At 33.6% G+C, this 57,671-nt stretch carries 45 protein-coding genes and 3 tRNA genes (2 of these 48 cut by a window edge); 17 read left to right on the plus strand and 31 right to left on the minus strand.

Annotation, left to right across the window (positions count from 1 at the left end):
• A protein-coding gene (locus FLV_RS10305) for a peptide MFS transporter (protein ID WP_243233613.1) crosses the window boundary here: on the minus strand, nucleotides 1-1,271 show its 5' portion. It extends 274 nt beyond the left edge of the window; 1,271 of the gene's 1,545 nt are visible here — the first part of the coding sequence; it begins with the start codon at nucleotides 1,269-1,271; its stop codon lies off the left edge, out of view.
• A 13-nt stretch (nucleotides 1,272-1,284) separates the two neighbouring features.
• Nucleotides 1,285-3,456 (minus strand): S9 family peptidase, encoded by a 2,172-nt coding sequence (locus FLV_RS10310; protein WP_243233614.1) that lies wholly within the window; start codon nucleotides 3,454-3,456, stop codon nucleotides 1,285-1,287.
• A 181-nt stretch (nucleotides 3,457-3,637) separates the two neighbouring features.
• Here FLV_RS10310 and FLV_RS10315 point away from each other — a divergent pair, with 181 nt between their 5' ends.
• Together FLV_RS10315 and FLV_RS10320 are read left to right on the plus strand one after the other, a co-directional pair.
• A complete protein-coding gene (locus FLV_RS10315) occupies nucleotides 3,638-4,936 on the plus strand; it encodes a hydroxymethylglutaryl-CoA reductase, degradative (RefSeq protein WP_243233621.1) in 1,299 nt (432 codons plus the stop codon).
• A gap of 128 nt (nucleotides 4,937-5,064) precedes the next feature.
• Complete coding sequence (locus FLV_RS10320) at nucleotides 5,065-5,979, plus strand: GYDIA family GHMP kinase (RefSeq protein WP_243233623.1); 915 nt, start codon at nucleotides 5,065-5,067, stop codon at nucleotides 5,977-5,979.
• Nucleotides 5,980-6,053: 74 nt separating this feature from the next.
• Here FLV_RS10320 and FLV_RS10325 read toward each other — a convergent pair whose 3' ends face one another.
• From FLV_RS10325 to FLV_RS10360, 7 genes are all read right to left on the minus strand, one after another.
• Complete coding sequence (locus FLV_RS10325; RefSeq protein ID WP_243233625.1) at nucleotides 6,054-6,719, minus strand: hypothetical protein; 666 nt, start codon at nucleotides 6,717-6,719, stop codon at nucleotides 6,054-6,056.
• Nucleotides 6,720-6,857: 138 nt separating this feature from the next.
• The gene (locus FLV_RS10330) at nucleotides 6,858-7,283 is read right to left on the minus strand and encodes a hypothetical protein (protein ID WP_243233627.1); all 426 of its coding nucleotides are present in this window, start codon (nucleotides 7,281-7,283) and stop codon (nucleotides 6,858-6,860) included.
• A 291-nt stretch (nucleotides 7,284-7,574) separates the two neighbouring features.
• Nucleotides 7,575-9,674, minus strand: a complete 2,100-nt coding sequence (locus FLV_RS10335; RefSeq protein ID WP_243233628.1) for a peptidylprolyl isomerase — start codon at nucleotides 9,672-9,674, stop codon at nucleotides 7,575-7,577.
• A 107-nt stretch (nucleotides 9,675-9,781) separates the two neighbouring features.
• The gene (locus tag FLV_RS10340) at nucleotides 9,782-11,041 is read right to left on the minus strand and encodes a hemolysin family protein (protein WP_243233631.1); all 1,260 of its coding nucleotides are present in this window, start codon (nucleotides 11,039-11,041) and stop codon (nucleotides 9,782-9,784) included.
• A gap of 210 nt (nucleotides 11,042-11,251) precedes the next feature.
• Nucleotides 11,252-11,809 (minus strand): LPS export ABC transporter periplasmic protein LptC, encoded by a 558-nt coding sequence (gene lptC / locus FLV_RS10350; RefSeq protein ID WP_243233637.1) that lies wholly within the window; start codon nucleotides 11,807-11,809, stop codon nucleotides 11,252-11,254.
• A gap of 51 nt (nucleotides 11,810-11,860) precedes the next feature.
• Complete coding sequence (locus FLV_RS10355) at nucleotides 11,861-13,087, minus strand: hypothetical protein (RefSeq protein WP_243233638.1); 1,227 nt, start codon at nucleotides 13,085-13,087, stop codon at nucleotides 11,861-11,863.
• Nucleotides 13,080-13,814 carry a type III pantothenate kinase gene (locus tag FLV_RS10360; protein ID WP_243233639.1) on the minus strand — a complete coding sequence of 245 codons (735 nt, stop codon included), beginning with the start codon at nucleotides 13,812-13,814 and terminating at the stop codon, nucleotides 13,080-13,082. The genes FLV_RS10355 and FLV_RS10360 overlap by 8 nt, the downstream gene beginning before the upstream one ends.
• A 142-nt stretch (nucleotides 13,815-13,956) precedes the next feature.
• Between FLV_RS10360 and FLV_RS10365 the strand changes: the two genes are divergently transcribed.
• The 3 genes from FLV_RS10365 to FLV_RS10375 all read left to right on the plus strand — a co-directional run bounded on the left by FLV_RS10365 (nucleotide 13,957) and on the right by FLV_RS10375 (nucleotide 15,295).
• Nucleotides 13,957-14,029, plus strand: a tRNA-Phe gene (locus FLV_RS10365).
• A gap of 200 nt (nucleotides 14,030-14,229) precedes the next feature.
• A tRNA-Asp gene (locus FLV_RS10370) sits at nucleotides 14,230-14,303 on the plus strand.
• Nucleotides 14,304-14,632: 329 nt separating this feature from the next.
• Complete coding sequence (locus tag FLV_RS10375) at nucleotides 14,633-15,295, plus strand: HAD family hydrolase (RefSeq protein WP_243233640.1); 663 nt, start codon at nucleotides 14,633-14,635, stop codon at nucleotides 15,293-15,295.
• A gap of 472 nt (nucleotides 15,296-15,767) precedes the next feature.
• Here the strand turns inward: FLV_RS10375 and FLV_RS10380 are convergent, their stop codons facing one another.
• Complete coding sequence (locus tag FLV_RS10380) at nucleotides 15,768-15,998, minus strand: helix-turn-helix domain-containing protein (protein ID WP_031454213.1); 231 nt, start codon at nucleotides 15,996-15,998, stop codon at nucleotides 15,768-15,770.
• Nucleotides 15,999-16,084: 86 nt separating this feature from the next.
• On the opposite strand from FLV_RS10380, the gene FLV_RS10385 reads away from it, so the two are divergent.
• A complete protein-coding gene (locus tag FLV_RS10385; protein ID WP_243233642.1) occupies nucleotides 16,085-16,318 on the plus strand; it encodes a hypothetical protein in 234 nt (77 codons plus the stop codon).
• 128 nt (nucleotides 16,319-16,446) lie between these two features.
• Here FLV_RS10385 and FLV_RS10390 read toward each other — a convergent pair whose 3' ends face one another.
• Together FLV_RS10390 and FLV_RS10395 are read right to left on the minus strand one after the other, a co-directional pair.
• Nucleotides 16,447-17,409: a hypothetical protein gene (locus tag FLV_RS10390; RefSeq protein WP_243233644.1), complete on the minus strand. Its 963-nt coding sequence runs from the start codon at nucleotides 17,407-17,409 to the stop codon at nucleotides 16,447-16,449.
• A 200-nt stretch (nucleotides 17,410-17,609) separates the two neighbouring features.
• Nucleotides 17,610-17,691 (minus strand) — tRNA-Leu (locus tag FLV_RS10395).
• Between the two features lie 157 nt (nucleotides 17,692-17,848).
• Here FLV_RS10395 and FLV_RS10400 point away from each other — a divergent pair.
• The 4 genes from FLV_RS10400 (at nucleotide 17,849) to FLV_RS10415 (ending at nucleotide 21,481) form a co-directional block, all read left to right on the plus strand.
• Nucleotides 17,849-19,237: a dipeptidase gene (locus tag FLV_RS10400; RefSeq protein ID WP_243233646.1), complete on the plus strand. Its 1,389-nt coding sequence runs from the start codon at nucleotides 17,849-17,851 to the stop codon at nucleotides 19,235-19,237.
• A 210-nt stretch (nucleotides 19,238-19,447) separates the two neighbouring features.
• The gene (locus tag FLV_RS10405; RefSeq protein ID WP_243233650.1) at nucleotides 19,448-19,870 is read left to right on the plus strand and encodes a hypothetical protein; all 423 of its coding nucleotides are present in this window, start codon (nucleotides 19,448-19,450) and stop codon (nucleotides 19,868-19,870) included.
• A 22-nt stretch (nucleotides 19,871-19,892) separates the two neighbouring features.
• Nucleotides 19,893-20,264: a BlaI/MecI/CopY family transcriptional regulator gene (locus tag FLV_RS10410; RefSeq protein WP_243233652.1), complete on the plus strand. Its 372-nt coding sequence runs from the start codon at nucleotides 19,893-19,895 to the stop codon at nucleotides 20,262-20,264.
• On the plus strand, nucleotides 20,261-21,481 hold the full coding sequence (locus tag FLV_RS10415) for an energy transducer TonB (protein ID WP_243233656.1): 1,221 nt from the start codon (nucleotides 20,261-20,263) through the stop codon (nucleotides 21,479-21,481). Before FLV_RS10410 ends, FLV_RS10415 begins: the two co-directional genes overlap by 4 nt.
• 224 nt (nucleotides 21,482-21,705) lie before the next feature.
• Here the strand turns inward: FLV_RS10415 and FLV_RS10420 are convergent, their stop codons facing one another.
• Nucleotides 21,706-23,070, minus strand: coding sequence for a saccharopine dehydrogenase family protein (locus FLV_RS10420; protein ID WP_243233664.1), 1,365 nt, complete (start codon nucleotides 23,068-23,070; stop codon nucleotides 21,706-21,708).
• Between the two features lie 175 nt (nucleotides 23,071-23,245).
• Here FLV_RS10420 and FLV_RS10425 point away from each other — a divergent pair, with 175 nt between their 5' ends.
• On the plus strand, nucleotides 23,246-23,632 hold the full coding sequence (locus FLV_RS10425; protein WP_243233667.1) for a DUF423 domain-containing protein: 387 nt from the start codon (nucleotides 23,246-23,248) through the stop codon (nucleotides 23,630-23,632).
• A gap of 189 nt (nucleotides 23,633-23,821) precedes the next feature.
• A complete protein-coding gene (pckA, locus tag FLV_RS10430) occupies nucleotides 23,822-25,426 on the plus strand; it encodes a phosphoenolpyruvate carboxykinase (ATP) (protein WP_243233671.1) in 1,605 nt (534 codons plus the stop codon).
• Between the two features lie 124 nt (nucleotides 25,427-25,550).
• Here the strand turns inward: pckA and FLV_RS10435 are convergent, their stop codons facing one another.
• Nucleotides 25,551-26,609 (minus strand): phytase, encoded by a 1,059-nt coding sequence (locus tag FLV_RS10435; RefSeq protein ID WP_243233676.1) that lies wholly within the window; start codon nucleotides 26,607-26,609, stop codon nucleotides 25,551-25,553.
• Between the two features lie 74 nt (nucleotides 26,610-26,683).
• Nucleotides 26,684-29,494, minus strand: a complete 2,811-nt coding sequence (locus tag FLV_RS10440; protein ID WP_243233678.1) for a TonB-dependent receptor — start codon at nucleotides 29,492-29,494, stop codon at nucleotides 26,684-26,686.
• Between the two features lie 380 nt (nucleotides 29,495-29,874).
• On the opposite strand from FLV_RS10440, the gene FLV_RS10445 reads away from it, so the two are divergent.
• A complete protein-coding gene (locus FLV_RS10445) occupies nucleotides 29,875-30,975 on the plus strand; it encodes a DUF4407 domain-containing protein (protein ID WP_243233680.1) in 1,101 nt (366 codons plus the stop codon).
• A gap of 55 nt (nucleotides 30,976-31,030) precedes the next feature.
• Here FLV_RS10445 and FLV_RS10450 read toward each other — a convergent pair whose 3' ends face one another.
• Entirely contained in the window at nucleotides 31,031-32,080 is a 1,050-nt protein-coding gene (locus FLV_RS10450) for a helix-turn-helix domain-containing protein (protein WP_243233682.1), read from the minus strand.
• A gap of 137 nt (nucleotides 32,081-32,217) precedes the next feature.
• Here FLV_RS10450 and FLV_RS10455 point away from each other — a divergent pair, with 137 nt between their 5' ends.
• Both FLV_RS10455 and FLV_RS10460 read left to right on the plus strand, forming a co-directional pair.
• The gene (locus FLV_RS10455) at nucleotides 32,218-34,440 is read left to right on the plus strand and encodes a TonB-dependent receptor (RefSeq protein WP_243233684.1); all 2,223 of its coding nucleotides are present in this window, start codon (nucleotides 32,218-32,220) and stop codon (nucleotides 34,438-34,440) included.
• A gap of 11 nt (nucleotides 34,441-34,451) precedes the next feature.
• Nucleotides 34,452-35,792 (plus strand): hypothetical protein, encoded by a 1,341-nt coding sequence (locus FLV_RS10460; RefSeq protein WP_243233685.1) that lies wholly within the window; start codon nucleotides 34,452-34,454, stop codon nucleotides 35,790-35,792.
• A 168-nt stretch (nucleotides 35,793-35,960) separates the two neighbouring features.
• On the opposite strand, the gene FLV_RS10465 is transcribed toward FLV_RS10460, so the two are convergent.
• From FLV_RS10465 to FLV_RS10485, 5 genes are all read right to left on the minus strand, one after another.
• Nucleotides 35,961-36,869 (minus strand): pseudouridine synthase, encoded by a 909-nt coding sequence (locus FLV_RS10465; protein ID WP_243233687.1) that lies wholly within the window; start codon nucleotides 36,867-36,869, stop codon nucleotides 35,961-35,963.
• A 344-nt stretch (nucleotides 36,870-37,213) separates the two neighbouring features.
• The gene (locus tag FLV_RS10470) at nucleotides 37,214-38,173 is read right to left on the minus strand and encodes a geranylgeranylglycerol-phosphate geranylgeranyltransferase (RefSeq protein WP_243233689.1); all 960 of its coding nucleotides are present in this window, start codon (nucleotides 38,171-38,173) and stop codon (nucleotides 37,214-37,216) included.
• A 36-nt stretch (nucleotides 38,174-38,209) separates the two neighbouring features.
• Nucleotides 38,210-39,148 (minus strand): mevalonate kinase, encoded by a 939-nt coding sequence (locus FLV_RS10475; RefSeq protein WP_243233690.1) that lies wholly within the window; start codon nucleotides 39,146-39,148, stop codon nucleotides 38,210-38,212.
• 35 nt (nucleotides 39,149-39,183) lie between these two features.
• The gene (locus FLV_RS10480; protein ID WP_243233692.1) at nucleotides 39,184-39,534 is read right to left on the minus strand and encodes a four helix bundle protein; all 351 of its coding nucleotides are present in this window, start codon (nucleotides 39,532-39,534) and stop codon (nucleotides 39,184-39,186) included.
• Between the two features lie 25 nt (nucleotides 39,535-39,559).
• Nucleotides 39,560-40,669, minus strand: a complete 1,110-nt coding sequence (locus tag FLV_RS10485; RefSeq protein WP_243233693.1) for a diphosphomevalonate/mevalonate 3,5-bisphosphate decarboxylase family protein — start codon at nucleotides 40,667-40,669, stop codon at nucleotides 39,560-39,562.
• 145 nt (nucleotides 40,670-40,814) lie between these two features.
• Between FLV_RS10485 and FLV_RS10490 the strand changes: the two genes are divergently transcribed.
• Entirely contained in the window at nucleotides 40,815-41,291 is a 477-nt protein-coding gene (locus FLV_RS10490) for a TspO/MBR family protein (protein ID WP_243233694.1), read from the plus strand.
• A 57-nt stretch (nucleotides 41,292-41,348) separates the two neighbouring features.
• On the opposite strand, the gene FLV_RS10495 is transcribed toward FLV_RS10490, so the two are convergent.
• From FLV_RS10495 to FLV_RS10540, 10 genes are all read right to left on the minus strand, one after another.
• On the minus strand, nucleotides 41,349-42,089 hold the full coding sequence (locus FLV_RS10495; RefSeq protein WP_243233695.1) for a hypothetical protein: 741 nt from the start codon (nucleotides 42,087-42,089) through the stop codon (nucleotides 41,349-41,351).
• 123 nt (nucleotides 42,090-42,212) lie between these two features.
• Nucleotides 42,213-42,860, minus strand: coding sequence for an HAD family hydrolase (locus tag FLV_RS10500; protein WP_243233697.1), 648 nt, complete (start codon nucleotides 42,858-42,860; stop codon nucleotides 42,213-42,215).
• 6 nt (nucleotides 42,861-42,866) lie between these two features.
• Nucleotides 42,867-44,075, minus strand: coding sequence for an NAD(P)/FAD-dependent oxidoreductase (locus FLV_RS10505; RefSeq protein WP_243233699.1), 1,209 nt, complete (start codon nucleotides 44,073-44,075; stop codon nucleotides 42,867-42,869).
• Nucleotides 44,076-44,157: 82 nt separating this feature from the next.
• A complete protein-coding gene (locus FLV_RS10510; protein WP_243233700.1) occupies nucleotides 44,158-44,841 on the minus strand; it encodes a glycerophosphodiester phosphodiesterase in 684 nt (227 codons plus the stop codon).
• Between the two features lie 145 nt (nucleotides 44,842-44,986).
• Complete coding sequence (locus FLV_RS10515; RefSeq protein WP_243233701.1) at nucleotides 44,987-46,861, minus strand: glycoside hydrolase family 13 protein; 1,875 nt, start codon at nucleotides 46,859-46,861, stop codon at nucleotides 44,987-44,989.
• Nucleotides 46,862-46,968: 107 nt separating this feature from the next.
• Nucleotides 46,969-49,083 (minus strand): glycoside hydrolase family 97 protein, encoded by a 2,115-nt coding sequence (locus tag FLV_RS10520; RefSeq protein WP_243233702.1) that lies wholly within the window; start codon nucleotides 49,081-49,083, stop codon nucleotides 46,969-46,971.
• A gap of 26 nt (nucleotides 49,084-49,109) precedes the next feature.
• Nucleotides 49,110-51,416, minus strand: coding sequence for a glycoside hydrolase family 65 protein (locus tag FLV_RS10525; RefSeq protein WP_243233703.1), 2,307 nt, complete (start codon nucleotides 51,414-51,416; stop codon nucleotides 49,110-49,112).
• A gap of 223 nt (nucleotides 51,417-51,639) precedes the next feature.
• Nucleotides 51,640-52,290: a beta-phosphoglucomutase gene (gene pgmB / locus FLV_RS10530; protein WP_243233710.1), complete on the minus strand. Its 651-nt coding sequence runs from the start codon at nucleotides 52,288-52,290 to the stop codon at nucleotides 51,640-51,642.
• A 1-nt stretch (nucleotide 52,291) separates the two neighbouring features.
• A complete protein-coding gene (locus FLV_RS10535) occupies nucleotides 52,292-53,845 on the minus strand; it encodes an MFS transporter (RefSeq protein WP_243233712.1) in 1,554 nt (517 codons plus the stop codon).
• A 491-nt stretch (nucleotides 53,846-54,336) separates the two neighbouring features.
• A complete protein-coding gene (locus tag FLV_RS10540) occupies nucleotides 54,337-55,374 on the minus strand; it encodes a LacI family DNA-binding transcriptional regulator (protein WP_243233714.1) in 1,038 nt (345 codons plus the stop codon).
• 237 nt (nucleotides 55,375-55,611) lie between these two features.
• Between FLV_RS10540 and FLV_RS10545 the strand changes: the two genes are divergently transcribed.
• On the plus strand, nucleotides 55,612-57,671 hold the 5' portion of the coding sequence (locus tag FLV_RS10545; protein WP_243233715.1) for a SusC/RagA family TonB-linked outer membrane protein. 922 nt of this gene lie beyond the right edge of the window; 2,060 of the gene's 2,982 nt are visible here — the first part of the coding sequence; its start codon is at nucleotides 55,612-55,614; its stop codon lies off the right edge, out of view.

Here is a 57,671-nt window from a genome sequence, read left to right on the forward strand (position 1 = left end):
GTAACAGCAGAAAGTCCAACAGGAGATAAACATAATTCTCCACAAGTATGTAAAAAGTAAGTCAGGATCAACCAAATCATCGCTACTTTACCAAGTCCAGACAAGCTTATACCCAAAACCAAAGAACCAAAACCTAATCCTACCAGCAATAATGCCATAGAAAATTTTACGGCTGTATTTGGATTATATTTTCCAAGCTTTACCCATAACCATGCAAAAACAGGAGCTAGCAATATAATAAACAAAGCATTAAAACTCAAAAATTGCCCAGCAGAAATAGTGTGCCCAAAAAAGTCTCTATCTAAAATTCTGTCTGCAAATAAATTTAATGAAGTATAAGCCTGCTCAAACAAAGCCCAGAAAATAACCGTAAAAACAATTAAAATAGTCAAAGCCATAAGTTGCTCTCTGGCTTTTTTATCCAATTGAGTAATGCTGTAATAAATAATATAAACCACAGAGACCGCACCGGCTATCATTAAAGTCATTGATACAGCTTCATGTCTTTGTACCATTTGCCAAAAAACCAATGAAGACAAAACACTCAAAGCATAAATTAACCATTCATTCTTTACACCAAAAGATTTTTGCTCTAATAATTCCGGAACTTTAGATTCTCCTTTTCCCTTCAAGAGTTTTCTTCCCGAAATAAAAGTTACCAATCCAAAGAACATTCCAACACCTGCAGCACCAAATCCGTAACTCCAGCCATATTTTTCTCCCAACCATACACAGATTAAAGTAGCCAGAAAAGACCCTAAATTGATCCCCATATAAAACAAGGTAAAACCCGAATCCCTTCTTTTATCTCCTACTTCATACAGTTCTCCAACTAACGATGAAATATTTGCTTTTAAAAAACCAACACCCACAATAATTAACGAAAGAGAAAAATAAAATATTTGCAACGCTGAATTATCCCGAATAATTTCGCCAGTAACAGATTGTGTTGCGGCATTTCCTTCATAAGCCATACCTAAATGACCTAAAACAAGCATTATTCCGCCAAATACAATTGCCTTTCTAAAGCCTAAATACCGGTCAGCAATAAAACCTCCAATTACCGGAACTGCATATACTAAAGCGGCATAACTTCCTATCAATAAATTTCCGTTTACGTCTGTAAAAAGATGGTAACGTGTTAAATAAAATATCAATAATGCTTTCATTCCGTAAAATGAAAAGCGTTCCCACATTTCCGTAAAAAACAATATAAAAAGGGCTTTTGGATGTCCAAAAAATTCTTCTTTATTTAATGAGTTGTTTGCCATAAAGCGCTATTTATTATAAATTTTCTTTGATAAAGTTAGTCATTTTATTATAAAGCTGAATTCTTGTCTTACCTCCATAAATACCATGATTTTTATCCGGATAAATCTGAGAATCAAATTGTTTATTCGCCTGAATTAACGCCTCCATCATCTGCATGGAGTTTTGTACATGAACGTTGTCATCACCAGATCCGTGAATCAAAAGAAATTTACCTTTTAATTTACTCACGTGATTAATTGGTGAATTATTATCGTAACCGCTTGCATTTTCCTGTGGCGTCTGCATATATCTCTCTGTATAAACACTGTCATAAAAACGCCAGTTGGTTACCGGAGCAACAGCGATTGCCATTTTAAAAACATCAGCTCCTTGAAAAATACAGTTTGAAGACATAAAGCCTCCATAACTCCATCCAAAGATTCCAATTCTTGAAGCATCAACATATGGGTAAGCACCAATTACTTTTGCTGCATCAATTTGATCTTCTACTTCAAGTTTTCCTAATTCTCTTTGTGTTACTTTTTTAAAATCAGCTCCTTTAAAACCTGTCCCTCTTCCATCAACACAAGCTACAATATAACCTTGTTGGGTAAGAGATAAAAACCAATAATCATCGCTGTTATTCCAGTCATTATTTACCTGCTGTGAACCCGGACCAGAATATTGGTACATAAAAACAGGGTATTTTTTAGACGGGTCAAAATCTTTTGGTTTTAAAATCCAGGTATTCAATTCGTTTCCTTTTGCAGTTTTTAAAACGAAGAATTCTTTTGCAGGAAGATTAAATGCTTTCAATTTATCAGCAAGAACCTGATTATTTTCGATAACCTGAATTTCTTTTCCGGCTTTTGCTTCGTTTAAAGTATAAGTCGTAGGCTGTAAATTACTCGAGAATGTATGGATGAAGAATTGAAAATTCGGACTGAAAGTCGCAGCACTTGTTCCTACTTTTGAAGTTAAACGCAATTTATTTTTTCCGTCTAAACCAATTCTGTAAATATCTCTGTTTATAGAACCATTTTCTGTAGATTGATAGAAAATAGTTTTTGTTTTTTCGTCGAAACCGTAGTAAGAAGTAATTTCCCAGTTTCCTTTTGTAACCTGATTTTTAAGTTTCCCGGTTTTATCATAAACATAAATATGATTAAATCCGTCTTTTTCGCTTGTCCAGATAAAACTGTTGTCTTTTAAGAATGTCAAATTATCGGTAACATCAACGTAAGCTTTATCTTTTTCATTCAAAACCACTTTTGCAGCAGCTGTAGTTCCATCAACAAATAACAAATCAAGATTATCCTGGTGGCGGTTTAAAACCTGAGCTGATAAAGTATTATTATCATTTGTCCATTGCAGCCTTGCTATGTAAAAGTCATTATAATTTGCTAAATCAACTTTTTTAGTTGCATTTACAGCCACATCATATATATGCAAGGACACTTCTGAATTTTTTTCTCCTGCTTTAGGATATTTAAAAGTTTCAATTGTTGGGTATAAATCTTTATGAAACATAGACATCGAAAATTCCGGGACGGCACTTTCGTCAAAACGAATATAGGCTAGTTTTTTACTGTCTTTACTCCAGTCAAATGCCCGGACAAAAGCAAACTCTTCTTCATAAACCCAATCGGTAATACCGTTAATGATTGCATTTTTCTTTCCATCTGTAGTAACTGCTGTTGATTTTTTTGAAGCTATATCATACACATACAGATTGTTTTCTTTAGCATAAGCAATTTTAGTTCCATCAGGCGAAAAAGTTGGTTCCTGAACCTGAAAATCAAAAAGTTTCGTTAGTGATTTTGAAACCAAATCGTATAAAAAATAATCAGCAGTAAAAGAATGACGGAAAATTTGGTTTGAATTACAAGCAATTAAAATCTTTTTTTCTGAAGCATCAAAAGTGTAACTATCAATTCCGTTCGTAAGCTCTTTTTGATTTTTCGTATCAATTAAATTGGATACTTTTTTAAGTGTTGCAAAATCATATAAATCAATCTGCATGCTTCTGCTGGCCTGATCAACATTCAAAACAGTATATTGATTAGTATTTTTTAAAGATTGAAGCTCGTCCATTCCTTTGGTTCGAAAAGCTCCGGTGTAAATATTTTCAACTGTAATTTTTTGTTGGCCATGAACTGCAGCAACTAAAAATAAAAGTATTAAAGTAATTTTACTTGAATTCATTAGTGTTATTTTAAATATAAAAAAGAGCCCAATTTTAGTAAAAAAAACGAACATAATACACATTTTAATTGTTAAATGTTAAAAAAATAAAATTTAGAACCATTTTGAACTAAAAAAACATTTCCAATAAAAGGCTTAAAATGGTATCTTTGCCGCAACAATACTACTTAATAGACTGAGAATGAACAACGCTGTTGCCGGATTTTCTAAATTATCCAAAAAAGAAAAAATAAACTGGATTGCAAATGAATATTTTTCTACCCCCGATGAAGCCTTAAACATTATAAGAAATTACTGGAATTCAGACGAAAAGCTCCAACAGTTACATGATGAATTTATTGAAAACACTATAACTAATTTATATATTCCGCTTGGGGTTGCTCCTAATTTTTTAATTAACGGTAACTACAAAACAATACCAATGGCAATTGAAGAAAGTTCTGTTGTCGCAGCAGCCTCAAAATCTGCAAAATATTGGGCAACGCGTGGCGGCTTTAAAGCTACTGTAATTGACACAGAAAAAATAGGACAGGTTCATTTTACTTTCAATGGAGACGCACAAAAATTAAAAGAGTTCTTTACCGAAATTAAGTCAAAGTTTTTCTTAGACACCCAAAGCATCACCAAAAACATGCAGCAGCGTGGCGGTGGAATTTTAGACATTCATTTAAAAGACAAAAGAGACCTACTCGATAATTACTTCCAGCTTCATGCAACATTTGAAACCAAAGACAGTATGGGTGCTAATTTTATCAACTCGTGCCTTGAACAATTTGCAACTACTTTAAAAGAAGAAGCCCAAAATGCAGATTTAGAACTTCAGGTTATCATGAGTATTTTGTCAAATTATGTTCCAAATTGTATCGTAAGAGCCGAAGTTTCCTGTCCAGTAGAAGATTTAACCGAAAAACATATTCCGAATCCACAGGATTTTGCCCAGCGGTTTGTACAAGCCGTGCAAATTGCCGAGGTTGAACCTTTCAGAGCCGTAACTCACAACAAAGGCATCATGAATGGTGTTGACGCAGTCGTTCTGGCAACAGGAAACGACTTTAGAGCTATTGAAGCAGGTGTTCACGCTTACGCTTCCCGAAACGGACAGTATTCGAGTTTATCACACGCTAAAATCGAAAACGGAATTTTTACTTTTTGGCTTGAAATTCCACTTGCTTTAGGCACCGTCGGCGGATTAACGTCATTACATCCTTTAGTAAAATTGTGTTTAGAAATTCTGCAAAAGCCTTCTGCCAAAGAATTAATGGAGATTGTCGCTGTAGCAGGTTTAGCTCAAAATTTTGCTGCTTTACGTTCCCTAACCACAACCGGGATCCAGGAAGGACACATGAAAATGCACTTAAATAATATCATCAACCAATTTGAAGCTAACGAAGAGGAGCGCCATTTAATTAAAGTACATTTTAAAAAAACCGCAGTATCTCATAGTGCCGTGGTAGAATTTATTGAAAATTTGCGAAAATAATAGTATCATCCAGAGCTGAATAAGTTTATGAAGCTATTCCCGCTGTCCACTAAATCTTTTGCAGCTCCCGATAGCTATCGGGACCGCCACAAAAGGATATCGTTACCATCGGGGCTAAAAAATACAGAATGAAAACAACCTTTTATAGTAACGGAAAACTTTTAATTACAGGAGAATATTTAGTTCTTGACGGAGCAAAAGCTTTTGCATTGCCAACAAAATTTGGTCAGAATCTAATTGTCGAAAACGGTTCAAATTATGAAATTCAATGGAAAAGTTATAATGCAGATGAAAAAATCTGGTTCGAAGACACTATTTCTTTTAATGAAATCATTACCAATCCAAATCCAGTAACCGAAACGATAAAAACCACCTTAATTACTATTTTACACGAAGCATATTTGTTAAACCCTGCTTTTATTGATAATGCAGAAGGATATCTGGTAAAAACAGAACTTACTTTTCCTAAAAACTGGGGATTAGGTACATCCTCCACCCTATTAAACAACATTGCCCAGTGGGTAGAAATCGATGCTTTTACCTTACTTAAAAACAGTTTTGGCGGCAGTGGTTACGATATTGCCTGTGCTCAGAATGACACTCCCATTATTTACAGATTAGAAAATAATTTACCAATTGTAGAACCAATACCTTTTCATCCTGATTTTGCCGAAAGCATTTATTTTGTTTACCTAAATAAAAAACAAAGCAGCAAAACAGCCATAAGCGCTTATTATAATAATAAAAACAATCATTTAGCCAAAAACATAATCGCCAATAACAAAATTACTGACGCTCTTATCAAGGCAAAAACATTAAAAGAATTTGCCTGCGTATTAGAAAATCACGAAACACATTTGAGTGATATACTTGAATTGCAAACCATTAAAGAAAAAGTTTTTCCGGATTTTAACGGAGTGGTTAAGAGTCTTGGTGCCTGGGGCGGTGATTTTGTGATGGTAATTTCCAAAACAAATCCTGTTACTTACTTTTCTTCTAAAGGTTTTAAGACGATTATTTCTTATAAAGAGATGATATTATAGAGATTCTAAAACATAAAAAAAACCGATAAATTTTATATATCGGTTTTTTTTTAAAACAAAATAATTTACATTTTTTATTCAATTTCTCTATTAAAGAAGGTTTTTATATGTTTTTCTGTCCCATTATTATACCTTCTAAATAGTTCTAATCTAGCAAATGTCCTTTTATTAGCAATACCCAACACCGTAAATTTACGGTAAGTAGACAATTTCAAATATTGGGTATTAAAATCTGACTCTTCAGTACTGCTAGCCCATGTACAAATATTATTAAACTGACCATAATTATTATAAATTGATACATTCCCATTAGATTCATTTACTAATTGATAACTCCCTAAAGGGTGTGTATAATTGAACACATACCATATAACGCTTAACTCAGCAGGATTTTCAACATACACACTTGATCTTAAAATTTTAGTACAACATAAATTTCCATCTTTCTGTATTCTCAACATCAGATCAAAAGCAGTAGAACTTTCAATTGGATGTATTATTTTATCCGTATAATGATTATCACTACTCAAATAAACATAAGAACTCATTTTTGAAGTCTTAGTATTCAAACTTTTTAAAGGAAAAATTTCTGTTGTATTCAAAACAACGATACTATCCTTTTCTGATATATTATCAACCTTTGAAATAGTATTAATATTATTTGATATCTCTTCTTCAGAAGGATTACATGAAAATATTAAAGTAACCAACAAACATAGATAAATAATTCTCTTTTTCATTTTTTTAATTTTATAATTAATAGCAAATATATTACAAATAAACAAAAATACAGAATATTTTTCCTATATAATATATACAAAAAAAACCGATGTAAGCGCACCGGTCTTTTTATAAATTAAAAAAATTTTGCAATAAATTTACTTTCTTATCTTTTGCAATTTAGTTTCAAGCTTATGTACTTTTTGATTTTCCTGCTCATTAGATTCGATAAGTGTATTATGCAGACGTTCAGCCTTTTTTTCTATGCTATTGGTAATAGAATCATATACCAGTTCCATTCTGCGGTGTTTTTCTTCTTTTACAGCTTTCAAAACATCTTCGACAAAGATCTTATCGTATTTTTCGGCTACAGAATCACGGGTATTCGTCAATCTGATAACATAATCGTTACTTAGTATAGTAACTTTAAAGTGCTGCTCTTCATTACTTAAGTAGTATTTACCTCCTAATTCATCAACATTTATGTCTGTACTGCTAACTTTTAGAAGCTCAGTTATTATTCCAAAAATATGATTTTCAATTTTGGAATATACTTTAGCTTTTTTTCTAAAAACCCTAAACATAAAATAAATTAAACACCTGATTATTAAAACAATTAGCTACCATCGATACACAATTTTATTTAACAATTACCAATCAAATTTACTTTGTTAAAACAAAAATTCTGACAAATTAAATGCAATAATTCGAATATCCCAAATTTTTTAAATCATATTTCTATTACCCCTATATGACATAAGAGAAACACCTTAAAAATGTTGCCGTAAAATCTTATAAATCAGTTTTTAACAAAGAAAAACCCGAAACATTTTTAAAACGTTTCGGGTTTACTATTTCTACTTATTTACTAATAATTAGTAATTAAATTGTAATCTGTTATCTTCAATTTTAGCATTGCTTTTCAAAGCAGGCAAAATTCTGCTTGCATCTGATGCGCTTTGAGCTTTTACTTTTGATACATATTCAGCATGATTTTGTAAAGCCGGTGCTTTTACAGTGCTAATATTTTTCACAACATAAACTCCTGTATTTCCTTCGATTGGCGCAGATAATTTATTAGCTGCTAATGCGAATGCGTTACCAACAACTTTAGGCTCTTGCCCTACTCCTCCAGGTAAAACCGGATTATCTAAAGTAACATTTGCAGCTTGCTGTACTTTTACACCTGCACTTTTAGCAATAGCCTCAATGCTAGAACCTGTCATTTTAGCTTTTAACAATTCAGCTTTTTTCTTATTTTTCAAGATTGGTTCTACATAAGGTCTTGCTAATGTAACAGACACTAAACCTGATTCGTTTTCACCTTTGTACTGAGCAATTACATGACCAATATTTGCAATTTCGAAACGTTTTACATCTCCCTTATTCGTTTCTTTATCAAATGCCCATCTTACAATCGCACGTTGATTTCCTAACGCCCCAAAAGACTCATCCATAGCTTTTGCAGATACAGGAGCTTCAACTTTTAAGCCTAATTCTTTAGCAGTAGCATTAAAGTCTTTATCAGCAGCGTCCATTTCGAACTTAGTTGCTAATGTAAATACTTTATCAGAAGTAGCTTCAGAAGGCTGAATTTTTTGAGCAATTGTAGCTAAACGAATTCCGTCTTGTTTATCTGTAATTTTGATTACGTGAAATCCAAAAGGAGTTTCAACTAAACCAACTTTTCCAATTCCGTTACTGAATACAAAATCATTGAATGGTTTTACCATTTGGTTTGGACCAAAATAACCTAAATCACCACCTTGTTGTGCAGATGAATCATCAGAACTTGTAAAAGCCAACATCATAAAACTATCAGGATTAGCCTGAACCTGAGCTAAAATACCTTCAGCTTTAGCTTTAGCTTCTTCTTTTGTTCTTTTTTCTTTTTGGTTAGGAGTCTGAGATCCTTCGTAACCAATTAAAATATGACTTGCCTTAGCATTAACGCCTGATTTAAATCCTAAAGATTTAGAAATAGCATAGTATTTTCCAAAAACATATGGTCCATAAATCTGACCTGGCGCTAAACTGAATAATTTGTCAGCATCAACTGCAGGCAAAGAATTTTTAGCAATATAAGTTGAATCGTAAGGTACATCTGAATTAGCATTTACAAACTCAGCAACATTTGCAGCATTTCTAAATCCAGACAATGTATCATTTTTACCGGTTTTAGCATTATACTCTACTCTTCCATTTAACAAAGATGTAATTTTGGTTTTAATTTCAGCTTCATCTTCTTTTGAAGGTTTATCTTCAACTAGTACATACTGAATTTCACGAGTTGCATCTGCTTTAAATTTTTTCTCGTTTTTCTTCATGTATTCCACAATCTCTGAATCAGAAATTTTCACTTCACTGTCTTTAATAGAAGAATATAATGCGGCAGCATAAGCAAAATTCACTTTATTAGCTTCCATCTCATATTTCAGTTTCCCTTCACTGGCTGTAGTATAAAGACCTGATTTTACAAGGGTGTTATATATTTGAAATTTCGCATTTAAGGTAGCATCTTTTTCTTTTTCAGTGATAAACTGAGCTGCTTCAGGATTGGCTTTAAAGTATTCTTTAAATTTAACAATATCAAACATACCCGCAGCATTTAAGAACATTGGATTTTTACCAATATTAGGATCTGCTTTTAAAACTTCCAAAAGGTGTTTTTCTCCAACTCTCAAACCTAATTTATCAAACTGACTTGACAATAAAGCGATTGAAACCTCTTGGTCCCATACTCTGTTTGCAGCTTCAGTGGAAGTAATTCCTTGACCACTTTTTTCAACATTACTAACTTTAACTCTAAAGTCTTCAAATGAAATATCCTTTCCATCGATGCTTCCTACATCTTTTGAACTTTGACTAAAAGTACCGCTATTAAAAAGATCTTGTATTATAAATGCAAATAATGCAAGTGCAATAACTCCTATCAATAATGCGGAACGCTGTCTAATTTTTGCTAAAACTGCCATTTTTATTATCGTTAATTTTATATTCAGTTTGCGAAAATACAATTATCTAGTTAATAACAATACAACTAGTGTTTTATTTTGCACTTTTTTTTAAAAAAATAAAAAAATCACTCTTTTACAGTCATTTTTACTAATTCGATTTTCTTATTGGAACATTCTTCTATTACAAAATAATAATTCCCAATATTGATTTTTTCTCCTTTTTGAGGAATATCTTTCGTAAAATCTACAATAAACCCTCCTAAAGTTCCATAAGAATCATTTTCAGGGATTTCTAATTTATAGGTCTCATTTAAGTAGGCAACATCCAACCTTGTCGAAAAAAGATATTCTCCTTCCTTTACTTGCTGCTCGATTAATTCTTCATCCAGATCATGCTCATCTTCAATTTCACCAAAAAGCTCTTCTACAATATCTTCTATCGTTATAATACCTGAAGTCCCTCCATATTCATCTAAAACAACTGCAACATTTTTTCTTTTTTTAATGAGCAAACTCAGGATATCTTTTATCAAAATGGTTTCAGGCACAAACTCAACTGCCATTAAAACTGACTTTATTGTTTTTGGTTTCTTAAACAAATCAAAAGAATGCACATAACCTACAATATCATCCAGAGAATTTTGACTTACAATAATCTTCGAATAGCCTGTTTTTATAAATAATTCTTTAAGGTCTGAAACGCTATCAAACAAATCTATGTCTACAATTTCTGTTCGCGGAGTCATAATATCGCGTGCCTTTACACCCGAAAATTCTAATGCATTCTGAAAAATCTGAATTTCTGAATCAACTTCTTCTTTATCCTCAACAGCATTCATCTGCTCTGTAATATAATTTCCGAGTTCAATTTTACTAAAATACAGCTGCACCTGATCCCCTTCGGTTTTAAAAAATTTTCTTAGAATAAAATCAGAAATCCAGATGAAAAAAGTCGAAATATAATAGAATAACCGATAAAAAATATAAGCCGGAACAGCAAAGATCCGAATTAAAGAGTTGGCATAAATCTGAAAAAAAACCTTTGGAAAAAACTCTGCCGTTATTAAAATAATTATAGTAGAGATTAAGGTAAGAAGAAACAAATTTGTATAGTCAGAAAATTGATATCCAAAATTTGTAATGCATTCTAAAATTAAATCTGCGGTAAAGAAACCATAAACAACCAATGCTACATTGTTACCAATAAGCATCGCTGCTATAAATTTGGATGGTTTTTCGGTAAGTTTTGTTAATATTCTGGAAACAAAATTATCTTGTTTTTTTTCAATCTCAAGATAAATCTTATTCGAGGAAACAAAAGCTATTTCCATTCCTGAAAAAAAGGCTGATAGTATTAAACATAGTATTATAATACTAATTTCCATTTTTTACTTTTTTTTATAATGATCGTCAAATTTCTTAGAGAACTTCCTCCTAAAAAAGAACATAAACACACTCACTCCTGCAATTAAGAAACTTAACCAATAGGTCCCATCAGGCTCACTAAGTTTAGTAATACCGTCATAAATAAAAGCAACTGCAATTAACAAGTAAACGTATTGTGTGTATTTTAAATAATTCATAATTTATATTTTTTATTCTTCGTCGGCTTCAATTTCTCCGCTTACCCTTTGTGAATTAATCACTTTAAAATCTTTGCTGAAATCTATTCCCTGACCATTCGAGATTCCTTTTGCATCTGTTAGTTTGAACTTCCTTTCGGTATAAAACCATTCGTTTTTCTGATCAAAGTATAATTGTTCAGTCTCCAGCATCTGTCCGGCCTCAGAAGTTATTTTTACTTTTCCCTGCAAATCGATTATCCCCGTGTCTTTATATGAAACAGCATAATTGGCAACTATAAAAGTACGTTTTTGCTTTTTATCATACAATGTAACATCAATTCCTTTAGGGAATTCGGTAAAAGGAAAATCAACACTTGCATAATCCAGCATTTTACGACTTTTCAAAACACCGGTTATGCGACCCGAATCTGTATATTTTATGTTGATTGTATCCGCATCTGTCGCAGGAAAAAATTCTGAAAAATTAATTTTCTGAACTTCTTTAAAATTGCTTTCGCACCCAAAAAACAGTGTCACAGCAAAGACTGTGACAACGGTTATAATATTATATTTTTTTGGTAAATTCATTCGCCAAATGTAGTAAATTGTATTGAGCTTATAAAAACATAAATTTACAGATTAATTGAATTTACTTTTCACGAACCATTTATCATTGAAAGAGAAACTAAGGCTGAAATTTATATAATTTTCCTGAACTAAATTTGCAGACACTGTCCCTTTTTTACCATATTCAATTCCAAAATTCACATTAGAAAAAGATCCTGTTATAGGGAAACCTGCTCCCAACGTAAATCCTACATCTTTTATGGATTCATTATTAACCACAAGACCGATTTTTTCATATTTAAATCCTGCTCTATAGGTAATCCTGCTAAAATAACTTGTGAATGAAGCATAGTTTGGAAGATAATACCCCCCGATTGCATATTTTGCGTATTTTTCATAATGCACATCTTCACTTGTATTATAATAATTTTCAAACTGACCATTCCCCTGAAAAGCTAACGTAGTACCTACTAACCATTTTCTTGCTTCTCCTACACCCGCACCTATCGTTAATTTATTAGGTAGTTTTAAAACACTGCTACCCAGATCAGTCTCCTTTGGAGTTTCACCATCTACCTCTGTAGTTCTTTCGCTGTCTGAAGTCAAATTACTTCCAAATGTATAAGCCAAACTGGTAAACAACTCCATTTTTTTATAAATCTTAGTCTGATACATAGTCCCAATATTAAAATTAGCACCAGACAATGTAGAAGTACTAATTTCTCTTGTAGCATTTGAAACTCCTGTAATAGCTTCAATACCGCTTGTTTCAATTTTTCCAAAATTATACTGCATATCAGCACCAATATTCCAATTTGGTTTTATCTTATATGCTAATGCTAAAAAAACTTTATTCAAACCTCCTTTTCCTTCATACTGACTATTTTTCCCTCCTTCAATATCTGAATTATCCTGTCTTATTTTATAACCAACTGACGAAACCGGAATCAAACCAAACCCTGCTCCAAATTTACCCATTGGCACCCCTACAAGTAAATAATCAAAAGTTGACCTTGTAGCACTCGCTTTTTCTGAATCTGTTTTTATTTTTGAAGTTCCGTAAGTACCTCCCACAGTAAAAGTAGTCTGAATCAGGCTTGCATAACTTGCAGGATTTTCTACATTTAAATGTATACTATCCTGTTCCACCGAAACACCTGCCATCGACCTGTTTTCTAGAGTTCCTTTAAATCTTACATCACCAATTCCGTAAAAAGAATATGGAGAGGCAGTGCCTTGCTGAGCTAATGAAACGAACGAAATAAGCAAACAAGCGCTTAGTATAATTTTTTTAATCATTGTCGATTTTATATTGAAATGTTTGATTCAAACTCTCAAGCAAGAAATTTGAATTGGCAAATATGGTATTTTTTAATCGTTTAGCCAAAAAATCTGTATCCCCTCCCGTTAAAATTATTATAAAATTTGAAAAATTTGTTCGATATTCATCGATAAAACCGTCAATCTCATAGACGAAGCCATTCACAACCCCCGAGTGTATTGCCTCTGCTGTAGTATTTCCTATATATGACTCCGGTGATTCCAAAGCCAGCAAAGGCAGCCTGGCAGTATAATTATGTAATGCTTCATAACGCAATCGTAAACCCGGCGAGATAGCTCCTCCTAAATAATTATCAAATTCGTCGATGAAATCATAAGTAATACAAGTTCCGGCATCAATCACCAATCTGTTCTGTTTTGGAAACTGCAAAGTTGCTCCCGCCGCCAAAACCATCCTGTCTATTCCTAAAGTTTTTGGAGTTGCATATTTATTTACGAAAGGAAAAACATCTTCATGTGTCAAAAAATGAATAGCAAGCTGTTTTTCGAAAGCTAAAAAAGATTGTTTTTCGATATTCCCAACAGATGCAACGACTAAATCGGAGCAGTTTTGAAATTTTTTTAAAATTTTTTTAATTTTTTTTTCAAGCTCATTTTTCTCAAAAACAAAACTCTCAAGAACAGTATTCTCCTCAAAGACAGCAGCTTTAATTCGGGTATTACCAACATCAACTGTTAAAACCATATTTTTTTATTTACCAATGCGAAGGTACGAATTGATTTTTTTAAAAAAATGTTTTGGATAAACGAAAAATGATTCTATCTTTGCACCCGCAAACACGTTCACCCAAGGCTATGTAAATAGAAAAAAGTAATGTGATAAGCAAGGTACCTTAGCTCAGATGGTAGAGCAATGGACTGAAAATCCATGTGTCCCTGGTTCGATCCCTGGAGGTACCACAAAACCCGAATAGCAATATTCGGGTTTTTTGTTTTTATCCATTTCTTAAAATACAGAATCTACTAAAGTTCCTATTAGTTGAAATTTTGAATTTTAAAATATTGGTACCTAGCTTATTAAAAATTTCTTTGTTTTTATTCAAGAAAAAGCTTGTAAAATCAAAGTTCTGTTGTATTTTTGCACTCACAATAACGCAGTTGGTTTGGTAGTTCAGTTGGTTAGAATACATGCCTGTCACGCATGGGGTCGCGGGTTCGAGTCCCGTCCAGACCGCAATATTGGAAGAAGCCTTTCTTAACGGAAAGGCTTTTTTTTGTTTATACTCCGATTCTTTGCTCTATCAAAACACGTCAAAAATTAATCTCGCAATCCATATAGCTATCAGGAAAGAAGACGAAAATCAATTTTAAAATTTTCACGCAGATCTTGCAGATTTTAGCAGATTCCATTTTTAAGATTTTAAAAAATTAAATAATCTGCGTGCATCTGCTCAAATCTTTTTAAATCTGCGAGAAAAAAAAACTTAGTGCATCTCTGCGAAAATCTCCGTGCATCTCTGTGGAAAAACCTATCTTGCAGCCGTTAAAAAACAAAACAAATATATGAGCCAGCAATGTGTAATTTTTGATATGGACGGCGTGATTTGTCACACGAATCCACATCATGCAAAAGCTTTCGAGGCGTTTTTCGATAAATATAAAATCCCTCATTCAGAACAAGAGTTCGAAGAACACATGTACGGAAAACACAACGGATATATCATGACGCATTTCTTCAAACGTCAGATTACTGGAGAAGAACTGAAAAAACTCGAAGACGAAAAAGAAGGAATGTTCCGTGAAATTTATAAAGACAAAGTCGAAACGATTCCGCATTATCTGGATTTTTTAAGCGAATTAAAAGCTCGCGGATTCAAAACAGCCGTAGCAACATCGGCGCCGCGTGCGAATTTGGATTTGATTGCAAACGCCTTGAAAATCACAGACAAAATGGATTCAATGCTATCCAGCGAAGACGTAAAACATCATAAACCGGATCCGGAAGTATATCTAAAATCAGCAGAGCGTGTTGGTGTTTCTCCGTCTGATTGTGTGGTTTTCGAAGATTCTTTTTCGGGAGCTTCAGCGGCGATCAATGCAGGAATGAAAGTCGTTGGTGTTTTGAGTACACATACTAAAGAACAATTGCCTCCGTGTGATTTTTATATCAATGATTATAGTGAAGTGAATGTGGATAAGATTTTGGAGCTTTTGGGTGAAAAGTGATTCGTGAAAAGTAAAAAGTGAAATTTTAAACCATATCAGTAATATAAGTTCATTTAAATAAATGAACATAATTTGAATTGCCTTCAGTTTTAACTGGAGGTTTTTTTTATGTTTAAAATAAAAAGGCTTTAGCCTAAAAATCGCTCTATTTAAACATTACAATTGTCATCCCAATTGCTACATAAAGAAAAACAGCTGCGCTTAGCAAAATCCAGAGAAGTTTCGAGATTAACTTTATTCTTAAATCGAACATTGAAATTGAATTGACAAAAGAAAAAATGACAAGCAAACAACATAATGATAAAGAAACAATACTTCCGTACTCATATATCCATCGAAATTCTGAAGAATATCTAAATCTTTGCACATAATGTTTTGTTGAGCAACTTAAAATAAACAAAACAGGAATTGCAATTGCAAATTTCTGAGTTAGATGTAGATTTCTGAATTTTTTCAATATAATTTGATAAAATTATTTCAAAGGAAAATCAAGCAATTCTTTAGGTTCAACATCTAAAGCATTAGCAATTCTTACAAGAGTTTTTACAGTAGTATTTATTTCAGCTCTTTCTATTCTGCCTACTTGATTTTGTGTTATGCCACAATCATCAGCTAAATCTTGCTGAGATAAGCCTTTTTTTTCACGTATTTGTCTAACGTGAATACCAAGATTCACAATAAAAGTATCTTCTGAAATATCCATATTTCAAAAGTCATAAGAATTATTTATCAATTACACCCATAAATGGGTGTAATTTACTATATTTGGCATAACCAAAAAATAAGACAATGATTACGAAAAGCCTTTCTACAGAAGCTGAAACAAGAATAAAAGACTTTTTCATTAATACAATCGAACCAAAAGATTTGGCAAAAACAATACGACAAGTAAATTACGCACTTTCGATGTGTTCAATGCGAGGTTGCGAAACTCTGGAATCTGAATTAAACAACATCGATGATAGTTTTTATTGGCTGAATAGATTGGCAGAAGTTCTTGATCCTTATTTGAATGTTGATTAGTAAAGATTTTTACGCCTGATTTGTCATTTCGAGGAACTAAGGAGCCTCAGTAAAAGTGTGTGCTTTATGTTTTGAGATGTTCAGTGTTGGTTAATCATAAGAAAACTTTAATATAGATTTATCTGTTTTTAAAAAATAGCATAGTCGGTTTCTACCTTATCTAAGATTGATCTATATTTAGATATAATTCCCCCAATTGGGCTTAATTGTCTAAACTTTTTCCCTTTAATTTGTTTAATAATTTCAAACTCTTCTATTTCATTAATTCTATTAGGAGAAATGGTCCCTCCATTTTCAAGATAGTTTGCAACTTCTAAAAATTGCTTCCATTTATTCGCCTTTTTTAATTCTATGACTTTGTTTATAATAATAGTTGGAAATTTATTTGGTGAATTCCAAAAAAGTAAATTTTCTTCATTGAAAAATAAGCTACTGTATTCTTGTAAGTTATCTAAAAAAAATTCTGATTCATTTTTTTGATTTTCTGTTTCTAATTCTAATTGTTGAAGTTTTATTTTTGATTTCTCTAGTTCATTTTGAGTATTTTCAACTTTTCTTTCAGAAGAGTTGAGTTTTTTAGTTAATGATGAAACAGATGCCATTGTATCGGCTAGTTCAATATCTTTAGTTTTGATTTGTTCAATTTGTTCATCATAATTTTTTGATAATAGTCTAACATTTTTTCTTTGTTCTTCATACTTCTCAGAGTATTCATCTCTTTCTAGAACTGTTTCATCATGAGTTGATTTTAGTACAACATTTTTATTGATAATTTTTCCAGTTATAAAAGGCATTATTCTGAACTCAATTAACATTGATAGAGTTCTTGTTCCTACTATTATAAAGTACCCACATAGGAATATTATTATGGCATAAAAAATGTCATAAGTAATGTTTTTAGTGGTTAATTCATATTCTGCAAGATTTTTTATTAATAAAACTTTTGCATTTCTTGTATAGTTTTTGTCGAAATTAAATAGTGAGTACCATAGTTCCCAATGATGGATAATTATAATTAGAATAAGTGTTCCAAAAAATGGATTGCTTAGTTTGTCTTTAATATTCTGAAAAAAGGAATTTAAGTAGTCCATTATGGATAATATGTTTAGCTGGTTATTTGAGTTTTTTTTTAAAATAAGAATTGAAAAAAGCTTTAATTACTTTTCAAAAATAAAAATAGAAAATAACGATTTGGATACTGTAGTGGATTGCTTATCAACAATTTTAATAACAAAAAGAAAGATAGAGTAAAAATAAAAAAGCTTCTGAATATCTTCAGAAGCTTTTTTAGTGCGGATAATAGGACTCGAACCTACACGCCTTGCGGCACCAGATCCTAAGTCTGGCATGTCTACCAATTTCACCATATCCGCTCAATTAATTCACTAAACTCTCATTTAAATAAGGTGTTCATTGAACTGGTGTTTGTGGGTGCAAAGATAAGCATACTTTCGAATATTCAAAGAAAAATTTCAAAAAAATTATTAATTCTCTTTTTTGTACTTTTGGGTTTCTATAAAAATAATTTAAATGGAAAATATTAAGTCTTACGTTCAACAACATAAAGATCGGTTTATCAATGAATTGATCGAATTATTAAAGATTCCTTCGGTAAGTGCCGACACTGCATATTCACAAGATGTTATTGACACAGCAGAGGCTGTAAAAGAAAGTTTATCAAAAGCAGGATGCGATTTTGTCGAAACTTGCGACACTCCGGGTTACCCAATTATCTACGGAGAGAAAATTATAGATCCAAATCTTCCAACGGTTTTAGTTTACGGACACTACGATGTTCAACCACCGGATCCATTAGAATTATGGACTTCACCACCATTTGAACCTGTTATCAAAACTACAGATATTCACCCTGACGGAGCCATCTTCGCACGCGGTGCCTGCGACGATAAAGGGCAAATGTACATGCACGTAAAAGCGTTAGAATATATGGTGCAGAACAATGTTTTGCCGTGCAACGTAAAATTCATGATCGAAGGCGAAGAAGAAGTTGGATCGGCAAGTTTGGCCTGGTTCGTAGAACGCAATCAGGAAAAACTGAAAAACGACGTTATCCTGATTTCTGATACCGGAATGATTTCGAACCAACAACCCTCTATTACAACCGGTTTAAGAGGCTTGAGTTATGTTGAAGTTGAAGTTACAGGTCCAAACCGCGATTTGCACTCCGGTTTATACGGCGGTGCTGTAGCAAATCCAATTAATATTCTGGCAAAAATGATTGCTTCTCTTCACGACGAAGACAATCATATTACGATTCCTGGATTCTACGATAAAGTTCAGGAATTATCTGCAGAGGAAAGAGCCGAAATGGCCAAAGCGCCTTTTAGCTTAGAAAAATATAAAAATGCTTTAAACATCGCTGATGTTTACGGCGAGAAAGGTTATGTAACGAACGAGCGTAACTCCATCCGTCCAACATTAGATGTAAACGGAATCTGGGGAGGTTATCAGGGTGAAGGTGCCAAAACGGTTATTGCGAGCAAAGCTTTTGCTAAAATCTCGATGCGTTTGGTTCCAAATCAGGACTGGCATGAAATTACAGAACTTTTTACAAAACATTTTACAAGCATTGCCCCGGCTGGAGTTACAGTAAAAGTAACACCTCATCATGGTGGTCAGGGTTATGTAACGCCAATTGACAGCATTGGATATCAGGCGGCCAACAAAGCCTATACAGAAACCTTTGGCGTTCCGGCAATTCCGGTTCGTTCCGGAGGAAGTATTCCAATTGTAGCCTTATTTGAAAAAGAATTAAAAAGCAAAACTATTTTGATGGGCTTCGGATTGGACAGCGATGCCATTCACTCGCCAAACGAACATTTCGGAATCTTTAATTACCTGAAAGGAATCGAGACTATTCCGTTGTTTTATAAGTATTTTGTGGAATTAAGTAAATAAGATTTTAAAAAAAAGACACTAAGCTTTTATAATCCGTTCAGCAATGAGCGGATTTTTTTTTCAACGTTTTATTGTTGAGTTCAAAAAGAAAAAACCTTTGTCCGTTTGTCTCTCCAAACCTTTGCCTCAAAAAAAAAATATTTTTTCTTGCCTGTTTTAAATTTAACTCTACATTTGTAGAAACAAATCTATAAACGTAGAACAAAAGCTATGAAAAACTTTTTTGCAATACTATTGTGCGGAGCATTTCTTTTTGGCTGTAAACCCGGTTTAATCAACCAAAAAATTGAAAAGAAAAAACAAGGAGTCTGGATTGAAGAATATTCAGAAGACAGCACCTATTATAAATCATACGAATATTATAAAGACGACCAGCCGGTAAAAAAGTGGAAATCCTACATTAACGGAAAAATCTATAAAACCGAAAAATACAAAAACGGAATCTGTATTGTAAAAAGTTATTACGAAAACGGAAAATTAGCATCTAAAGGAAAAACCAGCATTGAAATTGATTCAATCGAAACACACTGGTTTTATTTTGGAAAATGGAAATTCTATTCGGATAAAGGAAAATTAACCGATATTAGAAAATATAACAAAGGAGAATTAATCTCTGAACAAAACATAGAATAGGAAAAACTTAAAACCTCAAAAAATGCAATTATCAAACTCAGAAGAACAATTAATGGAGCATCTTTGGAAGCTTGAAAAAGCTTTTATGAAAGATTTACTCGAAGCATACCCCAAACCAAAGCCCGCTACAACAACAGTTGCAACACTTTTAAAACGTATGATTGACAAAAAATTTGTTGCTTACAACGAATTCGGAAATTCGAGAGAATATTATCCGTTAGTAAAAAAAACAACCTATTTTTCTAAACACGTAAACGGATTAATAAGTAATTTTTTTAATAATTCGGCTTCGCAATTTGCTTCTTTCTTTACTACAGAAACCAATTTATCTGCTTCGGAACTGGAAGAACTCAAAAAAATAATCGATTCAGAAATTCAAAAGAAGAAAAAATGATTGAGTATCTATTAAAATCGGGATTACTGCTTTTACTTTTTTATGCAGGATATAAATTCTGGCTGACAAACGAAAAAATATTTCGTTTTAACCGGGCTTATCTGCTTTTGAGTTTGGTTTTTAGTATTTTAATTCCATTACAAATCATTTCATTTCAATCTGCTGCTTCCAATAAAATAGAGTCTTTTAGTTTAGATGAATTAGTGATTCAGAAAAGCAATGAAAATTTAAAAACAGTAATTGATTATCTAAATCTGACTAATGTAATTTTTGGAATTTACTTTCTTGTAGTTTCCATTTTAATTATTCGTTTCATATTGAATCTGTATGCATTCTACAGAAAAATTCAGGTAAATGAAACTCAATTTATAAACGGAGAGAAAATCATTTTAATTGAAGAAAGCACTTTGCCATACTCATTTTGGAATACAATTTTCATCAATAGAACAGCATTCAAAAGCAACAAAATTCCATCAGAATTAATAGTGCATGAAAAAGCACACTTGCAGCAAAAACACACTTTGGATATTCTATTTATAGAAATTTTGCAAATCGTGTTTTGGTTTAATCCAATCTTTGTTTTATACAAAAAAGCGATTAAGCTTAATCATGAATTTCTGGCAGACAAAGCAGTTAATATTCGATACAATTCGGTTTCGGATTATCAGAATTTATTACTTGAAATAGCCTCAGATAAAACCAGTATTAATTTAGCAAGTACGATAAATTATTTAATAACAAAAAAACGTTTTCTTATGATGACCAAAAAAGAATCCAAAATAAAATCGTCTCTAAAAGCATTTGCAGCAGTTGTATTTTCAGGTTTCCTATTATTTGTATTTAGCAATAAAAGTGCAGCTCAGGAAAATAACGAAAAATTAAAAGATGATAGCCAGGCAATTGCTGTTGACCCAATTGAAACACAGCCTGAATTTCCCGGCGGAATAGAAGCGTTTTATAAATTTATAGGCGAAAATTTTAAAATGCCGTCTGAGGCTGCTAAAAATAACGTTTCAGGAAAACTTTACCTGCAATTTGTAGTGGAAAAAGAAGGTTCTTTGTCTGAAATCAAGGTTTTAAAAGACCTAGGTTATGGATTGGGAAGTGAGGCAATTCGGGTGCTTAAATTTTCCCCAAAATGGACTCCCGGTTCTATAAAAGAAAAACCGGTTCGGGTTTTGTATAGCCTACCCATTACTATTAAGGCTGAAAAATAATATATTTAAACCCGTTAGGTGTAATTAGTTTTTGATGATAATTTTTCGGCAGTTCAAATGAATTTTCTAAAAAATGGATTACCAGAACAACCAGTGAAGGACCTGTTGCGGTATTATATCGTTTGCCAATCACAATTCAATCAGCAAATTAATTATTAAAAAAATCCGCTTCTTTTTACAAAGAAGCGGATGCAAAAAAATTCAAAACTAAAAATAAATCCTCCTTAAAATAAGTCAGGATTGTATCCAAAATAAGGCATGGTTTCCTCGTGAAAAACAACACCATACTCTTCTAATTCTTTTAAAATAGGCAAATACACTTCTTTATTAATTGGAAGCTGTACGCCCGGAGCTGTAATTTTTCCATTCAAAATCAACAAAGTCGCAATAGCTACCGGAAGTCCAACCGTTTTTGCCATTGCGGTATAAGTTTGATCGTCGCCTATGCAAACCATTTTGGAATCGATTTGTTTTTTTTCGCCATTCAGTTCGTAACCAAATTTGTGATACATTACAATCATATCTTTATCATCGGGTTCCAATGTCCAGCTGTCCGAAAGTATTTTTTCTAGAATCTGAGCCGGTGTTGCATTAGGCAGATTCACTTTTTTGTCCGGATTAAACAAATCCAGTTCCAGGAGTTTATCCCACATAATGTCGTCCTGATCGATTTTTAAAATCAGGCGCATTTTTATTTCGACCGAATCAGTTGGATGATAAGGTAAAAATGAATTCGTAAACTGACGGTAACTCATGTTTTCAGAATCTTCCATAATGTAACTGTCATCTGTCATACCAAGTTGTACAAACATATTCCATGCTTTAGAAAAACCAACCCTTCTGATCGTTCCTCTGTACAACGTCAGAATATCATCTAAACCATAAATAGATCGATATTTAAGCGAATCACGGTTGGAATAGGCTTCAAATTTTCCGTAACCTTCTACCTCAAGAAACTCCGTTCTGCGAAATAAAGTTCCGTATGGAATGTATTTATAAGTACCTTCCTGAATAAATTTTGCTGCACCACCCTGACCCGCTAATACGACATTACGAGGTGCCCAGGTAAATTTGTAATTCCACAAATTATTGTCAGATTCCGGAGCTACCAAGCCTCCACAAAACGATTCAAAAAGCAGCATTTCACCGCCTTTCAATCTAATTTCGTCAATAACTTTCATGGCACTCATGTGATCTATTCCGGGATCGAGGCCAATTTCATTCATAAAAATCAAATTGTTATTTCTTGCTTCTGCATCAAGTTCCATCATGGCATCACTTATATAGGAAGCCGTAACAAGGTGTTTTTTGAATAGCAGACAGTCTTTTGCAATTTCAATATGCAAATGTGCCGGCAGCATCGAAATTACGATTGAAGCTTTTTCTATGACTGCTTTTCTTTCTTCGGCATCAAAAATATTTAAGGCAATTGGAGTGGCATTGGGATGGCTGTTGGTTTTTTTTTCGGCCAAAGCCAAAGATAAATCAGCGACAACAATATGCAGGTTTTCACTTTCAGATTTTAAAAGCAAATACCGTATTAAAGAAGATGCAGATCTTCCGGCTCCAATTATTAAAATACGCCTCATAATTTACATATATAACACAAACATAGTAAATTGTTACAAAAATAACAATTGATAAGTGATAAAATTTTTACAATGAAAGGAACAAAGTAAATCAGATTTTTTTGAAAAGTGTATTTGAAATGTTTTTTGTTTGAGTGAATTAAGACTATTTTTGTGATATTAAAAAACACATCAAATGGAAAGAAAAATAATTATTACAGCAGCTCTTTTTGGAATGTTAGCCATCATTTTAGGTGCTTTTGGCGCACATGCTTTAAAAGCCATATTGACTCCGGAACAATTAACAAGTTTTGAAACTGGAGTTCGCTATCAAATGTACCATGCTTTCTTTTTATTTTTTGTAGCATCCAGAAAAGAATTGTCTTTAAAAGCGCAAAAAGTAATCTATAATTTAGTCCTTGCAGGTGTACTTTTCTTTTCAGGTTCTATTTATTTACTGACTACCAAAAATGTAACTTCCGTTGACTTTAAAATTATAGGATTCGTAACTCCAATAGGCGGACTCCTACTAATCTTCGCTTGGTTTGTACTTTTTGCTACTTTTTTTAAGAAAAAATCATAAAATTGGTTTAAAAAAATTCTATCTAAATTTTATTGATTAATTTTGTTGTATATATAACAGATAACTAATCTACTGTGAATATTTTACATTTTTAATGTTTTAATAAAATAAATATAACACACGATAAGTTTCATTATATTTTAAAATTGATATTTTAGAATAAATAATATAACACAACAACAAAAGTATATGGAGACTAACACACTTTCCACGAAATCGATTTCGTTAAATGATTTAGGAATTAAAAATGCAAACGTACACTATCAATTATCGGCAGATGAATTACATGCATTAACGATAGAGTCCGGTCAGGGTATTGAAAGTTCTACTGGTGCATTGGCGATTAACACAGGTGAGTTTACCGGACGTTCTCCTCAGGATCGTTTTATTGTAAAAGATACTATAACAGAAGATAAGGTTTGGTGGGGAAATGTAAATATTCCGTTTTCATCAGAAGCTTTTGAAAAACTATATAATAAGGTAACACAGTTTTTATCGAATAAAGAAGTTTTTGTTCGTGACTCTTATGTTTGTGCTGATGCCAATTACAGATTAAATGTTCGGGTAGTTACAGAAACGGCCTGGTCTAATTTGTTTTGTTACAATATGTTTTTAAGACCTGAAGAAAGTGAATTAACAAACTTTACACCTGAATGGACTGTAATTTGTGCTCCAATTTTCATGGCAGATCCGGCAGTTGACGGAACACGTCAGTCTAATTTTGCTATTTTGGATTTTACTAAAAAAGTAGCGCTTATTGGAGGAACAGGTTATACAGGAGAAATGAAAAAAGGAATTTTCTCAGCTCTGAATTTCATTTTACCGGTTTTCGAAAATACATTGCCAATGCATTGCAGTGCGAACGTTGGAGAAGCAGGAGATACAGCAATTTTCTTCGGATTGTCAGGAACCGGTAAAACAACTTTATCAGCAGATCCTGAACGTAAATTAATTGGCGACGATGAACACGGATGGACAAGCGAAAACACAGTTTTTAACTTTGAAGGCGGCTGTTATGCAAAAGTGATTAATTTATCTGAAGAAAATGAACCGGATATTTTCAGGGCAATCAAAAAAGGTGCGCTTCTGGAAAATGTAGTTTTCAAATCAAATACAAACGAAGTCGATTATGAAGATATTTCGATAACGCAAAACACCCGAGTTAGTTATCCAATAACCCATATTGACAATATTCAACCGGGATCTATTGGCCATAACCCTAAAAATATATTTTTCTTAACGGCAGATTCTTTCGGAATTTTGCCTCCTATCTCAAAACTGACTCCGGGTCAGGCGGCTTATCATTTTATTTCAGGCTATACTGCAAAGGTTGCCGGAACTGAAGCGGGAGTTACAGAACCTCAGCCTAACTTCTCAGCTTGTTTTGGAGCCCCGTTTATGCCTTTGCACCCAACACGTTATGCTGAAATGCTTACTAAAAAAATGAAAGATGCCGATGTAAAAGTTTGGTTAATCAATACTGGCTGGACTGGTGGAGCTTATGGAACAGGAACCCGTATGAAATTAAAATATACCCGTGCCATGATTACTGCTGCCTTAAACGGAGAACTGGACAATGTTGAGTATAAAGACCATACTGTATTTGGAATTGCAAAACCGCAATCCTGCCCTAATGTTCCAAGCGAAATTTTAAATCCGAGAAATACCTGGGAAGATCCTGCATTATATGATAAAAAAGCAATTGAACTGGCTCAGAAATTCAAAGCCAATTTTGCCAAATTTGAAGAATTTGCCAATACTGAAATTTTAGCTGGCGCACCAAAAACAAAATAAGGAAGATTATTTAATTCAAACTAAAAAAAGCTGTTCGTAACGAACAGCTTTTTTGTTTGGTCTCCAATCGCAGTAAAAAAATAAACACAACACTAACCTGCGATTGAAAACAACACTGAAAAATTTATTTTTTTGCTTCGTCAATACGCTTTTGAATCAAATCCCAGGCGTAATAATGAAAAGTCATTCCGTTGCTCATCGCTACAAAAATGCCGTTTTTATAGGGTCCGCCTAAATTAATGCTGGTCACATCGGCACCATCACATTCAATTGTTGAAGTTGGAACTTCTGCGAGTAATTTATAGCTGTTTGGATTTCCGTTAACACCTTCTCTCGGATACACCATAAAAGAATTCGCCTGTTGGTTTGACACTAAAATATATCCTGTAGAGTCTGTTTTTTTATAAATCGCAATTCCTTCGTGATCGGCTTTGAAATCTTTTTGTCCAAAAAATGCCAATTCTTTATTATCATTTAAAGCCGGATCAGCTTTGTATTTTCTGATTCCAACTTGCTCGTCGCAATAGTAAACAGCTCCTAATTCATTATCAACCGCAATGGCTTCTATTTCTTTCTTTCCGCTGTAAGTTCCAAATTTGCGAACTACTTTTCCATCAGCAAACTTTCCGTTTCCAAAAAGCTCATACTGCCATAAATAACTTCCTGAAGGACCTGATTTTCTTCCCACAATAGCAAATATCTTACCGTCAGTAGGACGTGTGTACAAGGCAACTCCCATTGGATCGCGCAAATCTTCTCCTTCAAAAACCGAAATCCCTCCGTTATCTATTGGTTCTAAATTTGGCAGACTAAAAACTCTTATTTTATTGCTTTCACGTTCAGTTGTAACGGCGATATCAACTTTTTTTCCGTCAATAATTAATCCGTAAGCGATATCAACATTGTTTGGACGTTTTAAAGGAATCGATTTTTTAAGGATTTTCCCATTCAGATCAAAAGCATACAAACCACCGTCTGTATCTTTATCAGTTCCCACGATAATGCTTTTTGCAGCATCGGTTGGGTGAATCCAGATAGAAGGATCGTCAGTATCGTGAGGCAAAGCTTCGGTAACAGCTGTTGGTTTTACGGCATTTGCTGCAACCGGAGCCAGTTTATCATCTTTACAGGCTGTGAATGAAATGGCTAAAAGTAAAAAAACAAGTATCGATTTATTCTTCATTTTATTATGTGTTTGTATATAATTAGACAGAGCCGCTAAACTCTGTCTAATTTATGAAATTTAAAAAACAGTTTTTACAAGTCTAATTTCAATCCGAAATTGTAACGAGCCTGATAGTATTCAGCTTGTTTTGTATTCGATTCAATTCCCTGATAATAACGTAACGGCTGATTTGTTAAGTTGTTGGCTTCTGCAAAAAAGCGAAGTTTCGGCGTAATTTTATAAGAAGCATTCGCGTCTAAGAAAAATTGTTTATCGTAAAAACTGTCATTGTATGATTCTGAACCCAATTCATCTAAATAATCTGAAGTGAAGTTAGTAGAAATCCTGGCAGAGAAACGTTTGTTTTCCCAAGATAATGAACCGTTGAACATGTGTGGAGCTGTCCCCGGAAGACTGATGTTGTTTCTTTCATTTCCGTCTTCATCAGCAATTCCTTTTGCTTTAGACTTAGTGTAGGTATAGTTTAAATAAACACCAAACCCTTTTAAGAATTTACCAGGCAGAAAATCTAACTGACGCTGAAGCGCAACTTCAAAACCATAAACGTCAACCTTATCTCCGTTTCTTGATTGTAAAAATGACCAGTTTTCGCCTGCCGGAATTGGATTTACCTGATTTGGGAAATCAGCAGCAAATTTTGCATCTGTATATTGATTATCACTGTAGTTGTAAATGAAATCATTTAATTTTTTGTAGAAAACACCTCCTGAGATCAAACCAACCGATTTGAAATAATTCTCAACCATGAAATCATAATTGTATGAATAGGTTACATCAAGATCCGGATTTCCGGCTGTGATTTCTTTATCTGCAGCAATATTGTTTACATAAGGCGCTAGTGCATAATAATTTGGCCTTGCCAATGCTGTAGTTGCAGCCGCTCTTAAAACTAAGTCTTTTGTAGCATTGTATTGAAATGAAATACTTGGCAATAAATTAGTGTAAGAGTTTGTCGTATTGATTTGACTTTCTAACTCTTCTTCATCTAAAACGCGGTTTCCTGTATAATCGATGTGTGTGCTTTCGACACGAAAACCTAAAACCATTGAAAGTTTATCGTTAAAATCCTGATCCCATCTTACGTAAGCTGCATAGATACTTTCCTTTGCATTGTAGTTTACGGCTAAATATTCAGCCGGATCTGCTTCTTTGTCAAATAAACTGGCATTGTTAAGATCTAAACTTCCTAAGAAGTTAGCCGAAGCAAAAGTTCCCGGTACATATTTGCTTCCCGGATTATAGTTTTTCCCATCAAAATAGCTGGTTGGAACCTCAGATAATAATTCCAATCCGTCATTGATTGGCTCATAAGCATAGAAAGTGTTGTTTCTTTCTTTTTCTTTCAAACGCAATCTAAGACCTGTTCTTAATCTTCCTTTTTCACCTGCAATTACAGAGAATGGAAAACGAATATTCACTTTTGCACCAAATTCACTTTCACTTGTTTCATCTGTGTTTTCGCTTACAGAATCAAATTTAAATTCATCTGTAGATTCTCCAACCGTTGTTAATAAAGGAAATCTAGGATCTGATAAATCCTGAAACATCTCTAAACCTTTCTGACGGTATTCGATGTAACGCTCCTCAGGACGATATTCTCTTGCTTTTGCATAGTTGGCAGACCAGTCTAAATCTAATTTTGAACTGATTAAATGCTCTCCACGAATCGAATAGTTCTGAACTCGCTGATCTTCTAACCTTCTGTTTTTGTTTCTATTATTGTCAGATCCACCTTTTGTCTGACGTTTTACACGGCCTTCATAACCAATAATTTCTTCACCATTGTAAATGGCTTCAATATCATCATAAGTAGTTCTGAAACGGTTTTCTCTATCATCTCTCCAGTTATAAATTGCATTGGCGAAAATAGAGTTATTCTCATCAAATTTATAGTCTAAAGCAATCGATCCACTTCTACGGATACGCTGTACATCGTACTTTCTAATTTCTGAAGCCTGCAAATACTGGTTTCCGAAATCGTCTTTTACCCATTCGTTTTCAATGTTATCAGAACCGTAATCTACATTATTATAAGATCCGCTAACAACTACTCCTAATTTATTGTCTGCAAATCTGTTACCGTAAACTAATCCGGCTGTATAAGATGCTTTTTCACGAATTGGAAGATACCCTCCGGCAAGTGTTGCCGAGATTCTCTCACCGTTTGGAGTAGCTCTGGTAACCAAGTTTACAGAACCCCCAATAGCATCAGCATCCATGTCTGATGTAAGTGTTTTATTTACTTCGATAGTCGAAATCATATCAGAAGGAATCAAATCCATCTGAACGTTTCTGTTGTCTCCCTCAGCAGATGGAATTCGGTCACCATTTAAGGTTACAGAGTTCAGAGACGGAGCTAAACCTCTAATGATAATATTACGGGCTTCGCCCTGATCATTTTGCATCGTGATCCCCGGAACACGTTTTAAAGCGTCACCCACATTGGCATCCGGAAAACGACCTACCTGATCTGATGAAATTACGTTTCCGATATTTTTATTGTTTTTTTGCTGATTCAGGGCTTTTGCCTGACCTTTTAAGATATCTCCCACTACAACCTCATTCAATTCTGTTCCTGAAGTTTTAAGTGCAAAGTCAATGACGTTGTTTTTCCCTTCGTCAACAGTAATTTCCTGAGTGATGGCTGTGTATCCAATATATTTTACAGTTACCTGATACGTTCCAACATTAATATTAAGCAATTCAAAACGGCCATTGTAGTCAGAGACAGTGTATTTTTTTTCTCCAACAATTTGAATCATGGCTCCCGGCAAAGGAAGTTTGTCATCAGCATCTAATACCTTACCAGATATTATTGCTTTTTGAGCATACCCCGATATTGTTATCAAAAAGAGGATTGCTACTGCATAAAAATTTTTCATTGTGTGTTTGGTTTAATTTTCGATTGCGAAACTAAAACCCAAATGTTATTAAAGCCGTTAAAAAAAATTAACATAATGTTATGATTGGGGTTCCAAAAGAAAATTTTTTAATATTTAAGTAACATTAGGAACATTACACTTTTAGTTCTTAGTACATAGTCCTTAGTCTTTTGTGTATTCAATAAGGAAGAACGTAGTTTAAACGAATATGAATAATTTATACTTTACAACTAATTACTCTGAACTAAGGACTAATTACTAAGAACTGACTAATTACAAACCACCAAATAATTGATTCACAACCAAAAACAAATTGACTATTTGCAACGCAATTGAATTTTTGGCGTTAAATTTGCCTTATCAATCAAAAATCATCAATCATGTTAAAACAATTTTTTATCCTGTGCTCAGGAGCCGACCGAAATCTTCTCGAAGGCTGTTCAGAAGGCGAACAAACCAAATATGTTGGTATTGGCGCCACCGTTTTTTTTACTGCAGTTATGGCTTTTCTGGCCAGTGCTTATGCACTTTTTACTGTTTTCGACTCTATTTACCCAGCCGTAATTTTTGGGTTTGTATGGAGTTTACTTATTTTTAATCTGGATCGTTTTATCGTTTCGACCATTAAAAAGCGTGATCGTTTTATGGATGAATTTCTACAAGCGACTCCCCGAATTATCCTGGCGATTATTATTGCCATCGTAATTTCAAAACCGTTGGAAATCAAAATTTTCGAAAAAGAAATTAATACTGTTTTATTGAAAGAGAAAAACGAAATGGAATTGGCCAATAAGAAACAAATTGGCACCTATTTCAAATCGGATTTAGATAAAAATAAGGCTGAAATTGCTGCTTTAAAGACTGATATTCTAAAAAAAGAGAAGGAAGTAAATGCTTTGTACTCGACTTATATTACAGAAGCCGAAGGAACTGCCGGAACTAAAAGATTAGGAAAAGGCCCGGTTTATAAAGAAAAACGTGAAAAACACGATGCCGCCTTAAAAGAATACGAAACTCTAAAAACTACTAACGAAGCCAAAATTGCCGAGAAAGAAAAAGCAGGCAGACAGCTTCAGACTGATTTAGATAAAAAAGTTTCACAGACTCAGCCCATCATCGAAGGTTTTGACGGATTAATGGCGAGAATTAACGCCTTAAACAAATTACCCTGGCTTCCTTCATTTTTCATTATGCTGTTGTTTTTAGCAATTGAAACTTCTCCAATTATTGCCAAATTATTAGCTCCAAAAGGCGAATTCGATTTTAAACAGGAAGAAGCTGAAACCGCAATGAAAACCACTTTGGCACAAAATAAATACCAACGTGAATTACTAATTAAAACTAGTGCCGAAATGCACGATAAGGTTTACGGAGATATTTCCGGAGATAAAAACCTGTACGAACTGCAACGCAAAAATGCAACAGCGTTATTGGAATTGCAATCGAATAGTTTTGTAGAAAAACAAAAAGCAACTTTATAATTACATTTCGAAATTCAATACTAAAAGGAGAAGCCTGATTGGCTTCTTCTTTGTTTTATAAAAAATCAATCACAGGAAAAACTTCGATTAATTCCCAGAAAAGAAGATTCAATTTGGTAAAAATGTTTATTTTTCGAAAGCTTATTGGTGTAAATCCGTAGAATGTTTTAAAAGCAGCCGAGAAATGCGAAACATCTTTGTAGCCGCATTTATAAGCTACTTCGCTTACGTTTGAAGTTTTACTTTTGAATAAATTTTTAGCGTACTCCATTCTAAGCTTGGTAACATAACTTTTTACCGTAGTCTCAAAACACATTTTAAAGCCTTTTTTTAATTTAAATTCGTTTAGCGAAATTAATCTTGAAAGTTCTATAAGCGTTGGTGCATTCGTAAAATTGCGCTCTAAAATTCGTTTCGCTTCCAATAATTTTTTAAAATCCTTTTCATCGACAAGAGCTTTATTTTCAAGTCTCTTTAATGATTCGAGCTGTAAAATTAAAAGCTCTTTTATTTTAGCCTCCAGATACATTTTTTTTAAAGAGCCTGAATATTTACAATTTTTGATTTCGTGAATAACCCATTGTATTTCTGAATTAAACGGCACATATTTGGGCGTTAGATAACCTGTTTTTTTTTGCAGAATGTTTTTTGAGAATTTTTGATGAAGATTCCAGTCTTCATTAATCAGTTGAGAATAAAAATTGGGCGATAAAATAATAGACAAATAATTAATTTCTTCTAGGGCAGGAATCTTAAATGTGGCATTGAGTTTTGAAGTGTACAGGATGTTATGCGTATTTTCGGTGGTGTACTTTTCACTTTCTACATCATCAATAGCTGCTTCAACATTATTGCAGCAAATAAAATTCAGCACTACAGCTTCACCTACCATTTCAGTCCTAATTGTTTGAGAAGACGAAAAATGCATCTGAATATCAATAATCAAAATAGCATCATTAATTAGATTAGAACTGGTAATTTCTCCCAATTCTTCATTATGAATGCTGACGATTTCTTCGACAAAATGATTTTTTTGATTATCTGCACCGGTTTCTACGTTTAGAAACGGCTCTTCCTGCCCTAAAATGGTTGATTTGAATTTCAAAATATAATCCGTTTTTACAAAATAATAATCCGTTTTTCCCTATCCGTTTTAAGCACTGTCATGGTACTTTTGCTGCGAAGTTATTTATAATAAGTCTAATTAAGAACAGTTTTCTGTTAAAAAAATAATCACCTCCAATGTTTCACAAATACATTTTTACTATTCTGTTCATTTTCACGTCTTTACAGTTATTTTCGCAAGAAAATCAGACAAAAGAAAAAAAGAAAACTACAGAAAAAACTAAAGGAGAAAAAGCAGAAGCACTAGAAAACATTAACGTACACGGAAAATCCAAAAAACAAAAAATTGAGACACAAGGTTTTGCGGTTAATGTAATTGAGACAAAAGAAGCAGCTTTAAGAAACATACAAACTAACGAATTACTAAATCAAAGTGCTGGTGTCAGAGTACGTCAGGCAGGTGGATTAGGGTCGTTTGTTGAGTATAATCTGAATGGAATGGCAGGTAGCGCTATCGGAATATTTATTGATGGTATAGATATCAGTACTTATGGTTCTTCTTTTAATTTAAATACAATCCCACCGGCATTGATTGAACGAATTGAAGTTTATAAAGGTGTTTTGCCAACACATTTATCCGGTGATTTCCTTGGAGGTGCTATTAATGTAATTCTTAAAAAGGGTGGTCTGAAAAATAATTTGAATATTTCAACCTCTTATGGTTCGTTCAATACGGTACAATCTGACATCAGTGGAATGTATCGCGATGAAAAAACTGGTTTTACAGCAAAAGGGTCCGGGTTTTTTAGCTATTCAGATAATGACTATGAAGTATGGGGGAAATTTGTAAAAAACATACAGCCTAATGGTCGGGAAGAAAGAGTTAGGGCAAAACGATTTAACGATGCTTTCCGCTCTTATGGTTCTCGTTTTGAACTGGGTTACACCGATGTAAAATGGGCCAATAATTTTATGATTGGCTATACTGGTTCAGAAGCTTACAAAGAAGTACAACACGGCCAATACATGGCAACTCCATACAAGGGAAGATTTAGAGAATCTGAATCAAATATATTAACGGTAAATTACAATAAGAAAAACCTTTTTACAAAAGGATTAGAATTTACACTTAATGGTGTTTACAGCAACAGATCGCAGTATATTCAGGACACTGTAAAATGGGCTTACAACTGGTACAATGAAAAGGTTCTTGATTTATACGGAAAACCTCTGTTAACCCAAAGTGGGGCACAACAAAGCAGACCAACAATGCTTACTATTGATCAAAAAATAACCAATATTCGATCTGATGTACAATATCGTATTGCTACTAATCATAAATTAGAATTTAATCATTTATTTTATATAGCTGACAGAGAAGATAATGACGCTTTGTTAACAATTCTGGAAAACAATTATCAGGCAACAAGCAATATTACCAAAAATGTCTTTTCATTAGGCTATGAAATGCAGGCCTTTAATTCCCGTTTAAAAACAAACTTTTTCGGTAAATATTACAACCAGAAAGTAGAAAGAATAGATCCAAAAGCACAAGTGGTAAATGGGCAAACTGTAAGAGTAGAGCAAATTACTAATGATACCAGATCAACAACCGGATACGGTCTTGCAACTTCTTATGCGGTTACTCCAAATTTATTCGTTATTGCTTCAGCAGAGCAGGCGGTAAGAATGCCTTCTGAATCACAGGTTTTTGGTGATCAGGGCGAAAATTTAGTTGGAAACCCAAATCTTAGACCCGAGATTAGTAATAATTTCAATTTAGGATTCCGTCTTGATTCTTATAAAATAAAGGATCATCGCATTTCCCTCTCAGCAACGGGATTTATAAGAGATACCAAAGACAAAATTGTTGCTTTATCGAATGACAGACCGGTAAATAATATTGAAACTTTTCCATTTGAAAACCTTGCTGCCAGTCAGGCCATAGGATTTGAAGCAGAAATGAATTATGGCTTTAAAAATTTAGACATCAGATTTAATCTCTCAAAATTTAATTCTCTTTTCAAAAGTAAATTTAATGGCGAAAAAATCAGCAACAGATATAATGTTCAAATACCAAACGAACCTTTTTTTACGGCTAATGGAAATGTACAATATACCTTAAAGAATCTGTTACAGGAAAAAGCTATTCTAAACTTATTTTACTATTGTGGATATGTTGCATCATACAATACTATTTGGGTAGAATCAGACAATTATATGACACCTACGCAATTTATACAAGACTTAGGTTTGAGCTATATATTTCCAAACAAAAAATTCATACTGAGTTTTGATGCTAAAAACATATTCAATCGAGAGGCCTACGACAACTTTGCCGCACAAAAACCTGGCAGAGCTTTCTATCTAAAATTAAACTATACAATTAATAATTTTTAAATAAGTACAATATGAAAAATCAAATTTCAAACTTTTTTATGAGTACTGCTGTAATAGCAGGACTTGTTTTAACAAGTTGTAGCAGTGACAATAATAATGATGGTGGATACGAACCAGACTTAGGCAATAGCTCTCGTTGGATTACTCTGGCAGGTGCCTTGATGGGGACCAATCCTGGAGATGGAAATGGAGGTACTATGGTATATGCTGTTAGTGTAGATGATGCTAAAAACCCTGAAAAATCAATTAATGCTTATGATGATGGTTTCCATGTGAAATCACAAAGAACAGCTCGTTTACAATCATCAGAAGATGGAGCCACACTTTTTAACATTGCTTATACAGGACCTGACGGAGGTGAATTCTCAAAATATACCGTAGGTGGAGGAAAAAAAATGGTACAATCAGATGTTACTGTAAACATAGCAGCTTATGCTACTATATCTCCAAGATGGGTAAAACTTTTTGACGGAGATAAAACGGGTATTGCAGTAAACCTTTCAAATGTTAAAGTAACAACTGAGGAAGATGGAAAAACATACAAGCATTCAAGAGGAAAAGCAACTGTACTGGCTTTACATCTTCAAAATGTTTTGATCAATGGTTATAAACAATATGAACTTCCACTAGCTGCATCTGAAGAAGCTTTGGGACATTATATTTCTCGTTTAGATGGTCCTGTTTTGAATAAAGCAGGTAACAAATTAATCATTGGTGTTGCAAAAGGAAAGCATGATCCTGCAACTGGACTAGCTCACCCATCCGGAACAACTTTTACAAGAATTTCAGCAAAATCACTTGTGGTAGATTATCCTTCATTAGAAAACCCTACAATAATCTCTTCTACTATTAGTGATGGAAACACAAATGGTTACCGTAGTTTTAATAATTTCCTTGCAGAAGATGGAAATATTTATCAGGCAACTCAAAATGACACAAAAGGATCTCATATCTTAAAAATCAATTCAAACAATCAGTATGACAACTCTTATGTGTTTAGTTTAGATGCAGCTTTAGGTGTTACAGGTACTTACGTAGATGCCTGGAGATATGCTGGTGACGGAATTGCTTATGTACTTTATACACATGCTAATGCTAATGATCAGGGCTTTGTGGCACGTATTGATTTGAATACTAAAAAAGCTGAACTTGTAACCGGAATTCCTTATGATGCCGATCTTGATTTTGGACAATATCAGGGATTTGTAGTAAATGGAGATGAAGTTTTCATCGCTGTTACTCCTGTAGGAAAAGACGGTAACATCTATATTATCAACAGCAAAACTAATGTTGTTACTAAAGGTGCAAAATTAATCAACAAACCGGGTAATCATTATATCGGAGTATTTTAAACCTATTATTTTTATAATAAATAAGAAAGTCGAAAGGAGTATTTATTCCTTTCGGCTTTCTTATTTAAGACCAAATTTGTTTTAACTAAGATTCTAAAGTAAAAACAAAAAAACCTATTTCACAAAACTGAAATAGGTTTTTTTTAATATTATTCTGAATCGTTTTTCCTAAACGTTCTTCAAATTAATGATTTCCTGATCTGTCAAAAAGCGCCAGTTTCCTCTCGGAAGGTTCTTTTTGGTCAAACCTGCAAAAGATACACGGTCAATACGCAAAACATCATAGTCAAAGTTTTCAAAAATAGCACGAACCACTTTTACATTTGATGAACGTAATTTAAGTCCTACTTCGCTCTTTGGTTCATTATCAATATAACTAATCTCCTCAACAAATACACGATGCCCGTCAAGAACAAGCCCCTTACTGATTTTCTCTAAATCCTCAAATTTGAGGTTTTTATCCAATGAAACCTGGTAAATTTTAGACGATTTTTGACTCGGTAATGTAAATTTACGAATCATATCTGTATCATTTGTAAACAATAACAAACCGGTCGTATTTTTATCCATTCTCCCAATCGGAGCAATTTTTGCCGTAGTAGAACCACGAACTAATTCTAATACATTGCGATACTCCTGACCTTCATCAAGCGCAGTTGTAAAGTTTTTTGGCTTGTTCAGTAAAATGTATTCTTTCTTTTCAGGGGTCAAAACCACTCCGTCAAAGTTTACCACATCGTTCAATTTTACTAAATAACCCATTTCAGTAACCGGAACACCATTTACCTTTACGTTTCCGGACTGAATGTATATGTCGGCATCACGACGCGAGCAAACACCTGAATTCGAAATATATTTGTTCAATCGAATTTCATCTGAAGCTTTTTGTCTTTTTGGAGCCTGATTTTGTTTTTTTATTTTTTGCGCTTTCTCTTCTTCCGCTGCCTTAACAGCAGGTTTCACTTTCTTCGGCCCTTGAGCACGCTTTGCCATAGGAGGTTTTGGCTTGCTTGAGTTTGATTTTGAGCTGTTTGGTCTCGATCCGCCTCTTTTATTATTCCCTTCCTTGTTGTTCATAAATTCTGTAATTTGTGCAAAGATAGTTTATTCTTGCCAAATATTCTTAAGTTCAATGTTGTTAGATTAATAGCCTAAAATCTTAGAACGATTTGAAGCATCACATTCTGCTTTTTTAAAAACATGGGTTCCCGTTTTCCGTTCCCAATCTTTTATTTTTAAAGAAAAAATAAAAGGATTTCCACTTCAACCGGGGCTAGATTCAAACAATTGGTTTCTTTAAGCATTAATAAACAGATTTTTACCACGGAGATTCACAAAGTAAACACAGAGTTACACAAAGTTTTTTAAAGTTTCTTTGTGAGACTTTGCGAAAAATCTTTGTGAATCTCTGCTAAATAAACCTAAAAATTCGAAATCAATTGTTTCCCGTGCCACAAAACACTCGGATTAATCAAAACAATGCAAAAAACGCCGGAAACAATCAAAAACTTAAGGATATTATGAAGCAGTAAGTATTGTTCTTTCGAATTAGATCTCCAGAGATAAAATAAAAAAAACAATAATATGATAAAGCACACATAAAAATAAATATCCATATACCCCACATCATAAATATTAATCAGAACATAAACCGGAAGCACCGTCAAAATAATTAAAACAGTAATTACTTTTTTCGAAACCGTTTCATTATAAAGAATCGGAATCGTTTGATAATTATTGGCTAAATCCCCTTTAAGATTCTCAAGGTCTTTTATCATTTCACGAATCAGCAACAATAAAAAAAGAAACATAGCGTGTGATAAAATCACAACAAAATGACTTCTATGGTTTTCTATTTCGTCAAATGAAATCTGGTGATAAAAAAAATAAAGCAAAATGGCAAAAAAAGGCAGAACAGCCATAAAAGCTGCAGTAAGATTTCCAACAATGGCGTATTTTTTTATTTTATGAGAATAAAACCAAATCAGGAAAATATAAGCCGAAAAGAATAAAAAAGCACGCCAGGAAACTATCAAAGCCATTAAAGCGGCAATAAAATTCAAAGTAAAATAAACCAACAGTTTTGTTTTCTGGCTCACCAAACGATCCAGCATTGATTTATTCGGCCGGTTAATCAAATCCTTCTGGCTATCGTAAAAATTATTGATAATATAGCCTGAGGCAATCGTAATCGCCGAAGCAAAAACAATCAAAAACAAATAGAAATCCAGTATAATATCCAAGGCTCTTTTTTCGGGAGCCAAAATAAAAATAGCGGATAAATATTGAGCTATGATAATAATAGGAATGTTGTAGCCCCGCACGACAGAAAACAAACTAACAATTTTCATTACTACAAGTTTGTGCTGTCTGCTTAACATTAGATTCGTTTAAAGTTTTAGAAAAAAGTTTTCTAATTAGAATTGATAAACAACTTCTAATTTATAATCTTTTAAGGAAACTTTAGCGCGCTCTAAATCTTCTGTAAAACCCAGAATATAACCACCGCCGCCAGACCCGCAAAGCTTTAAATAATAATCGTTTGTATCGATCCCATTTTGCCAGATTCCGTGAAATTGTTCCGGAATCATCGGCTTAAAGTTATTCAGAACTACTTTAGAGAGCTTTTTAGTATTGGTAAACAACGATTTCATGTCGCCATGCAAAAAGTTTTCTACGCAGGCATCAGTATATTTTACAAACTGGTTTTTCAGCATTGCACGGAAACCTTTGTCTTTCAGGTTTTCCATAAAAATATTGACCATTGGGGCCGTTTCACCCACAATTCCGGAGTCTAACAAAAACACAGCTCCTTTTCCATCAAAACTTTGTGTAGGAATACCGGTTGCTTCGATATTATCTTTAGAATTGATTAAAATCGGGATACTCAAATAACTGTTTAATGGATCCAGTCCAGAACTTTTTCCATGGAAAAAACTCTCCATCTGCGCAAATATGTTTTTTAACTGCAATAATTTTTCACGAGTCAGATTCTCAAGAACCGTAATTTTATGGGCAGCATATTTATCATAAATAGCCGCAACCAAAGCACCACTACTGCCTACTCCGTATCCTTGCGGAATACTAGAGTCAAAATACATACCGGTTTCGACATCATTTTTTAAAGCTGACAAATCAAAAGCAACCAAATCTGGCTGTTCCGCTTGCAGATTCTCCAAATAGATGGTATAGCGTTTTAAGCTTGCATTTGAGGCAATGGCTTCTGCAGAAGGATTTTCATCTCTCTTCAATGCGCCATTATAAAAATTATAAGGAATAGAAAGTCCTTTAGAGTCGCGAATAATTCCGTACTCTCCAAAAAGTAATATTTTTGAGTAAAATAATGGTCCTTTCATAATTGAAAATTAATAATTAACAATTGATAAATTAATTATATGTTTTTAGAAGTTTTTATGATGCTTGTCAGCAATCGTAATAACTCTATTATTTTTGGTTTTATATTTTGAAACTCTACATCCGAAAGATATTTTGTTTCATACAACAAATCTAACCAATATTCTGTTTCGTTTGCTTCTTTTAATGAAATAGATAATTTATGGATAAAATCAGCTTTACTTTGGGCATGTTCAGATTCTCTTACATTGGCACCAATCGAGGTTCCGGATCGCAAAACTTGTCTGGATAATATGAACTCTTTTTTCTCACTTAAAACTTTATAAAGATTAACAATGTCAATTGCAAAAGCAAAAGATTTTTCTTTAATAATGTTTTTCTTCTCCATAAAGTTAGTGATTAATTGACAATTATCAATTATCAATTATTAATTGACTTCCAGCGCCAATTTCGTCGCAAATGTACTGACCATTTTGACAAAAGCCAACTAATTCGTTCTTAATAAATTGTAATACTTTTTTACTAACATTTCCAGGATACAAAACATGCACATTAGCACCCGCATCAAGTGTAAAACAAACCGGAGTTTTTGTTTCGGCCCTGAATTTCCAGATTGCATTAATAATTTGTAATGTATTTGGTTTCATCAAAATAAAATAGGGCATCGAAGTCATCATCATGGCGTGCAAAGTCAAAGCTTCGCTTTCAACAACTTTAATAAATTCTTCTACATTTCCACTTTCAAAAATGACGATTAATTTATCCAGGTTTTTGTGTGCATGGGCAAATCGTGTTTCAGCAAATGGATGATTGTGCATTAAATCGTGTCCAACCGTACTCGAAACCTGCTTTTCTCCTTTGTCAACCAATAAAATAGTATCCTGATAATTATGGAAATTTTCGTGAATTGTGTGCGGAAATTCAACTCCAAACAAATCCGAACTTCCTTCAATATTCTCCTGAGAGCCCCAAACCACAACATTTCCTTTTACGCTTCGGCACGCACTCCCAGAACCTAAACGGGCTAAAAAGGATGCTTTTTGATAAAAATATTCGTCTGTCATTTCCGGGTTTAGTTTTTTTTCTAAACTCATAAAATTCATTGCCAGAGCTGCCATTCCGGATGCAGAAGAGGCAATTCCCGAACTGTGCGGAAAGGTATTATGAGTATCAATCGTGAAATGATAGTCTTTCAAAAACGGTAGATATGCTTCAATTCGCTCTAAAAACTTTCTGATTTTTGGCTTAAACTCTTCTTTTGGTTTTCCTTCAAATAATAAATCGAAGGAAAAACTATCAGTCATGCTGAGCGGAGTCGAAGCATCTTTTATCTCAAAACTTAATTTGGTAATTGTTTTGCAATTTTTAAGCGTAAAACTTACCGATGGATTCGCCGGAATTTGGTTGTCTTTTTTTCCCCAGTATTTTACCAATGCTATGTTGCTTGGAGCGCTCCATTCAAAGGTCCCGCTTTCAATTGTTGAAGAATATGTTTTAGGAATAAAATCAGCTGCTGTAAACATGAATTATAAAATTTTGACAAAGATAACTTTTTCACCATATAAGTTATATAAGAAATATAAGCAGCTTTTACTAAAATGAACTTATATGAATTATATGGTTTGAAATTTTTCTTTTTGACTATTTTTGATTCAAAATTTTATTATCATGAATAAGTTCGTAAAAATAGCAATAGCATTAGTAGTTTGTTTAGCAGTAGGCTATTCTGCAAGTATAATAACAAGACCCAGCGTAGCAGAATGGTATCCTACAATTGAAAAGCCATTTTTTAATCCGCCCAACTGGATTTTCATGCCGGTCTGGACATTGCTTTATATTCTAATGGCCGTTGCTGCCGGATTAGTCTGGGATAAAATAAAAGAGCAAAAAGAAGAAGTAAAAAAGGCTTTAGGATTCTTTATAATTCAGCTGACATTAAATGCGGTTTGGTCGTATTTATTCTTCGGACTAAAAAACCCGATGCTCGCCTTAATCGAAATTGCGCTTTTATGGTTGTTGATTTATGAAACTTATCTAAAATTCACTAAAATAAATAAAACTGCTGGTTATTTATTAATCCCTTATTTGGCCTGGGTTGGATTTGCAGCAATTTTAAATACTGCTATTTGGTGGCTGAATAAATAGTTTAAAGTTTCAGGTTTGTTTTTTTCTGTTTCAAGTTTTCTGGTTAACTGATGAATCTTAATTTTTAAACTCTGTTCTCAACTTCTTAAAATCTTCATTTTTAGCATACAAAAAATCCATCGTAGCCAGAATATTTGGGTTTTCTAAAAGGATTTTAGATTTTGGATCAGCTTCGCAGAATTCTATAAAAAGCGCTGTTTCTTCGGGCTTCAGTTTCAGCTCTTTTGTCAAAAAATCAGGGTTTAAAGTACTTTTAATAAGTTGGTTAAAATCAATTTTGGGAGTTTCCTTTTTAGGAGTTTCTTCCTTTTTGAATAAATTCCGAATTTGTTTTCCAAGGTAAATAAAATCTGTTCCGTTGGGCATAATTGCTTCTTTATAACCTGCAATTGGAAGACCTACTTTTGATTTGTGAGAGTTTAATTTAATTTGTTCTATTTCTTCCTTTGACAGCCAACTAACGAATTTTTTATTCAAAACGACAACTTCTTGCAATTCTTCCGGTCTCGCCACCATATTGACAACAAGATTATTATCAAAATCATTCTGAGTGAGTTTAAATCTTGTAAAATAATATTTTTTAGAAAAAAACAACAGACTGTCTTTTACATTAGCCAAAATTGAGAATTCTCCCAAATCATTAGTTGTGGTACTTGTTTTGTCCGTTTTGTTGATGACCTCGACATCTTTTAGTTCCAAATTCTCAGAAACAACTTTTCCATGTAACAGTTTTTCAGTTTGAGAAATGCTTAACTGATAGGTAAAAAACGAAATTGTAGTAAGTAATTTTACTCTCATACAGAATTATTTAGCTGAGAGTAAAATTATTAGAATAGTCTTAACGAAAACTTGTTAAATATGTAAAATCTTGTTAAGACTTACATTAAGATATTTAAATAGAGTAAATATCAAATCAAATGTTTATAAAATATCAATCAATTCTGAAGCCGAATTTATAACCAATTTTGCACCGCTGTTTTTCAATTCTTCCTGAGTTCTGTACCCCCAAGAAACGCCAACAGGAAACATATTTGCGTTTACTGCGGTCTGCATATCGATATCAGAATCGCCGACAAAAAGGATTTCTTCAGGTTTTAAATTCCATTTTTTACTGATTTCGACAGCCTCATACGGATTTGGTTTTTTAAGGGCTTCTGTACTCAAACCAACCGCTGCATCAAAGTGATTCGGGAATATTTCTGATGCTATTTTCTTAGTCAGCTCATCGGCTTTATTGGAGAAAACCGCCATTTTGATGTTTTGCGAAGCCAAATTTTCTAACAATTCGACAATACCATCATAAGGTTTTGTTTTCAGTGTGCAGATTTTACGATATTCATTAACCATACTTGCAAAACAAATTTCGATCTGATCATCTGAATTGTTTGTTGCAGGCAATGCTTTGCTTACTAAATTTCGTAAACCGCTGCCGATAAAATATTGATAAGTATCGTAAGTATGAGTTGGATAATTCAGGCTTATAAGTACTGAATTCATAGCATCTGAAATGTCTTCTAATGAATTGACTAATGTGCCGTCTAAATCAAAAATAATTCCTTTAAATTTCATGTTGTATTAAATATTTTGAGCCAGAACAAACCCACTCGTCCAGGCATTCTGAAAATTAAATCCTCCGGTAATCGCATCAATATTCACAATTTCTCCTGCAAAATAAAGGTTTTCATGAATTTTGCTTTGCATGGTTTTAAAGTTGATTTCTTTTAAATCGATTCCGCCAGCCGTTACAAATTCTTCCTTAAAAGTACTTTTTCCGTTTACTTTAAATTCGGATTTGGTTAATTGTGAAGTCAGGCTCTGTAATTGGTTTTTAGATAAATCTGCCCATTTGGTTTCAACGTCAATTCCCGAAGCCAGAACCAAACTTTCCCATAAACGATTCGGAAAGTCGAAAGGTGATTTTTTAGAAACTGCTTTTTTAGCGTGTTCCTGCTTTAAATCTTTCAGAATTTTTTCGGTATCTTCGTAATCGATATCATTTAACCAATTGACGAAAATGGTAAACTGATAATTTTTATCGTGTAAAATGCGTGCTCCCCAGGCAGAAAGTTTCAGGATTGCCGGCCCGCTCATTCCCCAATGTGTGATTAACAAAGGGCCTGTAGATTCTAATTTGGTATGTTTTACATTTACAGTAACCTGTGCAGCAACACCAGGCAATTCCTTAATTCTGGAATCTTTGATGTTGAAAGTAAATAAAGACGGAACCGGACTTACAACAGCATGCCCGTGTTTCTGAAGCATTTCCCATATTTTTGGGTTGCTTCCAGTTGCCATCACTAATTTTTCTGTTACAAAATTATCCGATTGCGTATCAATTTTCCAATGATTTTCTTTTTTGAAAATTGATTGAACGCTTTGACCTGTCAATACTTTGATGCCTAATTTCTCTGTTGCTTTTAAAAAACAATCGATAATAGTTTGTGATGAATTAGAAACCGGAAACATTCTTCCGTCTTCTTCGATTTTTAATTCTACACCATGTTTCTCAAACCATTCAATCGTATCTCCAGAACAGAATTGATGAAATGGACCGCGAAGTTCTTTTTCGCCTCTTGGATAAAATTTAACCAATTCGTTAGGCTCAAAACAAGCGTGTGTTACGTTGCATCTTCCTCCTCCGGAAACACGGACTTTAGAAAGGACTTCTTTTCCTCTTTCTAAAATGGCAATTTTCAGTTTCGGATTTTTCTCGGCAATATTAATTGCAGTAAAAAAACCGGCAGCGCCTCCTCCAACGATGATGATGTCGAAATTTTTGATCATATTTTTTTGTTCGCCACGAATTCACGAATTTTTATTCTCTAAGATTGTCAAAAAAATAAATTCGTGAATTCGTGGCTATTTTTTATATTTTATCTGGATTATCAGAGATAATTCCGTTTACTTGATAACTTTTTACTTTTTGAATCTCTTCTTCCGAATTTACTGTCCAGGGGAAAACCAGAAATCCCTTTTCCTGAATTTCTCCGGTATTTTCCTTATTCAACAACTGAAAATCAGGATGAATGGCTTTTGCTTTTATCGATTCGGCGAAAGCCAAAGCTGCATCAAGATCCTCCTCTGTTAAAACACCAATCGGGATATTTGGGTTTAGATTATTAACTTCTTTTAAAGCATTCCAGTCAAAACTCGAAATGATAAAGTGGTCATAGTTCCAGTCTTTTTCGGTAATATATTCTTCGATTAAAGAAACGACATTCTTTGACGTATCAGCGTTTTTTAACTCTACGTTTATGAAACATTTTTTATCTACTAAATCAAAAACTTCGTTTAGAGTCGGGATTTGATGTTTACCAGCGATTAAAAAAGACTTTAATTCGGATAAAGTGTAAGTGTTAATATCTCCTTTTCCGTTGGTCATTTTATCGATGGTTTCGTCATGCATTACGATTATATGTCCGTCAGCGCTTAGATGAACGTCGAGTTCTATTCCGTCTGAATTTAAATCTAAAGCTTTTTGGAAAGCCTGAAGTGTATTTTCGGGTTCGTATGCTTTTGCACCTCTGTGAGCTATTTTTAGAATATTCATTTTTATAGGTTCAGAGCTGCAAAGGTACAAAGTTGCAGAGGAAAAATAATAGCCACGAATTCACGAATTTTATTTTCAAAGATTGTCAAAAATAATTCGTGAATTCGTGGCTAAAAAAAATATCTGTAAACTTTGCGGTTAAATGCTACTCCAGTTCTAAAACCAAAGCTGATTTTGGTTCTAAAGTAATTTCAGAAGTTAAATCGAATGTTTTGCCAGTAATAACATCTTTTCCTGATGTATAGTTTTTGATGTTTTCTTTAAAACGATTGGTTTTTATAAGTTGCTCTTTTGCATTATTATTGAAAACCACCATTACCGTTTTGGCATCCGTGTATCTGAAATATACATAGGTGTTGTTTTCCGGAATGTAATGTGTCATTTTACCGAAGTGTACAGCTTCATTCGTTTTTCTCCAATTGAATAATTTGGATGTAAAATCAAAATATTTTGTCTGTTCAGCGGTTCTTCCTTCTGGAGTAAAAGCATTGTTTTTATCTCCGATCCATCCTCCCGGAAAATCCTGACGAATATCAGCATCACCTTTGCTTTTATCGCCGCCCATTCCAATTTCTGAACCATAATATACTTGTGGAATTCCACGAACAGTTGCCATCAAAGTCATAACCAGTTTATATTTTGCAAAATCGTATTTGTAAACATCATTGATTCGATTAGTGTCATGATTTTCAGCAAAAACCAAAAGATTATTAGTATTTGGGTATAAATAATCCATCGCAAAATTGTTGTAAAATTTAATCAGACCACCATCCCAATTAGGTGCGTCTTCATTAAAAACAGAACCAATCTGATCCTGCAAAGTAAAATCCATTACACTTGGTAAATTCGAATTATAATTTTTAATTTCACCTACTTTACTGTCTTTCTGCCAATAGGCTAAACTCGCCTGATTGTGCATCCATATTTCGCCAACAATATTAAAATTTGGATATTCATTCGTAACCGATTTTGCCCAGTTGGCCATAGCATCTGCATCAGAATAATTATAAGTATCTACTCTAAACCCATCAAGATCAGCAAATTCAATCCACCAGATTGCGTTTTGAGTCAGGTATTTTGCTACTAACGAATTTCTTAAATTCAAATCCGGCATCGAAGGTACGAACCAGCCATCAATACAAATTTCCTGATCTATTTTTGAAGCGTGCGTATCCGGAATTACTTCACGTCTGTGGTGAGTTTGTGTAAAACTTTCAAATTGATTAAACCAGGTTTTGGTCGGGATATCTTTCATCATCCAATGGGTAATCCCCCAATGATTGGTAACATAATCCATCACCAGTTTCATATCTTTTTTATGCATTTCTGCAGACAAACGAGCGTAATCATCATTAGTCCCGTAACGAGGATCTATCTTGTAAACGTCAGACTGTGCGTAAGTATGGTATGAATATTCCTTGTCATTATCTTCGCATAAAGGTGTACTCCAAATAGTGGTTGCCCCAAGAGAAGAAATATAATCCAAATTTTTGATGATTCCTTCGATATCTCCACCGTGACGTCCGCCCGGTAAAGCGCGATTTCCTTTTTCAGTTAGAGAAGCATTACTGTCATTTTTTGAATTTCCGTTGGCAAAACGATCTGGCATAATCAAATAAATCAGATCTGACGAGTCATAACTTTTTCGGTCAGCAGAATTGGCTCTTCTTTCTTTAAGTGAATATTTTTGTGTGAAAGCGACTTTATTTTTAGTTTTAAATGAAAACAAAATTTCTGAAGCTTTTAGGTTTTTTGTATCAATTGTTATAAAAAGATAATTCGGATTTTCTGTTTTTTCTACATTTTTAATCGTCACATTATTTGAAACCGAAGTTTCGTATTGAGCAATGTTTTTTCCGTAGAACATAATCTGCAGCTCCGAATTTTTCATTCCGGCGTACCAAAATGGCGGTTCTACTTTTTGAATTTGCGCTTTTGCAGAAACAGAAACCAACAAAATCATTAAAATTAGCTTATAGAACGAAAGGTTTGTTTTGAACATTGTTTTTGAATTGTTCATAGTAAAGTACAATTTAGTCCATATAAAAAATGTAAGAACATTTAAAAAAAAACTTGGGGGGAATTTTAAATTAAATGAACTTACATTTATTATATGGTTAATTAAAATTATTTTGTTTCAATAATACTGATTGCATAGCCTCCACCCGGAGCAGATAACTGTGATAATTTTGATTTATTGGTTACAGCAATTTTTTTGATTGTGTAAGCCTGCGGGTTTGTTTTGTAGTGCGCATCTTTTGCATCAGCATAAATGGTTGCAGTGTATTTTTTACCTTTTTCAAGGAAGCTGAAATCGATGTTTGAAGTACGTGAGGTCTCTCCATTTACGTTTCCAACAAACCAATTGTTTGTCCCTTTTGCTTTACGGGCAACAGTAACAAAATCTCCAGGTTCAGCCTCGATATATCTACTTTCTGACCAATCTACAGCCACATCTTTAATGAACTGGAAAGCATCCGGAAAACGGTTGTAGTTCTCTGGTGTATCAGCCGCCATTTGTAATGGGCTGTACATCGTTACATACAATGCCAATTGATTAGCTAATGTGCTGTTTACATGAGATGTATTACCCGGATTCATTTTACTAATATCCATTTCGAAAATTCCTGGCGTGTAATCCATTGGACCGCCGATTAAACGTGTAAATGGTAAAACAGTAACGTGATTTGGTTTTGAACCTCCAAAAGCCTGATATTCTGTTCCTCTTGCCGCTTCGTTTCCAATTAAGTTAGGATATGTTCTGCAGATTCCTGTTGGACGTATTGCTTCGTGAGCGTTGACCATAATTTTATACTCAGCTGCTTTTTCGACTGCATATTGGTAGTGGTTGACAATCCATTGACTGTAATGATTTTCACCTCGAGGCAAAATATCTCCTACATAACCGCTTTTTACAGCATTGTATCCATTATCATTCATAAATTTATAAGCAGCATCCATGTGACGTTCATAGTTGCGAACAGATCCGGAAGTTTCATGGTGCATAATGATTTTTACCCCTTTAGATTTTGCATATTCGTGTAGTCCCTTTACATCAAAATCTGGATAAGGAGTCAGGAAATCAAAAACATAATCTTTAGAATGTCCAAACCAGTCTTCCCAGCCTTCGTTCCAGCCTTCGACCAAAACAGCATCAAAACCGTGTTGTGCAGCAAAGTCAATGTATTTTTTGACATTAGCATTATTTGCACCGTGTGTTCCGTTTGGTTTTGCTTTTGAAAAATCTGAAACACCTAATTGAACCGTTGGGAAATCATTTGTATAAGACCAAGAACTTTTCCCTGTAATCATTTCCCACCAGACACCAACATATTTTACAGGTTTAATCCATGAGGTATCATCAATTTTTGACGGATCATTTAAATTTAAAGTCATTTTTGAAGCCAGGATTTCCCTCGCATCATCACTTACCATAATTGTTCTCCATGGCGAGTGGCTTGGTGCCTGAATATACCCTTTATCTCCTTTTGCATCCGGTGTTAACCAGGATTCGAAAATCATGTTTTTATCATCTAAATTCAGGTGCATGCACGAATAGTTGATCAAAGCTGCTTCGTGTAGATTGATATAAATTCCGTCGGCAGTTTTTAACATCAAAGAAGTCTGAACTCCTGTTGGAGAAAAGTTTTTCTGCGAAACATTTGCCGTATATGCTTTTTCAGCTAAACCTCTGATTTCTGATAATTTCGATTTGGTGTAATCGTATTCCTGAGTATCATAATCTCCCGGAATCCAAAAAGCAGTATGGTCGCCCGCCATTGCAAATTGAGTTCTCTCCTCTTTAATAACAAAATAAGTAAGGTTCTTTTGAGCAGGAAATTCATATCTAAACCCTAGTCCGTCATTGAACAAACGGAAACGAATTATGATTTGTCTGTCAGTACTTTTTTGATTTAAAGTTACAGCCAATTCGTTATAATGATTTCTGATGTTGTCAACTTCTCCCCAAACCGGTTTCCATGTTTCGTCAAAAGTGCTGGTTTTAACATCAACAACTGTAAAATCATTAAGTAAAGATTTTGTGTCATTTTTAAGTTCAAGACCTAGCTTACTACTTTTTACTACCTCCTTGTTTTTATATTTTAAATTATAAATTGGAGTTCCGTCATTTTGAATCGAAAATTCCATTACGAACTTTCCTTCCGGTGATTTTAATTGCTGTGCATCAGCTATTGAGCTGAATGCAAACAAGATTAAACTTGCGAAAAATAAGTTTTTCATTTTTTTAGTTTTTAAAGTATTGTAATTTAATTAATTTTTGCAAGTTGTTTCTTTGCAATTACGGGTTTTCCATTTACCATAATTGTTAAGTCCTGATCATTGTCTACCATAAAAGCTGTTTCAGTATGGCTTACTGTAACTTTTAAAATTTGATGTCTGAAATTAATTTTAAAAGAATATCCTTTCCATTCTTTTGGAATTTTTGGAGAAAAATGAAGCTGATCGTTTTTAACACGCATTCCGCCAAAACCTTCAACGATACTCATCCATGTTCCCGCCATTGATGTAATATGACAGCCCTCTTCTACTTCTTTGTTATAATCATCCAAATCCAGACGGGAAGTTCTCAGATAAAAAGTATAAGCCATATCCATTTTATCTAAAACAGCAGCCTGAATTGAGTGTACACAAGGCGAAAGTGAACTTTCATGAACGGTAAATGACTCATAAAATTCGAAATTTCGTTTTAATTCTTCTCTTGAAAAATGATCTTCGAAGAAATAGAAACACTGCAAAACGTCAGCTTGTTTGATATAAGGCGAACGGAGCACACGATCCCAGGACCATTTTTGATTGATTGGACGCTGTGAACGATCTAAATCTTTTACCGGAACTAATTCTTTATCTAAGAAACCATCCTGCTGCAAATAAATCCCTAATTCCTCCGATTTCGGGAAATACATATCATCTGCAATTTTTTTCCATTCCTTAATTTCAGCAGCAGAAAGGTTTACTTCTTCTAATATTCTTTTATGATCTTCCGGATATTCTGAAGCTACTTTTTTAATTTGTTCTTCAGTATAATCAATACACCATTTTGCAATATAATTGGTGTAGAAATTATTGTTAATATTGTTTTCGTACTCATTTGGACCTGTAACTCCTAAAATAACGTACTGTTTTTTTTCTTTAGAAAAAGAAGCTCTTTGGTACCAAAAACGTGCAATTCCAATTAAAACTTCCAATCCTTTTTCAGGAATATAAGAGTAATCTCCTGTGTAACGATAGTAATTAAAAATAGCAAAAGCAATTGCTCCGTTTCTATGAATTTCTTCATGTGTGATTTCCCATTCGTTGTGGCATTCTTCCCCATTCATAGTTACCATAGGGTACAAAGCTGCACCGTTTTTGAAACCTAAATTATCTTTTGCATTCTCAATTGCTTTATCCAATTGATTGAAACGATATGTTAATAAATTTCTTGCCACCTGCTGGTCTTTTGTAGCCATGTAAAACGGAATACAATAGGCTTCAGTATCCCAATAAGTTGAACCACCATATTTTTCTCCGGTAAATCCTTTTGGCCCTATATTTAATCGACTGTCTTTTCCTGAATATGTTTGGTTTAACTGGAAAATGTTGAAACGGATTCCCTGTTGTGCTTTTACATCGCCATCAATTGTAATGTCTGACATTTCCCAGATTTTTGCCCAGGCATCGATTTGATTTTGCAGTAAAGTATCATATCCTAGTGAAACGGCAGTTTTGATACATTTTTCGGCTGCAGCCAAAGTATTTTCGTGATTTAAAGAAACCGTATAACCTCCTATTTTCTGAATAGATGAAGTTTGGCCTTTTGCTATAATTGTTCCGTAAGTAAATTTTACTTTATCTATTGTAGAATCAATTGCAGAAGGCGATATATGTACGTTTTCTCCATTCGCCAAAATCGTATTATGCATAAAAGTAGTCACTTTAAAATGCGTTTTATACGTTTTTGCAGTTACAAAAGCCTCGCTGTTTGATTTTTTTACTTCTAATGGTTTCCAGAATTTTTCATCCCAATTGGCATCCTCATTGGTTACACCTGCATCAATATATGGTTTGAATACGATTTTGGCATCTTTATTTAAAGGAGTAATGTCATATTTGATAATTCCCGCTTCATCCAAATCCAAAGAAAGAAAACGACGGACATTAACGGCTATTTCAGTTCCGTTTTTTAAAACCGCTTCAAAAGAACGATTGTACCATCCTTCTTTCATATTTAGTTCCCTGCGAAAATTTCGAACCTCATTGCATGTATTTAAATCAAGATTTTCTTCATTGATTTCTATGTTGATTCCAATCCAGTTAGGCGCATTTAATACTTTGGCAAAATACTTGGGATAACCATTTTTCCACCAGCCTACTTTGGTCTTGTCCGGATAATAAATTCCGGCAATGTAACTTCCCTGAAAAGTCTCGCCGGAGTACGTTTCTTCAAAATTGGCACGCTGTCCCATAGCTCCGTTACCAAGGCTGAAAAGACTTTCGGATGATTTGACACTTTCGGCATCAAATCCTTCTTCTATGATGGACCAATTGTCCGGTTTTATATAATCCTGATTCATTTTTTGTTAATTAGATCATTGGGCAATTAGATAATTAGAAAATGTGCCTATTAAATAATTATTTATTTGGCTATTCTAATTTTGATTCTATCGTTTTATTGCTCGTTTGTACTGTTTTATTTTTTTAATTAGATGATTTATTTAAAATTATGTAACTGGTTTATTATAAGGTGGTAATAAGTCATTTTCTAATTATCAAATTGACAAATTGCCATATTCTGTATTAACCAATTAGTTTATCAATAAACACAGGGTTTATTTCGGTAAAATCCTTAAAAACAAAGTCAGCTTCATATAAAATTGTTCCCTCACCAATTCCTATACTCAGCATTTCTGCTATGTTTGCTGCCTGGATTCCGGCAACAGAATCTTCAAATACTATTGCTTTTTTCGGATCGATATCAAGTAATTGAGCTGCTTTTAAGAAAACTTCGGGATCTGGTTTTGCATTAGTAACATCGTTACCGTCAACAATCGTATCGAAATAAGACAGAATCCCGGTTTTTTCCAGAATCGGTCTTGCATTTTTACTGGCTGAACCCAATGCAATTCCCTGATTTTTTTCTTTTAATAATTGCAGGATTTTAAAAACCCCCGGAAGAATCTCACTTTCATCCATATCAACTAAATAAGATAAATAATCTTCATTTTTCTGAATTAGCATTTTGTCCTTATCGGCCTGTGAAACCTGAACATTTCCTAATTCTAAAATGATCTCTAAAGAACGAACACGGCTTACCCCTTTTAAAAGTTCATTGTGCTCGTGGGTAAAATTTATGTTTAATGCCTGGGCAACTTTTTGCCAGGCTAAAAAGTGATATTTGGCAGTATCGACAATAACCCCGTCAAGGTCGAAAATAAATGCTTTTTTCATGTTATTCTTTTTCTTCGTCTTTTACAAACAGTGTTAATAAACCTGCTAAAATCATAGCACATCCTCCAAGAACAATAGTATTTATGGTGTTTGCATTAAAAAAATGGATCGTAAAATATCCTAAGATTCCTGCAGCCACAATTTGTGGAATTACGATAAAGAAATTAAAAAGTCCCATGTAATATCCCATTTTATTGGCTGGCAATGCATTCGAAAGCATTGCATAAGGCATAGACAAAATACTTGCCCACGCAATTCCAACCATTGCCATAGAGATAATTATAAATATTGGATTAGTAATAAAGTAGATAGATATAAGCCCGATTCCACCTATGATAAGACAAATCATGTGCGTAATTTTCCTGTTCGTTCTATAGGCAATAAGAGGAATGATAAATGCAAAAACTGCTGCCGTACCATTTCTGACAGCTGAACAAACATTCAGCCAGTCTGCTCCGTCATTATATTCTTTTTGAACTCTTTTTAATTCTTTTTTCTCCTCTTTGTTTGTATCGGTATTTAAACCGTCTGAAAAATAATTCGCAATGTTAACCGAAATAACTTTAGGATTTTCAGAAACCCGGAATTGTCTAATTTCTTCAAAATCTTTCACAAGAGATTTTAAGTTTTTTTCTTGTTTGTTTTTTTCGACAATACTTAAATTTTCTGTTGAAAGTTTATCTAACCTGTATTGTGCCGCATTATGCATTTTGGTTACTAAACTACCATCTACTTTCATATTGTATTGGGTTGAAGTAATAGCGTTTGTAGCATAAATCCACATTGAAAACAAAGCAAACCAGGTAAAAAACTGAACAAGGGCCAGCTGCTTCATTGTTTTTGGCATTTTAAAAATCCCGCCAAAAGTTTCAGCCAAAGCATCTTTAAAAGTGGTTTCTCTTTTTTCTTTTTTAAATTGTTCAATATCTTCAGGGGGAAATTCCTTAGTAGTGAAAATAGTATACATCACAGATAAGAAATAAGCGATCCCACCTAAATAGAATGACCATTTAACAGATTCCGGAATTTCTCCTGCTCCTGCTGTATTACTAAAATGAAACCAATTGGTAAAAATCCACGGAAGAATGGCTGCAATAACAGAACCAACTCCTATAAAAAAACTCTGCATGGCAAAACCACTGGTTCTTTGTTTGGGAGGAAGTTTATCTCCTACAAAAGCTCTGAAAGGTTCCATTGAGATATTGATAGATGCATCCAATATCCAAAGCATTCCTCCTGCAATCCATAAGGTTGGGGAATTTGGCATAATGAACAAAGCTATACTCGCCAATAGTGCACCAATAAAAAAGAAAGGTCTTCGTCTGCCCCAATAAGGATGCCACGTGCGGTCGCTTAAATATCCAATTATGGGCTGAACTAATAATCCCGTTAATGGGGCGGCAATCCACAAAATAGGGATTTCGTCTTTATTAGCTCCAAGGGTTTCAAAAATTCTGCTGATATTTGAGTTTTGCAACTCAAAACCAAACTGTATCCCCAGGAATCCGAAACTCATGTTCCAAATTTCCCAGAAACTTAATTTACGCTTTTCCATTATCGCAATTTGTAAAAATGATACGATAAGCGCTTTGCTTATCAAAACTTACTATTTATTTCGAAGTAAAAGTAAAAGCTTTGAACTGGGCTGTAAATATATAAATATATTTCAGTTTTTTACTGGATAATAGCAAATAAGAACAAACATTTTTCACTACAAGGTTGTAGTAATGAATTAAATAAGAAAAAAGTGCCACTAAAAATAAAAAGAAATAAAGTGCAAAAAACAAAGTCTAATTATTATTGAGTTACTGTGTTGTCTGCGGCTGAAGCTGCAGGATTATACTTTTATACAAAAAACGGCTTTATTCTGAAAAACTGTTAGTTTTTTCAGAATAAAGCCGTTGATCTTTGCACTCAACACAAACTCCAGTTAAAACAGAAAGCAATTGAGATACTTTTTTACAAAGACTTTTTATTAATATTATTATAGTTAAAAACAAAATTCAGATTTCAACAGTTGTATGTCTTTTATCTGACACATAAAGGTTAGTCTGTAGATTCTCTTTCTATAAGATGCGTTTCAATTACCTCAGTTGTATAATTTTCATTTTCATCATCTTCCTCTGCTTCCTCATGTTCTGCTTCGAGTCTTTCAATAAGCATTTTAGCTGCTTTATTGCCCATTTTTTTTCCACTTTGACTTACCGTCGTAATACTTGGTGTTGAATATTTGGAGATAATTCCGTCAGTAAAAGCAATTACTGCTAAATCCTGAGGAACTTTAAGCCCCATTTTATGGGCAGTTTTTATGATCGTAACTGCAAAAAGCTCATTTACGGCAAAAACTGCATCAAAAGCCCTATCGTGCAAAAGCTGGCTAATCGTAATTTCGCAGGTATCTACGTCTTCTATTTTTATAATTAAATCTTCATTGAACGGCAGTCCGTTATCTAATAACGCTTTTTCATAGCCATCTGTTCTCAGTTTTCCAACACTTACATAATCAACAGTTGTTACGAGAGCTATTTTTTTTCTTCCATTATCAATCAAACTCTGAACTGCTTCGTATGCCGCAGCTTTATCGTCAATAATTACTTTATCACATAAAATATCATTCGTTACGCGATCAAACATTACGACAGGCATTCCTTGATTGATGACTTCAGTTATATGATGAAAATCACCCTTAAATTGTGTTTCTTTAGAAAGTGACATGATAAAACCGTCAATACTTCCATTTGCTAACATTTCCATGTTTAAAACTTCTTTATCAAAAGAATCATCCGATAAACAGATTACTACACTATACCCATTTTCATTAGCAACCTGTTCTATTCCGTCAATTACGGTAGAGAAAAAATAATGTACAATTTCCGGAATGATAATACCAATACTTTTGGTTTTTCGATTTTTTAAACTAAGGGCTATGTTATTGGGTTTATAGTTGTAAAATTTTGCAAAAGCCTGGACTTTTAATCGCGTTTCTTCACCAATTTCCGAACTGTTTCTTAATGATTTTGAGACAGTTGAAATAGACACGTCTAGTTCTTTTGCAATCTGTTTTAGGGTTACTTTTCGCTTCATGATACTAATTTGAAAAAAATGTTATTGACAATAAAGGTATGCTTAATTTTTATAAATCATAATTTTATTCTTAAAAAAACAGCAGAATATATAAAGTTTTCAACACTACCACGTTTTCGTAAGTCAATAAAAAAGGCCTGATGTTGAGCATGTTAATTAATTCCTAATTTTGAAATTCGAAGTAAAATTAAAAGCTTAACTAACAATCACTAACTCAAACTAATTTAAACAAAAAGTATGAAAACAATTTCTAAAAAGTTGTTATTTTTATTCCTGCTGCTGCCGTTTACGATGCTTGCTCAAAGCACCTTAAAAGGTACAGTTGTCGATAAAACGACAGGGCAGCCAATCCCGGGAGTAAATGTAAATGTACAAGGTGTTCAGGGCGGAACATCGACCGGTTTTGACGGTAATTTTGAATTATCTAATGTAAAAAACGGAAACAAAATTACAGTATCCTTCATTGGATACAAAACAACAACCGTTGATTACAACGGACAAAAAACACTGAATATTTCATTAGAAGAAGACACTAACCAACTTAAAGAAGTAGTAGTGCAAGTAGGTTACGGTACCGTTAAGAAAAAAGACGCAACGGGTTCTGTATCTCAAATCTCTTCAAAAGAATTCAACAAAGGAATTAACGTAACTCCGGAAAGCTTGATTAGTGGTCGTATTTCAGGTGTGAATGTTGTTGGTGGAGGTGCACCGGGAGCAAAAGCAGATATCAGAATTCGTGGAGGATCATCATTAAGTGCTTCTAATGAGCCTTTAATAGTAATAGACGGACTCCCTATGAGTAATGCTGTTCCAAATGGTTCAACAAGTATTCTATCTACAATTGACCCAAATGACATAGAGTCTTTTACTGTTTTAAAAGATGCTTCTGCAGCTGCGATCTATGGATCAAGAGCAGCAAATGGTGTAATTGTTATTACAACCAAAAAAGGAACAAAAGGTGGTGTAAAAGTTAACTTTAGCTCACAGATTGGTATCAATACAGTAGCCAATACAGTAGATGTTTTAAGTGCGGACCAATTTCGTGCCTTAGTAAATGAAAAAGGAACAACTGCTCAAAAAGCTTTGTTGGGGACGGCTAATACAAATTGGCAGGATGAAATTTTTCATACAGCATTAACTACTAATAATAATATATCTGCAAGTGGTGCTTTATTTAATAAATTACCTGTTCGCTTATCTGTTGGAAATGTTGATAATGCGGGAATTTTAAGAAACACTTCTTTTGAGAGAACTACAACATCGATATCATTAAATCCGGTTTTATTTGATAATCATTTAAAAATTGATATTAGTGGTAATATCGCATTTGGTAAAAACCAGTTTCAGGACGAATCTCCATTAATCAGCAGTGCCATTACTTTTGATCCAACACAATCTGTCTATCAGGCTGGTTCTCGTTATGGAGGCTATTTCGAATGGTTAGAACCAACTGGAAACTTACCATTACTACCGGCAAGAAACCCTGTTGCCAGATTAAATCAGGAAGAAAGAAGAGCTACATCTACAAGAAAATGGGGTAATGTAAGATTAGAATATAAATTACATTTCTTTGAAGATTTAAAAATAGTAGCTGAAGCCGGTATTGATAAATTTAACAGTAGTGGTTACAATCAGGCGAGTACAGAAAGTGCCGTAGGGTATCAGCCTAATTTATTTAACAGTGGAAACTGGGTAAATTTAGGGACTTATACACATTACACAGACAGCCGTCAAAATAAAAACTTAAATACTTATTTTAATTATACTAAAGATTTAGGAAAGTTTAAAATTGATGCAACTGCAGGATACAACTATCAAATGTTTCAAAGAGAAGGGTATGATTCTGGTCAGACAACAGAAACAGACCTTAGAGCAGATGTAACTACGGATCCGAATATTAATTTACAATCCTTTTTTGGACGTTTGAATTTAGGATATGACAGTAAGTATTTATTAACTGTAAATTATAGAAGAGATGGTACTTCACGTTTTTCTGAAGCGAACAGATGGGGTAATTTTGCCGGAGGTGCTTTTGCCTGGAATGTGTCCGAAGAAACATTTTTAAAAGATAATGCTACTTTATCTAGTTTAAAATTAAGAGTTGGATACGGAACTACAGGACAGCAGGATATCCCGCCTCAGTATGATTATTTACGAAGAGTAACTTTAGGAACTGCAAACACACAATATATTTTTAACGGAGTAATTTACAGAGCTGCAAAACCGGAAGGATATAATCCGGCCATCAAATGGGAAGATTTGGCTGAGATGAACGTAGGAGTAGATTTTGGATTCCT

The sequence above is a fragment of the Flavobacterium pectinovorum genome (genome assembly GCF_022802975.1).
GTDB lineage: Bacteria > Bacteroidota > Bacteroidia > Flavobacteriales > Flavobacteriaceae > Flavobacterium > Flavobacterium pectinovorum_B.

Coding starts and splice junctions, on each gene's coding strand:
- FLV_RS10460 (WP_243233685.1), top strand. CDS start 34,452: ATGAAAAATCAAATTTCAAACTTTTTTATGAGTACTGCTGTAATAGCA.
- FLV_RS10320 (WP_243233623.1), top strand. CDS start 5,065: ATGAAAACAACCTTTTATAGTAACGGAAAACTTTTAATTACAGGAGAA.
- FLV_RS10490 (WP_243233694.1), top strand. CDS start 40,815: ATGAATAAGTTCGTAAAAATAGCAATAGCATTAGTAGTTTGTTTAGCA.
- FLV_RS10405 (WP_243233650.1), top strand. CDS start 19,448: ATGAAAAACTTTTTTGCAATACTATTGTGCGGAGCATTTCTTTTTGGC.
- FLV_RS10415 (WP_243233656.1), top strand. CDS start 20,261: ATGATTGAGTATCTATTAAAATCGGGATTACTGCTTTTACTTTTTTAT.
- FLV_RS10420 (WP_243233664.1), bottom strand. CDS start 23,070: ATGAGGCGTATTTTAATAATTGGAGCCGGAAGATCTGCATCTTCTTTA.
- FLV_RS10510 (WP_243233700.1), bottom strand. CDS start 44,841: ATGAATATTCTAAAAATAGCTCACAGAGGTGCAAAAGCATACGAACCC.
- FLV_RS10425 (WP_243233667.1), top strand. CDS start 23,246: ATGGAAAGAAAAATAATTATTACAGCAGCTCTTTTTGGAATGTTAGCC.
- FLV_RS10495 (WP_243233695.1), bottom strand. CDS start 42,089: ATGAGAGTAAAATTACTTACTACAATTTCGTTTTTTACCTATCAGTTA.
- FLV_RS10440 (WP_243233678.1), bottom strand. CDS start 29,494: ATGAAAAATTTTTATGCAGTAGCAATCCTCTTTTTGATAACAATATCG.
- FLV_RS10520 (WP_243233702.1), bottom strand. CDS start 49,083: ATGAAAAACTTATTTTTCGCAAGTTTAATCTTGTTTGCATTCAGCTCA.
- pgmB (WP_243233710.1), bottom strand. CDS start 52,290: ATGAAAAAAGCATTTATTTTCGACCTTGACGGGGTTATTGTCGATACT.
- FLV_RS10475 (WP_243233690.1), bottom strand. CDS start 39,148: ATGAAAGGACCATTATTTTACTCAAAAATATTACTTTTTGGAGAGTAC.
- FLV_RS10355 (WP_243233638.1), bottom strand. CDS start 13,087: ATGATTAAAAAAATTATACTAAGCGCTTGTTTGCTTATTTCGTTCGTT.
- FLV_RS10380 (WP_031454213.1), bottom strand. CDS start 15,998: ATGGATATTTCAGAAGATACTTTTATTGTGAATCTTGGTATTCACGTT.
- FLV_RS10535 (WP_243233712.1), bottom strand. CDS start 53,845: ATGGAAAAGCGTAAATTAAGTTTCTGGGAAATTTGGAACATGAGTTTC.
- FLV_RS10480 (WP_243233692.1), bottom strand. CDS start 39,534: ATGGAGAAGAAAAACATTATTAAAGAAAAATCTTTTGCTTTTGCAATT.
- FLV_RS10515 (WP_243233701.1), bottom strand. CDS start 46,861: ATGAACAATTCAAAAACAATGTTCAAAACAAACCTTTCGTTCTATAAG.
- FLV_RS10375 (WP_243233640.1), top strand. CDS start 14,633: ATGAGCCAGCAATGTGTAATTTTTGATATGGACGGCGTGATTTGTCAC.
- FLV_RS10315 (WP_243233621.1), top strand. CDS start 3,638: ATGAACAACGCTGTTGCCGGATTTTCTAAATTATCCAAAAAAGAAAAA.
- FLV_RS10360 (WP_243233639.1), bottom strand. CDS start 13,814: ATGGTTTTAACAGTTGATGTTGGTAATACCCGAATTAAAGCTGCTGTC.
- FLV_RS10390 (WP_243233644.1), bottom strand. CDS start 17,409: ATGGACTACTTAAATTCCTTTTTTCAGAATATTAAAGACAAACTAAGC.
- FLV_RS10500 (WP_243233697.1), bottom strand. CDS start 42,860: ATGAAATTTAAAGGAATTATTTTTGATTTAGACGGCACATTAGTCAAT.
- FLV_RS10445 (WP_243233680.1), top strand. CDS start 29,875: ATGTTAAAACAATTTTTTATCCTGTGCTCAGGAGCCGACCGAAATCTT.
- FLV_RS10485 (WP_243233693.1), bottom strand. CDS start 40,669: ATGTTTACAGCAGCTGATTTTATTCCTAAAACATATTCTTCAACAATT.
- FLV_RS10310 (WP_243233614.1), bottom strand. CDS start 3,456: ATGAATTCAAGTAAAATTACTTTAATACTTTTATTTTTAGTTGCTGCA.
- pckA (WP_243233671.1), top strand. CDS start 23,822: ATGGAGACTAACACACTTTCCACGAAATCGATTTCGTTAAATGATTTA.
- FLV_RS10470 (WP_243233689.1), bottom strand. CDS start 38,173: ATGTTAAGCAGACAGCACAAACTTGTAGTAATGAAAATTGTTAGTTTG.
- FLV_RS10525 (WP_243233703.1), bottom strand. CDS start 51,416: ATGAATCAGGATTATATAAAACCGGACAATTGGTCCATCATAGAAGAA.
- lptC (WP_243233637.1), bottom strand. CDS start 11,809: ATGAATTTACCAAAAAAATATAATATTATAACCGTTGTCACAGTCTTT.
- FLV_RS10330 (WP_243233627.1), bottom strand. CDS start 7,283: ATGTTTAGGGTTTTTAGAAAAAAAGCTAAAGTATATTCCAAAATTGAA.
- FLV_RS10340 (WP_243233631.1), bottom strand. CDS start 11,041: ATGGAAATTAGTATTATAATACTATGTTTAATACTATCAGCCTTTTTT.
- FLV_RS10505 (WP_243233699.1), bottom strand. CDS start 44,075: ATGATCAAAAATTTCGACATCATCATCGTTGGAGGAGGCGCTGCCGGT.
- FLV_RS10325 (WP_243233625.1), bottom strand. CDS start 6,719: ATGAAAAAGAGAATTATTTATCTATGTTTGTTGGTTACTTTAATATTT.
- FLV_RS10400 (WP_243233646.1), top strand. CDS start 17,849: ATGGAAAATATTAAGTCTTACGTTCAACAACATAAAGATCGGTTTATC.
- FLV_RS10465 (WP_243233687.1), bottom strand. CDS start 36,869: ATGAACAACAAGGAAGGGAATAATAAAAGAGGCGGATCGAGACCAAAC.
- FLV_RS10455 (WP_243233684.1), top strand. CDS start 32,218: ATGTTTCACAAATACATTTTTACTATTCTGTTCATTTTCACGTCTTTA.
- FLV_RS10335 (WP_243233628.1), bottom strand. CDS start 9,674: ATGGCAGTTTTAGCAAAAATTAGACAGCGTTCCGCATTATTGATAGGA.
- FLV_RS10435 (WP_243233676.1), bottom strand. CDS start 26,609: ATGAAGAATAAATCGATACTTGTTTTTTTACTTTTAGCCATTTCATTC.
- FLV_RS10385 (WP_243233642.1), top strand. CDS start 16,085: ATGATTACGAAAAGCCTTTCTACAGAAGCTGAAACAAGAATAAAAGAC.
- FLV_RS10410 (WP_243233652.1), top strand. CDS start 19,893: ATGCAATTATCAAACTCAGAAGAACAATTAATGGAGCATCTTTGGAAG.
- FLV_RS10540 (WP_243233714.1), bottom strand. CDS start 55,374: ATGAAGCGAAAAGTAACCCTAAAACAGATTGCAAAAGAACTAGACGTG.